This window comes from Deltaproteobacteria bacterium, from assembly GCA_009929795.1.
Classification (GTDB): Bacteria; Desulfobacterota; Desulfovibrionia; order Desulfovibrionales; family Desulfomicrobiaceae; genus RZZR01.
This window is the reverse complement of record RZZR01000006.1, coordinates 1-45,319: the sequence shown is the minus strand read 5'-3', so window position 1 is coordinate 45,319 and position 45,319 is coordinate 1. Positions and strand designations below refer to the sequence as shown.

At 58.7% G+C, this 45,319-nt stretch carries 42 protein-coding genes; 30 read left to right on the top strand and 12 right to left on the bottom strand.

What is annotated here, in order from left to right; genetic code table 11:
- Nucleotides 1-627 precede the first annotated feature (627 nt).
- From fliS to EOM25_01675, 8 genes are all read left to right on the top strand, one after another.
- Nucleotides 628-1,041, top strand: coding sequence for a flagellar export chaperone FliS (fliS, locus tag EOM25_01710; GenBank protein NCC23906.1), 414 nt, complete (start codon nucleotides 628-630; stop codon nucleotides 1,039-1,041).
- A gap of 164 nt (nucleotides 1,042-1,205) precedes the next feature.
- Entirely contained in the window at nucleotides 1,206-2,120 is a 915-nt protein-coding gene (locus tag EOM25_01705; GenBank protein ID NCC23905.1) for a hypothetical protein, read from the top strand.
- 27 nt (nucleotides 2,121-2,147) lie between these two features.
- Nucleotides 2,148-2,480 (top strand): hypothetical protein, encoded by a 333-nt coding sequence (locus EOM25_01700; protein ID NCC23904.1) that lies wholly within the window; start codon nucleotides 2,148-2,150, stop codon nucleotides 2,478-2,480.
- A gap of 33 nt (nucleotides 2,481-2,513) precedes the next feature.
- Entirely contained in the window at nucleotides 2,514-3,692 is a 1,179-nt protein-coding gene (ahbC, locus tag EOM25_01695) for a 12,18-didecarboxysiroheme deacetylase (GenBank protein NCC23903.1), read from the top strand.
- Nucleotides 3,693-3,732: 40 nt separating this feature from the next.
- The gene (gene hemB / locus EOM25_01690) at nucleotides 3,733-4,710 is read left to right on the top strand and encodes a porphobilinogen synthase (GenBank protein NCC23902.1); all 978 of its coding nucleotides are present in this window, start codon (nucleotides 3,733-3,735) and stop codon (nucleotides 4,708-4,710) included.
- Nucleotides 4,695-5,783, top strand: coding sequence for a heme b synthase (gene ahbD / locus EOM25_01685; GenBank protein NCC23901.1), 1,089 nt, complete (start codon nucleotides 4,695-4,697; stop codon nucleotides 5,781-5,783). The genes hemB and ahbD overlap by 16 nt, the downstream gene beginning before the upstream one ends.
- 8 nt (nucleotides 5,784-5,791) lie before the next feature.
- Nucleotides 5,792-6,250: an Lrp/AsnC family transcriptional regulator gene (locus EOM25_01680; protein NCC23900.1), complete on the top strand. Its 459-nt coding sequence runs from the start codon at nucleotides 5,792-5,794 to the stop codon at nucleotides 6,248-6,250.
- The gene (locus EOM25_01675; GenBank protein NCC23899.1) at nucleotides 6,247-6,924 is read left to right on the top strand and encodes a ribulose-phosphate 3-epimerase; all 678 of its coding nucleotides are present in this window, start codon (nucleotides 6,247-6,249) and stop codon (nucleotides 6,922-6,924) included. Before EOM25_01680 ends, EOM25_01675 begins: the two co-directional genes overlap by 4 nt.
- Before the next feature lie 128 nt (nucleotides 6,925-7,052).
- Here the strand turns inward: EOM25_01675 and EOM25_01670 are convergent, their stop codons facing one another.
- From EOM25_01670 to EOM25_01655, 4 genes are read right to left on the bottom strand one after another with little or no spacing between them, the layout of a single operon-like run.
- Nucleotides 7,053-8,321 (bottom strand): TRAP transporter large permease, encoded by a 1,269-nt coding sequence (locus EOM25_01670; protein ID NCC23898.1) that lies wholly within the window; start codon nucleotides 8,319-8,321, stop codon nucleotides 7,053-7,055.
- Complete coding sequence (locus tag EOM25_01665; GenBank protein ID NCC23897.1) at nucleotides 8,318-8,767, bottom strand: TRAP transporter small permease subunit; 450 nt, start codon at nucleotides 8,765-8,767, stop codon at nucleotides 8,318-8,320. Before EOM25_01665 ends, EOM25_01670 begins: the two co-directional genes overlap by 4 nt.
- Before the next feature lie 7 nt (nucleotides 8,768-8,774).
- The gene (gene gcvT / locus EOM25_01660) at nucleotides 8,775-9,860 is read right to left on the bottom strand and encodes a glycine cleavage system aminomethyltransferase GcvT (protein NCC23896.1); all 1,086 of its coding nucleotides are present in this window, start codon (nucleotides 9,858-9,860) and stop codon (nucleotides 8,775-8,777) included.
- A gap of 58 nt (nucleotides 9,861-9,918) precedes the next feature.
- Entirely contained in the window at nucleotides 9,919-11,640 is a 1,722-nt protein-coding gene (locus EOM25_01655) for a hypothetical protein (GenBank protein ID NCC23895.1), read from the bottom strand.
- A 190-nt stretch (nucleotides 11,641-11,830) separates the two neighbouring features.
- Here EOM25_01655 and EOM25_01650 point away from each other — a divergent pair, with 190 nt between their 5' ends.
- Nucleotides 11,831-12,808 carry a GAF domain-containing protein gene (locus EOM25_01650; protein ID NCC23894.1) on the top strand — a complete coding sequence of 326 codons (978 nt, stop codon included), beginning with the start codon at nucleotides 11,831-11,833 and terminating at the stop codon, nucleotides 12,806-12,808.
- 7 nt (nucleotides 12,809-12,815) lie between these two features.
- Nucleotides 12,816-13,841: a rod shape-determining protein gene (locus EOM25_01645; GenBank protein NCC23893.1), complete on the top strand. Its 1,026-nt coding sequence runs from the start codon at nucleotides 12,816-12,818 to the stop codon at nucleotides 13,839-13,841.
- A 15-nt stretch (nucleotides 13,842-13,856) separates the two neighbouring features.
- Here EOM25_01645 and EOM25_01640 read toward each other — a convergent pair whose 3' ends face one another.
- Nucleotides 13,857-14,450, bottom strand: a complete 594-nt coding sequence (locus EOM25_01640) for a hypothetical protein (GenBank protein NCC23892.1) — start codon at nucleotides 14,448-14,450, stop codon at nucleotides 13,857-13,859.
- A gap of 66 nt (nucleotides 14,451-14,516) precedes the next feature.
- Between EOM25_01640 and rimI the strand changes: the two genes are divergently transcribed.
- From rimI to EOM25_01600, 8 genes are all read left to right on the top strand, one after another.
- Entirely contained in the window at nucleotides 14,517-14,990 is a 474-nt protein-coding gene (gene rimI / locus EOM25_01635) for a ribosomal-protein-alanine N-acetyltransferase (protein NCC23891.1), read from the top strand.
- Nucleotides 14,987-16,945 carry an ABC-F family ATP-binding cassette domain-containing protein gene (locus EOM25_01630; GenBank protein NCC23890.1) on the top strand — a complete coding sequence of 653 codons (1,959 nt, stop codon included), beginning with the start codon at nucleotides 14,987-14,989 and terminating at the stop codon, nucleotides 16,943-16,945. The genes rimI and EOM25_01630 overlap by 4 nt, the downstream gene beginning before the upstream one ends.
- Nucleotides 16,946-17,458: 513 nt before the next feature.
- Entirely contained in the window at nucleotides 17,459-19,165 is a 1,707-nt protein-coding gene (gene pilB, locus EOM25_01625) for a type IV-A pilus assembly ATPase PilB (protein NCC23889.1), read from the top strand.
- Between the two features lie 16 nt (nucleotides 19,166-19,181).
- Nucleotides 19,182-20,390, top strand: a complete 1,209-nt coding sequence (locus EOM25_01620; GenBank protein ID NCC23888.1) for a type II secretion system F family protein — start codon at nucleotides 19,182-19,184, stop codon at nucleotides 20,388-20,390.
- A gap of 22 nt (nucleotides 20,391-20,412) precedes the next feature.
- Nucleotides 20,413-21,294, top strand: a complete 882-nt coding sequence (gene metF, locus EOM25_01615) for a methylenetetrahydrofolate reductase [NAD(P)H] (protein NCC23887.1) — start codon at nucleotides 20,413-20,415, stop codon at nucleotides 21,292-21,294.
- 29 nt (nucleotides 21,295-21,323) lie between these two features.
- Nucleotides 21,324-22,355: an aspartate-semialdehyde dehydrogenase gene (locus EOM25_01610; protein ID NCC23886.1), complete on the top strand. Its 1,032-nt coding sequence runs from the start codon at nucleotides 21,324-21,326 to the stop codon at nucleotides 22,353-22,355.
- Nucleotides 22,356-22,362: 7 nt separating this feature from the next.
- Nucleotides 22,363-23,310, top strand: coding sequence for an aminodeoxychorismate lyase (locus EOM25_01605; protein ID NCC23885.1), 948 nt, complete (start codon nucleotides 22,363-22,365; stop codon nucleotides 23,308-23,310).
- 13 nt (nucleotides 23,311-23,323) lie between these two features.
- On the top strand, nucleotides 23,324-24,403 hold the full coding sequence (locus EOM25_01600; GenBank protein NCC23884.1) for a glycosyltransferase family 1 protein: 1,080 nt from the start codon (nucleotides 23,324-23,326) through the stop codon (nucleotides 24,401-24,403).
- A gap of 96 nt (nucleotides 24,404-24,499) precedes the next feature.
- Here the strand turns inward: EOM25_01600 and EOM25_01595 are convergent, their stop codons facing one another.
- The 6 genes from EOM25_01595 to EOM25_01570 all read right to left on the bottom strand — a co-directional run bounded on the left by EOM25_01595 (nucleotide 24,500) and on the right by EOM25_01570 (nucleotide 29,927).
- Nucleotides 24,500-25,360: an HDOD domain-containing protein gene (locus tag EOM25_01595; protein ID NCC23883.1), complete on the bottom strand. Its 861-nt coding sequence runs from the start codon at nucleotides 25,358-25,360 to the stop codon at nucleotides 24,500-24,502.
- On the bottom strand, nucleotides 25,357-25,830 hold the full coding sequence (locus tag EOM25_01590; GenBank protein ID NCC23882.1) for a chemotaxis protein CheD: 474 nt from the start codon (nucleotides 25,828-25,830) through the stop codon (nucleotides 25,357-25,359). The genes EOM25_01595 and EOM25_01590 overlap by 4 nt, the downstream gene beginning before the upstream one ends.
- Before the next feature lie 180 nt (nucleotides 25,831-26,010).
- Entirely contained in the window at nucleotides 26,011-27,138 is a 1,128-nt protein-coding gene (locus tag EOM25_01585; protein ID NCC23881.1) for a hypothetical protein, read from the bottom strand.
- Between the two features lie 59 nt (nucleotides 27,139-27,197).
- A complete protein-coding gene (locus EOM25_01580) occupies nucleotides 27,198-28,073 on the bottom strand; it encodes a hypothetical protein (protein NCC23880.1) in 876 nt (291 codons plus the stop codon).
- 121 nt (nucleotides 28,074-28,194) lie between these two features.
- A complete protein-coding gene (locus tag EOM25_01575) occupies nucleotides 28,195-28,986 on the bottom strand; it encodes a 1-acyl-sn-glycerol-3-phosphate acyltransferase (protein ID NCC23879.1) in 792 nt (263 codons plus the stop codon).
- Nucleotides 28,965-29,927 carry a hypothetical protein gene (locus tag EOM25_01570; protein ID NCC23878.1) on the bottom strand — a complete coding sequence of 321 codons (963 nt, stop codon included), beginning with the start codon at nucleotides 29,925-29,927 and terminating at the stop codon, nucleotides 28,965-28,967. Before EOM25_01570 ends, EOM25_01575 begins: the two co-directional genes overlap by 22 nt.
- Nucleotides 29,928-30,130: 203 nt before the next feature.
- On the opposite strand from EOM25_01570, the gene fusA reads away from it, so the two are divergent.
- From fusA to EOM25_01510, 12 genes are all read left to right on the top strand, one after another.
- Complete coding sequence (gene fusA, locus EOM25_01565; protein ID NCC23877.1) at nucleotides 30,131-32,191, top strand: elongation factor G; 2,061 nt, start codon at nucleotides 30,131-30,133, stop codon at nucleotides 32,189-32,191.
- A gap of 176 nt (nucleotides 32,192-32,367) precedes the next feature.
- Nucleotides 32,368-34,020: a ribonuclease J gene (locus EOM25_01560; GenBank protein NCC23876.1), complete on the top strand. Its 1,653-nt coding sequence runs from the start codon at nucleotides 32,368-32,370 to the stop codon at nucleotides 34,018-34,020.
- A 2-nt stretch (nucleotides 34,021-34,022) separates the two neighbouring features.
- Nucleotides 34,023-35,138: a DUF362 domain-containing protein gene (locus tag EOM25_01555; protein NCC23875.1), complete on the top strand. Its 1,116-nt coding sequence runs from the start codon at nucleotides 34,023-34,025 to the stop codon at nucleotides 35,136-35,138.
- A gap of 232 nt (nucleotides 35,139-35,370) precedes the next feature.
- Nucleotides 35,371-35,673 (top strand): zinc ribbon domain-containing protein, encoded by a 303-nt coding sequence (locus EOM25_01550; GenBank protein ID NCC23874.1) that lies wholly within the window; start codon nucleotides 35,371-35,373, stop codon nucleotides 35,671-35,673.
- Between the two features lie 277 nt (nucleotides 35,674-35,950).
- Nucleotides 35,951-37,264: an adenylosuccinate lyase gene (locus EOM25_01545; protein NCC23873.1), complete on the top strand. Its 1,314-nt coding sequence runs from the start codon at nucleotides 35,951-35,953 to the stop codon at nucleotides 37,262-37,264.
- Nucleotides 37,257-37,826, top strand: coding sequence for an orotate phosphoribosyltransferase (gene pyrE, locus EOM25_01540; GenBank protein ID NCC23872.1), 570 nt, complete (start codon nucleotides 37,257-37,259; stop codon nucleotides 37,824-37,826). The genes EOM25_01545 and pyrE overlap by 8 nt, the downstream gene beginning before the upstream one ends.
- Nucleotides 37,827-37,854: 28 nt before the next feature.
- Nucleotides 37,855-38,424: a hypothetical protein gene (locus EOM25_01535; GenBank protein ID NCC23871.1), complete on the top strand. Its 570-nt coding sequence runs from the start codon at nucleotides 37,855-37,857 to the stop codon at nucleotides 38,422-38,424.
- Nucleotides 38,411-39,706: a hypothetical protein gene (locus EOM25_01530; GenBank protein ID NCC23870.1), complete on the top strand. Its 1,296-nt coding sequence runs from the start codon at nucleotides 38,411-38,413 to the stop codon at nucleotides 39,704-39,706. The genes EOM25_01535 and EOM25_01530 overlap by 14 nt, the downstream gene beginning before the upstream one ends.
- Nucleotides 39,699-40,412, top strand: a complete 714-nt coding sequence (locus EOM25_01525) for a hypothetical protein (protein NCC23869.1) — start codon at nucleotides 39,699-39,701, stop codon at nucleotides 40,410-40,412. Before EOM25_01530 ends, EOM25_01525 begins: the two co-directional genes overlap by 8 nt.
- Entirely contained in the window at nucleotides 40,378-41,457 is a 1,080-nt protein-coding gene (locus EOM25_01520) for a hypothetical protein (protein NCC23868.1), read from the top strand. Before EOM25_01525 ends, EOM25_01520 begins: the two co-directional genes overlap by 35 nt.
- A 472-nt stretch (nucleotides 41,458-41,929) precedes the next feature.
- Nucleotides 41,930-42,964 (top strand): sugar phosphate isomerase/epimerase, encoded by a 1,035-nt coding sequence (locus EOM25_01515; protein NCC23867.1) that lies wholly within the window; start codon nucleotides 41,930-41,932, stop codon nucleotides 42,962-42,964.
- Nucleotides 42,961-44,310: a tetratricopeptide repeat protein gene (locus EOM25_01510; GenBank protein NCC23866.1), complete on the top strand. Its 1,350-nt coding sequence runs from the start codon at nucleotides 42,961-42,963 to the stop codon at nucleotides 44,308-44,310. The genes EOM25_01515 and EOM25_01510 overlap by 4 nt, the downstream gene beginning before the upstream one ends.
- Nucleotides 44,311-44,368: 58 nt before the next feature.
- Here EOM25_01510 and EOM25_01505 read toward each other — a convergent pair whose 3' ends face one another.
- Nucleotides 44,369-45,214: an NAD(+)/NADH kinase gene (locus EOM25_01505; GenBank protein NCC23865.1), complete on the bottom strand. Its 846-nt coding sequence runs from the start codon at nucleotides 45,212-45,214 to the stop codon at nucleotides 44,369-44,371.
- Nucleotides 45,215-45,319 lie beyond the last annotated feature (105 nt).

Sequence of the window (45,319 nt, the reverse complement as noted above, 5' to 3'; positions counted from 1 at the left end):
GTGTCCGAGGTCTTCGGTGCCAATCTTTTGCCGGCCTGGAATTCGACGGACTTCAGGTACTACTCGGCCATCACGGGCATCACCAAGGCCGGGGTGTACGAAGTGACCTACGATGTAGGCACGGGGAGCCCACCGGTGACCAACGCCTCTATCGGCGGCTACGCGGCCTCGGTGTCGATGGAATCCGGAGAGTATGTGATCACGGCCATGGAAGGACCGGCCAAGGGCTTGGCCCTGAAGGTCAACAATCTCACTCCCGGCAGTTACAGCGGGGAAATTCGGCTGAAAAGCGGCAAGGCCAAGGAGATGGTGGATGAGCTGAAAATTCTGACAGACGCCGAAGAAGGCACCCTGAACATTCTGGAAGAGAACTATCTGGACATCATCGCCAGCATCGACAAAAAGCTTGAGTACGAGGCAGCCAGACTCTCCAGATACGAACGAGATCTGCGCAATCGGTTCGCCAATCTCGAGTCAATGCTCGGATACTACGACGATCTCAAGAGTCAGCTCGAAAGCCAGATCAAACAGCTGAACGTCAAGACGTAGCAGCACAAAAGACCGGAATGTGAACGGTATGGAAGCGGGTAGAAATACAATGACAGAGGATGATCGGGGAGGAAGACGATGAATCAAGCGGCGCGAGCCTACTTCCAGACTTCGGTGACCACGACCACGCCAGGGAGCCTGGTGGTCATGCTCTATGACGGGGCCATCAAGTTTCTGCAGCAGGCCAAAAAGAAAATGGCCGAAAAGGACTACGCCCAAAAGGGAATCCTGATCTCCAAGGCTTTAGACATCATCGCCGAGCTGGATGGCTCCCTCAATCTTGAAAGGGGGGGAGATGTGGCCGAGAACCTTCACAAAATGTACTTTTTTTGCAGCACACAGCTCTTGAAGGCCAACCTTCAGATGGACCAGGAACTTATTGACAAGGTTATCGACGTGCTCAAGGGAGTCCGTTCAGCCTTTGCTGAGATCGTCGTCCAGAGCCCGGAAGTGGCCAAAACCACGAGTCTTGGGGCCTCAGCCTACAGATAGCCAAAATTCCGGCGAAAATTTTCCGGCCCAAGGGGTACCAATGGGAACCGCGTGAGTCGGCTCCCATTTTTTTTGCCTTGATTCTCGATCCTCGTCGATATAGGAAAATTCTTTGCGCAGAACAATGAGACGCTCATCAACGACATCCAGCGGCGAGGGAGCTCATGATCATCAAGTGTCCTGAATGCGGATTCAGTCGGAGTGTAGCCGACGACAAGCTGCCCGCCCGGGCGGAGATGGCCACCTGTCCCAAGTGCAAGAACAAGTTCAAATTTCGGACTTTGGGAGCCGGAAACGGCCAGCCCGGTGTTGAGGGCTCTTCCCCACAGACCGAGCGATCGGCTCAGAGCCAGCCGACAGGAATGTCCGCCCAGGGCCGACCCGGACCCGAGGGCAAGGCCGGGGACATCTGGCATGATCTGGACCGGATAGGCGGGTCCAAGGGGGACAAAAGCGAGTTCCAGGCAGGCCGGGCCGAGGCCGAAGGCTGGAGCCCTCCATGGGAGCGTCTCGACATCCATGGCTTTTTTCCGGGTTTTTTCAAGACCATCAAGGAAGTCATGTTCAGCCCCCGGATCTTCTTTTCGAAGATGCAGACCGGCGGGGGACTGCTTCGCCCTCTGGTCTTCTATCTCCTTCTGGCCGAACTTCAGGCCGTGGCCCAGTTTCTTTTGCAGATGATCGGCCTGACCCCGATGTTTCCCGGCGATGGTATGGGGGCCATAGGTTTCGGGGCTATGGGGGCCGGAGCGGCCCTCATGCTCATCCTCTACCCGTTGTTTTTGACCATTTTCCTGTTCATCGGAGCCGGACTCAGCCATCTGTGCCTGATGCTCGTCCGGGCCACGACCCAGGGTTTCGAGGGGACCTTCAGGGCCATCACCTACGGAAGCGCGCCCATGGTCCTTGGCGTCATCCCGATTCTGGGAGCCATAATCGGGGCTATCTGGGCTCTGGTCACGACCTTTATCGGGTACATGGGCGTACACAGGGCATCGGCCGCAAGGGTCCTTCTGGCCATGCTGCTGCCCCTGCTGGCTGGCGTCGTGCTGGTCGGTCTGGGGTTGGTCCTGCAGTGACGGGCCTTGGGCGGCGTACCTCAGTTCATGCGGCTTTGGGAACGATTCGGGGTGTGGTGGCATGAGGCGGTCCGCATCCATTGGAGAATCACGCCCCGGGCCCTTCAGTCCTTGACGGGGGAGATTCTGGATCTTGTTCGGGTGGCTCGCGGTCTGTGCTCCGCCGATCCGGACATGATGGCCAAACTCCGGCGAATTCACGACGAGATGGACGAGCTTCGGCGGCTTTTGGACGCCAAGGGGGCCTTGAGGCTTCCCGTCAAACAGCGGCGAGAGCTCCTGGCCGGGCTCGAGCATTCCCGGGACAACCTGATCCAGCTTATCCAGGTTACCCCGCCTCCCACCGACATCTTGCAATAATCGACAACACACATTCCAAAAACGGGTGAATTCATGATCGGCATTTCCAAGCTCTATTGCGACACGGTCGAACCTTCGGACGCTTTGCGCTACGGCCGCCAGTCCAAAATACTTCCCTCGCATTTGCTCCAGTTTTCCGAGGACAAAAAGCCTGTGGTGGTCTGGAATATGACCAAACGCTGCAACCTGAAATGCGTACACTGCTACGCTCAGGCAGTTGGGGAGCAGGGACGAGACGAGATCGACACGGTCCAGGCCAAGGCCATCATCGACGATCTGGCCGACTTCGGGGCTCCGGTGATCCTTTTTTCCGGGGGAGAGCCCCTGGTTCGGGCCGATTTGACCGAATTGGCCCACTATGCCGTGGACCGCGGCATGCGGGCGGTTATTTCCACCAACGGAACCCTGATCACTAAGGCCAAGGCGGCCGAACTGAAAGAGGTCGGCTTGTCCTATGTGGGCATTTCTTTGGACGGAGGCGAGGCGGTTCATGACCGGTTCCGCGGTGTGACCGGTGCTTTTCGCCGGGCCCTGGACGGGGTCAGAAACTGCCAAGAGGCCGGGCTTAAAGTCGGGCTCAGGTTCACCATCAACAAGCGGAACGCTGACGAAATTCCGGAGGTGTTCAGGCTTCTCGAGGAATTGGAAGTCCCGAGGTGCTGCTTCTACCATCTGGTCTATTCGGGCCGTGGAAGTGAGTTGATCAACGAGGATCTGGGACATGAAGAGACCCGGAAAGTGGTCAACGACATCATGGATGCCAGCCGCAAATTTTTTGAGGCCGGCATGCCCAAGGAAATCCTGACCGTGGACAACCACGCCGACGGTCCCCTGGTCTATCTCCGGCTGCTCAAGGAGAATCCGGATCGGGCCGCAGAGGTTTTGGAACTTCTGCAGTTCAACGAGGGCAACAGTTCGGGCCGGGGAATCGGGTGCATCTCTTGGGACGGACAGGTCCACGCCGATCAGTTTTGGCGAAACCATACCTTCGGCAACGTCCTGGAGCGGCCTTTTTCAGAAATCTGGACCGACCCGAAGATCGAACTTTTACACAAGCTCAAGGACAAGAAGGCCCACGTCACCGGCCGGTGCGCGACCTGCCGATTTTTAAACATTTGTGGGGGAAATTTTCGGGCCAGGGCTGAAGCCTATTACGGGGACATCTGGGCCCCGGATCCGGCCTGTTATCTGACCGACGAGGAAATCGCCTAGTTCGAATCGTGAAACCGTAGCATTCAAGAGGCCGTAGCTCATGCCGAATTTTTTTCGTGGACGCCGCCTGAGGCGTTCGCAGGTCATTAGAAATCTGGTCCGGGAAACCGTCGTCCGGCCTGAGACCCTCATCCAGCCATATTTTGTGGTGGACAGCGAGGACGAGGACTTCGTCCAAGAGATAAAAGCCATGCCTGGCCAGAGCCAATACGGGCTCAAGGCCCTCGAACGTCGAGTGTCCAGGGCCGCGGATCTGGGACTGCGGGGGCTCATTCTGTTCGGGATCCCGGCCCAAAAGGACGAACGGGCCGTCGGAGCCTATGCGGCCGATGGCATCGTGCAGCGGGCCGTGGCCATGATCAAGGAGAAATGGCCGGATCTCCTCGTTGTGACCGATGTCTGCCTGTGCGAATACACCTCCCACGGCCATTGCGGAGTGGTCAAAAACGGTGCGGTGATCAACGACGCATCCCTGACCCTCCTGGCCCGGACGGCCGTGTCCCACGCGAGGGCCGGAGCGGACGTAGTGGCCCCTTCGGACATGATGGACGGCCGGGTGGAGGCCATTCGGGCCGCCTTGGACGAGGAGGGATTCTTGGATCTGCCCATCATGTCCTATGCGGTCAAGTATTCGTCATCCTTCTACGGTCCGTTCCGGGAGGCGGCCGAAAGCACCCCCCAGTTCGGGGATCGCAAAACCTATCAGATGGACCCGGCCAACCTGCGGGAAGCCCTGCAGGAGGCCGCTGCGGATGTGGCCGAGGGGGCGGACCTCCTTCTGGTCAAGCCGGGGCTGCCCTATCTGGACGTGGTCCGCCAAGTGAGCGAGCGGTTCGACATTCCGGTCGGGGCCTACCAGGTCAGCGGCGAATACAGCATGATCAGGGCCGCTGCTGCCAATGGCTGGCTGGATGAGCGGGCAGTGGTCATGGAGACCTTGACCAGCCTGGCCAGGGCCGGAGCCCGGTTCGTGATCACCTATTTCGCCGAGCAGGTCCTGGAATGGAACAGGGAATGAGCGGCCACGGCCACCCTTCCGGCCAGGGCATTCCGCCCCTCAGACTCGTGGCCTGGGAAATTACCAGATCGTGCAATCTGGCCTGTAAGCATTGTCGGGCCGAAGCCCACGAAGAGCCCTATCCGGATGAGCTGGACACGAACGAGGCCAAGGCCCTCATCGACACCTTTCCGGAGACCGGGAGCCCGATCATCATCTTCACCGGTGGCGAGCCACTGCTTCGCCCGGATATCTTCGAGCTGGTCGGATACGCCACCTCCAAGGGCCTACGCTGCGTCATGGCCCCCAACGGCACTCTGGTCAATCCGGAAAATGCCCGCAAGATGATTTCGGCCGGGGTACAGCGGTGTAGCATTTCTTTAGACGGGCCCACTGCTGAACTCCACGACGACTTCAGGGGCGTGCCCGGAGCCTTTGAGCGATCCCTGGCCGGGATCCGCCATCTGAAGGGCGCGGGTCTGCCTTTTCAGGTCAACACCACGGTCACTAGGCAGAATCTCGGACACTTCAGGGAGATCTTCGATCTGGCCAAGGGGTTGGGCGCTGCGGCCTGGCACATTTTTCTCCTGGTGCCCACGGGCCGGGGCGACCAGATCCGGAGCGAGATCATCAACGCCCAGGAATACGAGGATGTTCTGAGTTGGTTCTACGACTTCCGCAAGACCACGGACATGCACCTCAAGGCCACCTGCGCTCCGCACTACTACCGGATTATGCGCCAGCGCGCCAAGGCCGAGGGCGTGGCCGTCACCCCTGAGAATTTCGGTCTCGATGCCATGACCCGGGGGTGTCTGGGCGGCATCGGGTTCTGCTTCATCTCCCACGTTGGCACGGTCCAGCCGTGCGGGTTTCTGGAATTGGACTGCGGAAACGTCCGCAAACGGCCTTTTCCGGAGATATGGGCCCGATCGGAGCGCTTCGTGGAGCTCAGAACTCCGTCCTGCTACAAGGGAAAATGCGGTCCGTGCGAATATCACCGGGTCTGTGGGGGCTGCCGGGCCAGGGCTCTGACCATGTCCGGAGACCATCTGGCCGAGGAACCTCTGTGCACCTATCGACCGGCCAGAACATGAGGACATCCATGGATAACGTCGACCGCAAGATCCTGGACATCATCCAGGTCGATTTTCCCATTGTCTCCAGACCCTATGAGGAGATTGGTGCCCGGGTGGGCATTGCCGAAGACGAGGCCTTTGAGAGGGTCATGGCCCTCAAGCGGTCCGGGGTCATTCGCCGGATCGGGGCCAATTTCCAGTCCAGGGAGTTGGGGTGGAGGTCGACACTGTGTTCAGCCTCGGTGCCCGAGGACAAGCTCGAGGCCTTTGTGGCCGAGGTCAACCGACATCCCGGAGTGACCCACAACTATCTGCGCGACCACGAGCGAAATGTCTGGTTCACTTTCATCGGTCCATCCTGGGAGGATGTGGAGAAAACTTTGGCCGAGATCACGACCAAGACCGGCATCGAGATCATGAATCTTCCGGCAGAGAAGACCTTCAAGATCAGGGTGGATTTTCCCATGAGCGACAGGGAGGAATGAGCGTGGAGAGCCAAGAGATCATCATATCCCCATCCCTGCTGTCGGCTGATTTTGGCCGACTGGCCGAGGAACTTTCGGCCCTGGAGGCCGCCGGGCTGCCCTGGGTGCATTGGGATGTCATGGACGGGGCATTCGTCCCCAACATCACCTTGGGGGCTCCGGTGATCAAAGCCCTGCGTCCGGCCACTTCCCTGTTTTTTGACGTGCACCTGATGGTCGACCGTCCCGAGCGGTACATCGCCGATTTCGTGGACGCCGGGGCCGACCTGGTCTGTGTCCATGCCGAGGCCACGCTTCACCTGGAGCGGACCCTGCAGCAGATTCGCCAGGCCGGGGTCCGCTGCGGCCTGGCCCTAAATCCGGCCTCATCTCTGTCGGTTTTGGAATACGTTCTGCCCCTGCTGGATCTGGTCCTGATCATGAGCGTGAATCCTGGTTTCGGAGGCCAGTCCTTCATTCCCTTCAGTTTGGACAAGATCCGGAGCCTGGCGGCCATGATTCGCAATCGGGACCTCGCCACGGTCATCCAAGTGGACGGAGGGGTCCAGCCCGGAAATATTCGGGACCTTGTCGAGGCCGGGGCTTCGGTGTTCGTTTCCGGTTCGGCATTTTTCGGGCATCCGCCCTACGACCTTCGGCATCAAGCCTTTCTGGCCGCGGCCCGGGGCCTCTAGCTGATTTCTTCCGGCCCCGTTCTCTGGGGCATTTCTCTTTTTTCCTTTGTTTCGGCTGTTGGCCGGTCTGATTTCGCTGTGTCGTCAGGAGCGGTTATTTTCGCTCTATGAGTTAGTATGACCGGGCATCATCCGCCTCGGATCATGAGCCTGGGCAGGAAAAGGCAGAGATCTGGAAAGACGAGGATGAGGGCCAGGACGGCCAGCCCTACGAAAAAGAAGGGCCAGACCCGTTCGAAAACCTGGCGGGGTTCGAGTCCGGCGATGGTGGATGTGACGAAAAGGGAGATGCCGAAGGGCGGGGTGACCATGCCCAAGACCAGGTTGAAGACGGTTAAGATTCCCAGGTGGACGGGGTCCACGCCGAGGGCCAGGGCCAGCGGGACGATGACCGGGACGACGAGGTACAGGGCTGCGGTGGTTTCCAGAAAGGTCCCGATGCCGAGTAGGACGAGGTTCAGGAGGATCAGGAAGCCCAGAGGTCCAAGTTCCCAGACGGTCAGCAGATTCTGGACGTTTCTGGCGAAGCCCAGCATGGTCAGGGCGTAGGACAGAGCCGAGGCCCCGGCGATGATGATCAAAACCTGGGCCGAGGCCAGGGCGGTCTTGACGAGGATGGGACTGAGCGGCGGCCGGTCAGGATTTCTGGCCCAGAACCAACCGCCGAGGACAACGAACCCCGCAGCGGCTTCAGTGATGGTCAACAGGCCGCCCAGCATGGATCCGAGGACCAGTGTCGGCGGCAGGGCGGTCTGAATTCCCTGGAGCCAGATCTGTTTCCATGGCGCAGGGTCTCGGGGTCTGGCCGATTCGGTGGTTTTGGCCTCGAGCCTGCGGGCCAGGACGAGTAGACCCAGGGTGGTCAAAATGCCGGGTACGAGTCCGGCCCAGAAGAGCTCGATGATGGATACATGGGCCAGGATTCCGAAAAGGATGAGGGGAATGCTCGGGGGAACGATGGGCCCGAGGGTCGAGGCCACGGAAATGAGAGCCGCCGACCTAGCCTTGGGAACTCCTGATCGGTCCAGGGCCGGGAGGAGGACTCCGCCCAGGGCCGAGGCCTCTGCAACGGCCGCTCCTGTCAGGCCGGAGAGGAAAAATGCCACGAGGACCGTGACGCTGGGTAGGCCGAAGCCTAGCCTGGAGCCCACAGACTGGGCCAAATCCATGAGCTTTCGGGTGTAGCCTCCGGCGGTCAGGAGATCCCCGCCCAGGAGGAAAAGCGGGATGGCCGCCAGAGGATAGGAATGGACTGATTCCAGCATCCGGTGGAGGATGAAGGTCGGGGGCAGAGCCAGGACGGCCCAGGCCACCACCAGACTGGCGGCGGCAAGGGCCAGGAAGATGGGCAGACCCAGGACGAGGCCGACCAGGAGGGTGATCAGGAGGAGGGTCATGTCGTCCGGGGGGCGGATTTATCCGGCCCGCAGGCGAGGCGGGCCAGAACGAGCCCGAGTCCCCCCCAGGCAAAGGGGATGAAATGGAGTCCCATAGGCAGGTCCAGGACCGGGGTGGTCTGTTCCCAGGTCCTGGCGGTCATGAGGGCCGAGGCACATACCAAAAAAAGACCGAGGACCATGGAGATGAAGCCGGTCACTTTTTCGGTCAGGGCAGCAGGAAGTAGGGAGAGCCTCAGAAGCCGGCCTTCCAGGGCGATGAGGCCGAGCCCGGCCCCGGTCATCCAGACCAGGGACGCCTGGACGAGTTCTGTGGTCCAGGCAAATCCGGGACGGCCTAAGATTCTGGTCAGATTTTGGGCGACAATTGCCAGAAAGAGAACGGCCATGGTCCATGTAAGAATGGTGACCGAAACGGTCCGGTAGACTCGGCGGATCGTGAGCATGTCCGGTTTAGCCTAGGCGCATGCGGGCCGTGCCTTGATCGTAGAAGGGCAGGGTTCCCTTGCGGGCCGGAATTTCAAAACGCTGCGAACGGATGGTAAAGGTGTCGTCCTCGGAACGGTTCGCAGCCACATAGGCCAAGGCCACGCAATGGCCAAGGGACGGGGCAAAGGAGCCGCTGGTCACCGTGCCGACCCGGGATCCGTCAGGATCGAGAACCTCGTCTCCATGTCTTGGGCTGCGGCGGCCGTCGACGACCAGGGGAAGGAGCCGTTCCCGGACCGTCGACAATCCGGCCTTGCCGATGAAGTCGGCCTGGGATTTGATCATGAATCCGTATCCAGCCTCCACCGGGGTATGATTCCGGTCGAGGTCCTGGCCGTAGAGGGGCAGACCGACCTCCAGTCTGAGGGTGTCTCTGGCTCCGAGGCCGGCCGGGGCCACGTCCGGATCGGCCGTAAGGCGTTCCCAAAGGCCGAAGGCCCTGTTCCAGGGCAGGTAGATTTCGCAGCCTAGTTCTCCGGTGTAGCCGGTCCGGCTGACCAGAAGCTCGTAGCCGTCCCAGGTGACCGTTCGAAAGGAGAAGTATCCCAGACCTGACCAATCTCCTGGAATGGTCCGGGCAAGGACTTCAAAACTGCGAGGTCCCTGGAGATCGATCTTGGCCGTTTCCATGGATCTGTCCGCGATGTCAATTTCTCGAGGCAGATGGTCACGCATCCAGTCCAGGTCCGAGGAAATGCAGGCTCCGTTGACCACGGTCATGAATCGTTCGTCCTCCAGGCGGTAGACGATGAGATCGTCCAGGACCCCTCCACGTTCGTTGAGCATGAATCCGTAGCGGCATTTCCCGGGTTTGAGGGTGGTCAGGTCATGGGTGACGATCCTGGCTAGGGCGGATTCGGCTCCGGGCCCGGAGACGATGAATTCGCCCATGTGGCAGATGTCGAACAGGCCGGCGGCGGTTCGGGTCTGGCGGTGCTCGTCGAGAATCCCGGAATACTGGACAGGCATTTCCCAGCCGGCAAAGGGGACCATCCGGACCCCGTGTTCCCTGTGCCAGGCGTTCAGTGGGGTGATGAGCAGTTCGGACATGAATTTCGGTACCTCCGTATTGTGGTTTGGTGGGATTCGTTTGTCCCGGTCAGGCTGGCTATGATGAGGCCTTGGCCCGGGCCCGGTCGATGGATTTGATCTCGTCCAGCAGGGCGATCAGGCGTCGGTAGAGTCGGCGGACATCGCGGCCGTAGTCCGTCAAATCGTCCTCGGACGGAAGGATATACGCGTTTCGCAGATACGAGTCGTTCAGGACGCATTCGAGTTCATCAAGAAGGTGGGCGATCAGGGAATCGAAGTAGTGGACGATCTCAAATCGGAGGTCGCCGACGAGCTCGATGATCCAATCAAGCATTTCCCGGTAGTTGAGCCTCCGGCCTCGGATATTTCTGGTGGCCACATCCTTGATTTTCTGGATGTTCCTAGCTTGGCGGATGAAACTGTAGGCGGCCCAGACCTCCTGGTGGAACGTCCGGATTTCCCCGAATTCGTCGGCCAGATCCGGGTTCAGGAGGTAGCCGTCAAGGACTTTGGCCACTCCGGTGTAGAATTCGTCGGAGTAGCCGATGATCCTGCGCTGGTGCTTGGTCAGCCACGTGTGGAGAAACTTGAGCCGTTTCTCGTGGGTTTCGGTCCCTTCGACGATCTCGTTGCGTCGATATTTGACCCGGCCGACAAATTCCCCCCGGACGATGTCGTTCAGCTGGAGCGTCAGGGAATAGGTGTCCCGAAGGATGTTGGTCTCCATGACCCTGGCGGTCAGGGGGTGAATGACTTCCTGGCGGATCAGGGATAGGGCCCGGTCCTGCCTGAGGTTCCTGGGATCGAACCGGTGCTGGCGGTAGATGACCCGCAGGATGACCACCTTGCGTTTCCTGCAGAGGAGGAATCCGTGGTCGTCGAGAAGATTCAGGGTGTCCTTGTCCACTGAGTCGGCCCGGACCAGGGCGATCTTCTCGATCTGTGGATAGGCCTTGGCCTCGGGACTGCTGTACAGGGAGGTGATGGTCCGGTCGGTCTGGCCGAGGACCCGGATGAGGAAGGACTCGCCTATTTTATGGAGGCGACGGGAGAACAGGGCGGCCGAGGTCCTTCGCTCCGAGGCTATGGGGTAGCCGTACAATTCCATGAGAAACTGATAGACGAAATTGCGGTTCCGTTCGTACAGAGCGTTGTCGCCCGGAGCGAATTTTTTGATCCGCAGCCCGAATCTCTTGAGTTCCATGTCCAGTTCGGAGGGCAGGGAGGCGAAGATCCCGGCCAGATAGTACGTGCCGCCCTGTGTCCTGGCCATTACATGGCCGCGGTCCATCTGAAGGAGAACATCCATCAGGGCCGGGTATTGGGCCAGGTCGGTCAAGGGACGTCTCTGGAACCGCTGGCGGAAATTGGCTTGGTACGGCTTCGGGAGCCGAGACAACATGGTCTGGAAGTTCCCTTCCTGAATGTGGTCGCATAGGTAGCAGATCCCATCGTCGGAAAGGTCTGGATTGTCCCCCGGAGCGTGGAGGATGTCGAATTGGAAATGCTCGTCAAAGAAGCGGAGCGGGCGATCCATAACCATCAGGGAAAATCCCGGAAGATCGGGGTACTCGTATAGATCCGACTCAAAGGAGGGCAGAAGTTCTCTGGCCTCCACGGCCGGGTAGTCCTTGCTGCTCAGAAAGGGTTTGATCAGACACCGTCTGGCCTGAACGAGGTCGAGAAAAATTTTCAGGTCGACCAGATTCGTCAGCTCCGGAGGGGTGGTCAGGCTGTCGTCCTCGTCCCATGCGAGGCCGGGGGCCTGTGAAAAGATGGTATGCCAATCCTTGTGCATTTGTGTTTGGTTTGGGGAGTACTCTCTGAGACCGTCTGGCGACGGTTTCTATACCTTTTTTCCGGGGGAGGCAAAAACCCGGTAGGGCCCGGACCTCACTGGAAGACCGCCTTTGGCCGTCCTTGCGGAGTGCGTGAATTGGACCTATAGATATCAAGTCGTGTGAATCGAATTTTTCATCAGGCGGATCATGAGTACGTGTTTTTCTCAATTGCTTGAGATAATAGGAAATATATTTGATGCCCATTCCGTGGTCCTCTTTGTGCCCAATGGAGAGGAGCAGGTGGTCCTTGATGGGTTTAGTCTGAGCCGCCATCTGAACATGCAGGCCCGGGTCAAGCCGGGGCAGGGTCTGGTCGGATGGGTGGCCAGGGAGAATAAGCCGCTTCTGGTCAAGAGTTTCGACCAGAAGAACCAGTTCCTCGGATACTATTCCCCCGGTCAGGAGTCGAGCATCAAGGCCTTCATGGCCTGCCCCCTACCCGGAGAACGGGGCGTGCTCTGTCTGGACACCAAGAAATCATATGCGCTGAGCACCAAGGACCAGAAGATATTCTCCCAATTCGCCAGGCTTCTTTCGGACATGAGAGGGGATCTCGCCAATCGGGAGTGCGACAGTCGGGAATCGGCCCTGGCCCAGGCCCAGGGGAAACTCCACGGGCTGAGGGAAACCCATCCCCGATGGTCCGATTTTCTCAAACACTATCTGCGAATCGTGGCCGAGGCCGCGGAATTCGAATTTTGTCTTTTGGCCGCACGGGACGAGTGTGGGCAAAATTATTTTCTTGAGGGCTGGAATCGGGATTTTTTTCCCGTTCAAGACATGAACCGGCGCAGATTTCCCATGGGGAGCGGTCTGGTCGGCTGGCTGTTCAAGAATTATCAGCGGATCATGATCGAGAGGCGGGCCGAGGACGGTGTGCCCATTCCCCTGTTCGCCAAGGACAGTGCGGGTCCGGAGATACGGACCGCCATCTGCCTGCCCCTGGTGATTCACAAGAAGACCAGGGGTGTTCTGGCCCTTGTCGACCGCCGCAGCTTCGACCCCGGTCAGGATCTCGGCCATTTCCTGCTCATGGCCGCAGACCACATGGCCCTTCTGCTGGAAAACCTCTATCTTCGCAATCGCTTGGCCGGAAAAAGGCCGCAACCTCACTCAACGGATTAATGACACCATGTTTTGGCATCGACTTTTCGGCTTTCTCGGCAAGGACCTGGCAATGGACTTGGGCACGGCCAACTCGCTTCTCTACATTCCGGGCGAGGGCATCGTTCTCAACGAGCCGTCGGTGGTTGCCCTGGACTCCAGGACGGACAGGGTGTTGGCTGTGGGTCGGGAGGCCAAGGAATACCTGGGTCGGACCCCCGACCGCATTCGAGCCATCAGGCCCTTAAAAGACGGGGTCATCGCTGATTTCGAGGTAACCAAGGTCATGATTTCATCGTTCATCGCCAAGGTCATCCACGGCTGGAAGATCGTCAAACCCAAGATGGTCATCTGCGTGCCGGCTGGAATCACTCAGGTGGAGATGAAGGCCGTGGTCGAGTCGGCCATGCTGGCCGGGGCCAGGGACGTAAAGCTGATCGAGGAGCCCATGGCTGCGGCCATCGGAGCCGGGTTGCCCATCCATGAGCCCCTGGGCAACATGGTCGTGGACATCGGCGGGGGAACCACGGAAGTGGCGGTCATCTCTCTTTCGGCTGTGGCCTATTCCGAATCGGTACGGGTGGCCGGAGACGAGATGAACGACGCCATCCAGCGATATATGCAGGATGAGTTTCAGCTCTTGATCGGGGAGAACATGGCCGAGCATGCCAAGATCCTGATCGGATCGGCCTATCCCTTGGACGAGCCCCTGACCTGTCGGGTCTCGGGTAAGAATCTGGTGGACGGCACCCCCAAGTCCATGACCGTGTCCGATGGGCACATCAGGGAGGCCATTCAGGAACCGGTCAACGCTATTGTCCTGGCGGTCAAGAAGGCTCTGGAGAAGACTCCCCCGGAACTGGTCGCTGATATCGCCACCAACGGCCTTCTGCTGGCCGGGGGTGGGGCACTGCTCAAAGGGCTGGATAGGAGGATTACCGAATCGGCCCAGTTGACGGCCATTATTGACGAGGACCCTCTGACCACAGTGGCCAGGGGGACAGGGCTGGCTTTGGCCCAGGAGCGGATCTATTCCCGGGTCTATGTCAATTAGGGAAAAAGGTTGGTTTCAGATCTCTTCAGACATCCACAGGGAAGGGAGGATCCCGCTGCGCCAGAGATGGACCAGGAGCGGAGTCAATTGGTCGGGATAGTCAGTGGCCAGTCGTTCGGCCTCGATCCTGTCCAAAGCGGCCAATTCGAGTGATTTTTTCAGTTTGGCCTGGGCCTGGAAAATGGTCAGGAATTCCTGGCCGGATTGCGATGCGGCGGGCAAAGTCCGGACGGGTTGCAAGACAAGAACATGGAGGCCTCGCAGCCGGTCCAGCATGTTTTCAATGACTTCCTCGTGGCTGTCTCCGGCGGGAACATGCCGACTGACTGGGAAATCCCATCGGCCCGGAAAACTGTCCTCGTCCATGGCCCGACGGCGCAGGCAAAGTCTCCCGTTCCCGGAAAAGGCTACCATCACGCATCTCCTGTGACACAGCCCCTGGCGATGGACATCGTCCCTGGTCAGAACGGCCAGAGGGCGGTTGCGATCGTCCACGGCCTCGAGCAGACAGGGATGGGTCGGTGGGGATGAGTTCGTGGGAGACGTGGGTGATGTTGACCTAGTGGCCATGCTGATATCCAAAAGGGTTGAAGATACAATTCGGACCATGCGAACCGAGCCATCCTCCGGGCTCGGGTCCTTTCTGTCAATGGGCATTTTTCCGATGATTAGGGTATGGTGATGGACACGGTCTTCCATGTCCTGGGGCCAGAGCAGGTCGACGAGCTGGCCGGAGTCGAGCGAGCCTGTTTTTCCCTGCCCTGGTCGAGGGATCAGCTCATGTCGATTCTGTCCCAGACAGCCTACCGGGTCTGGGGGGCATGCCTCGGATGTCGCCTGTGCGGGTACATTTCGGTGTTCATGGCCGGGGGGGAGATGGAAGTGGTTAACCTGGCGGTTCGGATCGAACACCGTCGACAAGGGCTTGGGGGTGCGCTTTTGGACAGGGCCCTGGCACAGGCCAGAGCCTGCGGCATTGAACGGGTTTTTCTCGAGGTCAGGGCCTCGAACGAAGCGGCCCTGGCCCTGTACGCTAAGGCCGGGTTCCTGGCTGTCGGTAGGCGGACCAGGTACTATCCGGATAACAACGAGGACGCATTGGTGCTGAGAAAAGCATTGGACCGGAACGGATTGGAGGCCGAGCCATGACCTTGCTGACCGTGGAGGGCGTGAGCAAGTCTTACGGCGGCAGGGACCTGTTTGACGGGGTTTCCCTCCAGGCGCGGCCGGGAACCAAAATGGCCCTGATTGGCCCCAACGGGTGCGGCAAGACGACTTTTCTCCGAATCCTGGCTGGGGAGGTTTCCCCTGACTCCGGGGCGGTCAGGACGACCAAGGGAAGCCGATTGGGTTACGTGCGGCAGGAACTCGGTGAAGAGGACCTGAAGCGGTCGCTGATGTCATTTGTCATGGCCGTATTGCCGTCCTGGAGCGTTTTTTGGTGCGAGTGGGAAGAGGCCATCGCACGGAAAGACAGCGAAACATTGGAGCGTCTGGCGGTGGTCCAGTCAGATCTGGAGCACGAGTTCGGCTACAATCCGGAGCACAGGGCCCAGACCATCCTGCACGGGCTGGGTTTTGCCGAGTCATCATGGTCGAGGCCGTTGGCCGAGTTGAGCGGCGGCTGGCGCGAGCGGGCCAAGCTGGCAAGGGTTCTGCTGGCCGGATCCGATCTCCTACTTTTGGACGAGCCCACGAACCACCTGGACATGGAGGCGGTGCAGTGGTTGGAGCAGTACCTGCTGGCCTTCGAGGGAGTCCTGGTCTTCGTGGCCCATGACCGGATTTTCCTGGATCGGGTGTCCAGAGAGGTTCTCTTTTTCGACGGGGTGCGCCCGACGTTTCGCAGCGGAAATTTCAGTGAATTTTTGGACTGGAGCCGGGAGCGGGATTCCTTGGCCCGGAAACAGGCCGCCCGTCTGGAGTCCGAGATCCAGCGAAGACAGCGTTTCGTGGACCGTTTCCGATACAAGGCCACCAAGGCCGCTCAGGCCCAGAGCCGGGTGAAGGGCATAGAGCGCCTGGAGCGGGAACTTTCGGCCATCAAGCCCCCAGGCGGGTCCGGCCGGAGCCTGTCGTTTTCTTGGCCGGAGCCGCCCCAGGCCAACCGTTTGGTGGTCTCGGCCGTGGACGTCGGGTTCGACTACGACGGAAGCGAGCGGCCCATCTTGAACGGTCTGAACTTCAACCTGTACCGGGGACAGAAAGTGGCTCTTGTCGGGGTCAACGGGGCGGGCAAGTCGACCCTGCTCAAGCTCGTGACCGGCCACCTGAGACCGGCCCGAGGCCAGATCAAGCTCGGAAGCATGGTCCGTCCAGGCTATTTCAGCCAGCATCAGGCCGAGATACTGCGGATGGAGTCCGCGGTCATCAGCGAGATCCGGCGTCAGACTGATCCCAAGACCACCGAGCAAGAACTCCGGTCGGTTCTTGGCCTTTTCATGCTCGGGGAGGACTATTGGGAGAAAAAGGTCAGGGATCTGAGTGGAGGGGAGAAGAACAGGCTGGTCCTTTCGGTTCTTTTTTTGTCCCGGGCCAATTTTCTGATCCTGGACGAACCTACGAACCATCTGGATATCGAAAGCCGGGAGGCTTTGATCTCGGCCTTGGAGGACTATTCGGGGACGCTGCTCATCGTGGCTCACGATCGTCATCTGCTGTCCCGCGTGGCCGACCAAGTCTGGGTGGTCAGCGAGGGGGCCATTGACGAGATTCAGGGCGGGTTCAATGCCTATCTGGTTCGACAAGAGGCCGCTTCCGCAGAGAATGCCGAGCAGATCGCCTCCAAAGATGGTCCCCGTGTGCCGTCGCGTAGAGACACGCGGCGCAAGGAGGCCGAGGAACGCAACCGGATGTACCGGCTTCTGCGTCCCAAGCAGGAAGAGTTCCGTCGTCTGGAGGCCGAACTTGAGGCGGTTTTGGAGGAACACGGTCGGCTGGAGCGAGTGCTGGCAGACCCGGCAACCTACGGGGATTCGGGGCAGTTGGAGGAGATGACCAGGGCCTACAGGGACATGGAGGCCAGAAGCGAGGAGTTGATGACTCGTCTGGCCTATATCGAGTTGGACATCCAGGAGATCGAGAGCTTCAAGGACGCCGACTAGACGGTGGTGCCGATATGTTTTTCCATGCGGGCGGCCGGGGTGGTGGTCCACCGGGATCTGGTCCTGGTAGTTCGCCGAGGATCGTTCGGTCTCTGGGATTTTCCTTGGGCCGAAGTGCGATCCGAATACAATTTGGAACAGGCCCTTCGGAACCATCTCCAGAGCTTGGGTCTCGTTCCCTTGTCCTTTCGGCCCTGGTGCGAACGACGATTGACAGTCGACGCGGTCCCAGTTTGGTGGCTGTACACTATGGTCACACTCGATTCAGATCCATCCGAGCCGGGACCCGGCGAACTTTGGCTCCGGCCTGGCCGGGAGCCGGTTCCAGGATTGCCTGCGCCCCATGGGCAGGTTTGGTCCCGCCTGGGCCTCCTCTTGAAGGATGGAGCCAAGGGGGATATTGGGGGAACAGCCTCGGCGGATGTGCCAGGCTGACAACGAGGCCTTTTTCGATTTCCAGAGTTTTTGAAAAAGCGAAAAGGGCGGGAGGCGTACCACCCGGAACGGGATTTCATGGCCGGACAGACCGTATCGCAACATCTCATTGAGTGGGCGGAACTCAGCGCTCCTGACGTGGCCAAAATCGAGGCCGTGCAGGGCAAGAAGCGCGTCGGCTTTCTGCATGGGGCACTGGAGACCGGAGTCATCGATGAGTCCCAGTATGTGGAGTTTTTGGCCGAACGACTAAACATGCCCGCTGCCGACCCTTCCAAGATGGTCATTTCCGACAAGATTCTGGAGATCGTGGCCAGGGACCTTCTGGTCAAGTACAGGGCCGTGCCCTTCTTCGTCCAGGGCACTCAGCTTTTCCTGGCTTCCTCGGAGCCCGAGGACATCCTGGCTGTGGACGACATTCGATTCATGACCGGCATGGAGCCGATCATGCACGTGGCCGCGCCCGGGGCGGTGCACAAGGCCCTGGAGCGGGTCAAGGACGAGCGGGATTCGGGTTTCGGCACCCTTCAGGAGGCCATGTCCGACATGGCCGAGAGCGACTTGGATGTCTCCGGAGAAGACGAATCGGGCGGGGATACGGCATCGACTCTGGAGGCGGCCTCGGCGGCCCCGGTGGTCAAGATGGTCAACCTGATCATTATGGACGCCATTAGGAGGAAGGCCTCGGACATCCACATCGAACCTTACGAAAAGGATTTCCGGGTCCGATTTCGGAGCGACGGCATGCTCCAGGAGGTCATGCAGCCTCCGGCCAGGCTAAAAAACGCCCTCATTTCCCGTTTGAAGATCATGGCCCATTTAAACATCGCCGAGAAGCGTCTTCCACAGGACGGGCGCATCAAGGTCCGCACACCCTCTGGCAAGGAAATCGAGTTCCGGGTCTCCATCCTGCCGACCCTGTTCGGGGAAAAGGTGGTCATGCGTCTTCTGGACAAGTCGGCCCTAAAGGTGGACATGACCCAGCTGGGCCTTGAAGAGAAGTCTCTGACGGCCATCAAGACGGCCATCAACAGGCCCTATGGGATGTTTCTGGTCACCGGGCCGACGGGATCGGGCAAGACCACGACCCTATACTCGGCCCTGATGGAATTGAATAAGGAGGACGTGAACATCTCCACGGCCGAGGACCCGGTCGAATTCAGCGTCCACGGCATCAACCAGGTCCAGGTCAAGGAAGACGTTGGTCTGACCTTTGCCGCGGCCCTGCGATCCTTTCTCCGTCAGGACCCGGATATCATCCTGGTGGGCGAAATCCGGGATTTGGAAACGGCCGAGATCGCCATCAAGGCGGCCCTGACCGGGCACTTGGTTCTGTCCACCCTGCACACGAACGACGCCCCGAGCACCCTGACCCGCCTCTTGAACATGGGCGTGGACGGATTTCTGGTGGCCTCGTCGGTCAACGCCATCGTGGCCCAGCGCCTCATCCGAAAGCTCTGCGCGTTTTGCAAGCGCAAGGTCGACATGGACCCCGAGTTTCTCGTCGGACTGGGGTTCACACCCGAAGAGGCCCGAACCGTAGAGATCTTTGAGCCGGTCGGGTGTCCGGAATGCAACAATGTCGGATACAAGGGCCGCAGTGGACTCTACGAGGTATTGACCGTGACCGAGGAGATTCAGGAACTCATCCTTAGACAGGCCACGGTGCTGGAGATCAGGGACACGGCCCTCTCCCAGGGCATGCTGACCATGCGCCAGAGCGGATTGACCAAGCTGGCCAACGGGATGACGTCCGTGCAGGAAATCCTGCGGGTAACGGTATAACGACACGGGAGGATTCATGCCGATTTTTGTCTACAAGGCCAAGACCCGGGGAGGAAGAAGGGTCAAGGGAGATTTGGACACCCCGTCCCTGGAGATGGCCGAATCCGTTCTGCGCCGGAGAGGCCTTCAGGAAATTAAGGTCAAGCTCAGGCCCAAGGATCTGTTCGAGGGTACTCCCCTGGAAGGTGGGGTCAAATCCCGGGACATGGTTGTCTTCAGCCGCCAGTTCGCGACCATGATCAATTCCGGCGTGCCGATTCTCCAGAGTCTCCAGGTCATGTGCGACCAGACTGAGAACGCCTATCTTCGGCGTCGGCTCTATCAGATCCGCAACGATATCGAGTCCGGCAGTTCCCTCTACGATGCCCTGAAGAAGCACCCCAAGATCTTTGACGACCTCTATACGAATATGGTCAATGCGGGCGAGGTGGGCGGCATTCTGGACGTGGTCCTGAACCGTCTGTCATCATACATCGAAAAGGCGGCCAACCTAAAGGCCAAGGTCAAGGGGGCCATGATCTACCCGGCCGTGGTCACGGTGGTGGCCGTTCTGGTGGTGGCCGTTATCCTCGTTTTCGTCATCCCCACCTTTGAGGAGCTGTTCAGCGACTTCGGCGGGGCCCTTCCTGTGCCCACGGCCGTGGTCATCGCTATGAGCCGGTTCGTCACCTCGAACATCCTCTATCTCATCGGCGGTGTTATCGGGATATTCGTGGCCTTCAAGATGTTCTACAAATGGGACAAGGGACGGAAGTTCGTGGACCGCTACGTTCTTTTCCTGCCCGTGTTCGGGCCATTGCTGCGCAAGGTTGCCGTGGCCAGGTTCAGCCGGACCTTGGGAACCCTCATCTCCAGCGGTGTCCCCATCCTCGCCGCCCTGGACATCGTGGCCAAGACCTCTGGGAACAAGACCGTGGAGGGCGGAGTGCAAAAGGCCAGGGTCAGCATCGCCGAAGGCCAGACCCTGGCCGAGCCTCTGGACGACACTGGCGTCTTTCCGCCCATGGTCATTCACATGATCTCCATCGGCGAGTCCACCGGTGCCCTTGACAGCATGCTTGGGAAGGTTGCTGACTTTTATGACGACGAGGTGGACGTTGCCGTCAGCGCCCTGACCTCGCTCATTGAGCCTATCATGATTGTTTTCCTGGGTGTGGTGGTCGGCGGGCTGGTCATCAGCATGTATTTGCCCATCTTCAAGCTGGCCGGAGCCGTGGGCGGCTAGGGCCCGGGTGAAGAGGAACGTCATGAGAGTCAAGAAATTGTTGGAGGGGGGCAAGAGATTTCTGTCCCTGGAGTTTTTCCCGCCCAAGGAACGCCGTGCCTGGCCGGGCTTTTTCGACGTTGTCAGAAACCTGCAGGCCATCGACCCCCTGTTCGTTTCGGTGACCTATGGGGCCGGAGGCACGACCCAGACCAATACCCTGGAAATTGTGACCAGGCTCAAGCAGGAATACAGACTGGAGCCCGTGGCCCATCTGACCTGTGTCGGGGCTTCGGCCGAGAGGCTCGAAGACTTCCTGGAGGGGTTGAGCCGGGGAGGGGTGGAGAACGTCTTGGCCCTGCGGGGGGACCCGCCTCGGGGAGAGACTGTGTTCAGGCCTGATCCCGGGAACAGTTTTGCCTACGCCTCGGATTTGGTCGGGTATATCCGGGAGCGGTATCCTGACATGGGCATCGGTGTGGCCGGTTATCCCGAGGGGCATCCCGAGTCATCTGATCGCGAGGCCGATCTGAATTTTTTGAAACACAAGGTGGACAGGGGGGCGGATTTCGTCACTACGCAATTGTTTTTCGACAATGACCTGTATTTTGATTTCGTTGCCAGGGCCCGGACCATTGGCATCGACCTGCCCATCATTCCCGGGGTCCTACCGGTGCTCAGCCTGGATGGACTGCGGCGGATGCTTGGGCTGTGCGGGGCCAGCCTCCCGGGTGAATACGGTCATGACCTGGAGCATATCCACAAGACATACGGTCCGGCGGCGGTCCGTGGCCTCGGACTGGGCTTTGCCATCGCCCAGGTCCGGGATCTCCTCCAAAGAGGGGCACCCGGTGTGCACTTGTACACCCTGAACAGAGCGGACACGTGCATGGAGATTTTTCAGAACGTGCGGGATCTCTTGTAGATTTCACCATTTTTTTTGGAGGGATTGGTATGAGCAAGAAGTTCGTGGTGGCTGTGGCCGGAGCGACCGGAGCCGTGGGGAGGGAGATGCTCAAGACGGTGGCCGAACGGGGTTTTCCTGTGTCCGAGATCAGGGCCCTGGCCTCGGTTCGGTCCGTGGGCATGAAGGTCCCTTTCGGCGATGCCGAGGTGACCGTGGCCGAATTGAAGGATGACTCCTTCACCGGTGTGGATCTGGCCCTGTTCTCGGCCGGGGGTTCGGTGTCCGAGAGGTTCGCCCCGGTGGCGGCCGCGTCCGGCTGCGTGGTGGTGGACAATTCGAGCGCGTGGAGAATGGATCCCGAGTGTCCTTTGGTAGTTCCGGAAGTCAACCCCCATGACCTCGCGTGGCACAAGGGCATCATCGCCAACCCTAACTGTTCGACTATCCAGATGGTTGTGGCTTTGAAACCCCTCCACGACGCCGCCCGCATCAAGCGGGTGGTGGTGTCCACCTACCAGGCCGTGTCCGGCACCGGCCAGAAGGCAATCGCCGAACTCGAGCAGCAGGTTCGGGACCTGTTTGGCATGCGCGAGCCCGAAGCCAAGGTCTACCCATACCAGATCGCCTTCAATTGCCTTCCCCACATCGACGTTTTCCTGGAGAACGAATACACCAAGGAAGAGATGAAGATGGTCCACGAAACGGTCAAGATCATGGGCGATCCCGACATCCGGGTCACGGCCACCTGTGTACGAGTGCCTGTGTTCTACAGCCACTCGGAGTCGGTGAACATTGAGACTGAAAAGAAGCTTTCGGCCAAGGAGGCCCGGGTCATTCTGAGCCAGGCCCCGGGGGTGCGGGTCGTGGACAATCCGGACGAGAAACTCTACCCCATGCCGATTCTGGCCGCAGGAGGCGACGAAACCATGGTCGGGCGGATCCGGGAAGACGAGACCATCCCCAACGGTTTGAACCTCTGGGTCGTATCCGACAATCTGCGTAAAGGTGCGGCCTTGAACGCCGTCCAGATTGCCGAGAAACTCGTGGAGATGGATTTGCTGCGGATAACCGGTCGGTGATGCGGACATGCTGAATACAATCGACGAATACGGATTTCTGGAGCGTATTCTGGCCCTGGACCGGCCGGGCGAAGAGAATATCTTCGCCTTCTATGACCACCGGCTGAGGGCGGTTATGACCAACCCCCGTCTCATGCTCGTTCCGCTGGACGACCATCTCGTCCATCGGGGAGACGGGGCCTTTGAGACTCTCAAGTATGTTGACGGCAAGATCTACCAGCTCGACGCACATCTGGACAGAATGGGTCGTTCACTGCATGGAATCAAGCTCACGCCCCCCTGCCCATGGCCGGAGATTCGAGATATCGTTATCGGCGTGGCCCAAACGGGTGGCCGGAAACGCGGAATTTTGACCATCTTTATCGGACGAGGCCCTGGCGGGTTCACGCCCGATCCCCGGGAGTGCGCCTTCCCGAGTCTGTATGTGGTCGCACGAAGATTTCCTCAACGACCGGAATCATTCTGGGAAAATGGGGTCACGGCCTGCCGGTCGGGCATTCCGGTCAAGCCAGGGCATCAGGTCGGGCTGAAGACCGTCAATTACCTGAACAACGTGTTGATGAAGATGGAGGCGGCCGAAAAGGGGTGTGACTACACACTGGGCTTCACTCCAGACAACCATTTGGCCGAGGGCGCGGCCGAAAACGTGGTCATTGTTGGTCAAGACGGGCAGGTCGTGATTCCGGACACGACCCACGTCCTGGTTGGCACGACCTTGGCCCGGACCTTGGAACTGCTGGCCCTGTCAGGTATTTCGACAATCACCCGGTCGATACGGGAGTCGGAGATCTACGATGCCCGTGAGGTGATCCTTCTGGGAACCTCCATCGATGCCGTGAGTGTGGTTCGTTACAACGGCAGGGCGATCCACGACGTCCGACCCGGACCCATGAGCCGGAAACTTCGGGCCATGCTCCAGGACGATCTGCAAAAAACCGGCACCCCTTTTCTTTGAGGGGCCGGACTGTATGCTCCGGGATATGGCCCGGCAACGAGTGCTCCATCTGGACCTGGGCCCTGACTTTCGCGGCGGGCAGCGCCAAGTCCTGTACCTGGCCGGATCCCAGGCCGGCCGCGGTCCTTGGGAACCTTTGCTGGCCTGTCCGACTGGAAGCCCGCTTCTAATTGAGGCCCGGTCTCGGAATCTCCAAACAGAGGCCCTCCCGTCCCGTTGGGACTATGACCCAAGGAACTGGCTCTCCCTCCTGGGTTTGATTCGTCGGGTTTCGGCAGCCATCATCCACACCCACGAGCCCCGAGCAGCTGGCCTCGGGGCGTTCCTTTCTTTTCTGCTTCCAGGAAAGATTCGTCTTGTGCATACCCGCCGGGTGTCCTATCCTCCCTCCCAAACCGGGTTCTGGAAATACAGACGTGGCGGGGCCGTAGTCTGCGTCAGTCGTGAAATTCTGGAGATCATGGCTCAATGCGGCGTCGAACGAAATCGACTCCATGTCCGACACAGCGCCATTGATCCGGGAAGGTATAGGCCTTGTCGAGACCGGATTAGTCCGCTTCCCGTCATCTGTCTGATGGGGGCGCTGACGGCCCAGAAGGGGCATGCGGTCCTTCTTCGGGCCCTTGCCGGGATGCAGGATTTGCCATGGGAGGCTGTTCTGGTCGGGAAAGGTCCACTTCGGGGGGAACTGGAGGTTTTAGCTAGAGATCTAGGGATTTCGGAGCGGGTCCGGTTTCCTGGCCACGTGGACAGCCGACTGGTTTTGCCGGAAGCGGACGTTCTCGTGGTGCCCTCCCAGGATGGCGAAGGGAGCAGTGCAGCAATAAAGGAGGGCTGGGTCTGCGGGGTCCCGGTGGTGGCTTCCGACCTGCCCTCCAACCTTGAGCTGGTCCAAGACGGCCTGACCGGCCTAGTTTTTCCACGGGCCGAGGCCTCGGCACTGGGTTTAGTCCTGCGCCGCATTCTGACCGACGATGCCTTGAGGTCGAGCGTAGTCGAACGGGCTATACAGGAGTCGGCCCTGTACACCGTGGAGGCCATGGCCTCGGACTATGCCCGGGTCTATGCCAAATTGACCGGATTCGGGGCATGATTCAAAGGGTGTTCCTGGGATGGAAGACCTCGACCTTGGCGGGGTCGTTTTTTTTGACGGCGACGTGACCTTGCTCTGCGGATCGTTGGGTTCCGGTCAGATATCCCCCTCGCACTTGGGCAGAAGCCGCTGCAACTCCTCGACCCGGTCGACGAGCAGGCTCATAATTTGTTCGACATGCCTGGAATTCATGCCCAGACGCTCGATCACCTGCCCGGAAATCGGGTAGTGCATACCGTCGAATCCCTGGCCGATACCGGTCATCCTGGTGATGGCGTCTCCGACATGGACGAGATCCAAGGCAAGATTCCGGGACGGGAGAAGATCGGGCTGGAGCCGGTATCTAACCACTTGGACAATTTCTTCGGGGATGGACCAGTTCCTGAGCAGTTCGGCGCCGACCTCAAGGTGGTCGATGCCGAGGATCTCCCGCTCGGCCTGGTCGAATGGGATTTCCCGTTCCTCAGCCAAGGAGACGATTTCCTGACCGCTGACCTCCAGGAATTGGCCAAGGACGATTTTGCCGATGTTGGCCAGGAGACCGGCTGTGAAGGTATGGGGAGGAGCCTGGATGTCGAGGGTAGCGGCCGAGAGTTCCGAGGCCACCGCGACGGCCAGGGACTGCTCGAGCAGGGCGCAGGCCGGCATATCGTACCCGGAGACGGCCGGGGACATACGGGGGGCCACGGCCACGGTAAGCATGAGCTGGAAGAGCTGCTTGGATCCGAGGCGGACAACGGCGTCCCGGAGGGAGGCGATCTTGTGGGTCGCCCCGAAGTAGGCCGAGTTGGCCAACCGCAAGATGTTGGCCGTGATGGCCGGATCCCGCTCGAGTACGCTGGTCAACTGGCCCATGTCGACATCGGGGTCGTTCATGGTCTTGAGGGCCTTGCCGACGCTGGAAGGCAGGTCCTCGATCCGTTTGATCCTGGCCAGAATTATTTTCCGTTTTATCATAGATCGCTCTCCTCTTTTCTGGAGCGGATCACGACTCGTCCGTTTTCAAGGTGCAGAACAACGGTCCTCGGTCTGCTGCCGCCGACATCCCGGGCGGCCAAAGGCATGTCGTTCACTTCAAGGAGCTTCAGGAGGGTGGAGAAATTCTTTTCCCCGGTGTCGAACTGGTTGGTGATGTTCAGCATCCGGCCGCATCCGGCGGCTTTGAGGATGATTCTTTGCTTTTCAGCGCCGTAGTCGTACATTTTGCGGATCATGGCCGGCACGCCACTGCTGACGAACATGTATGGGTTCTCGCGGGCTTTTGGGTTCCCGGAGTGATTGGGAAGAAGGCAATGAATGAGAGCCCCCACGCGGACCTCCGGGTCGTAGGCAGCAAGACCCAGGCAAGAACCCAGGGAATGGGTGACGAGAACATCCCTCGGGTTCTTGGAGATTTTCATGTCTGAAATGTGGACCACATGCTTCATGCCTGTTCCTCTTGACTGAGGGAGAGAGTGGAGCGGAAAGGGGTCAGGTCGTCATTGCCTGCCCGGAGCTGGTCTGTGGATTGAAGCGGACGAACCATGAGCGAGAAGGACAAGAAAACAGACGGCCCCGGGAACCGTTCGGACCCAGGGCCGTATCTTTTATCAAATATTGAAAGCGAATCAGAAGCCTTCAGGGTGCTCCCATTTGAATCTCAGAGCACGACCTTCCTGCTTGAACTTGTACTTGTGACCACGTTCTTCGATGAGTTTTTGGACCCTTTCCAGGAGTGCGCTTTCTCGAAGGTTTGACCAGTAGGACAGCTCAAGAGTGGTAGGAGTCGATTTTTCGACCGAATAGCGGACGAAGCCACTGAGGACGGTCAACTGGTCTTCCAGCGCTTTGGCATCGGGGAAATCGTAGAAGGTGATCAGGTATCGGAAGCCCTTGCCCCGCTCGACCTCACCCTGCAGGTCCTCCACCACTGCCCTGGCGGTCTGAACAGCCAGGGAAAAGATATGTTCCCCGGCTAGGGCGATGGCTCTGCGATCCTTCTCCGGGGCGGTCAGCCCCCCGGATGACACCGAGCCTATCCTCTGGGTGACTGACTTGATCATGAAGTCATCGGATATGCGGATGGCGGACATGGTCATGTCCACAGGGGCCGGATTGGCCTGGGCCGAGGCATACTCCAGGGAAAAGGTGATCAGGTTGTCCGCTCGAATGACGTCGTTGTGCTTGAGGGCCCGCTCTTTGGTCAGCTTGCCGGGGAGGTTTTTATGGGCCTGGCGGACCGTGTCCCAATCGATGACCTCGAATCGGAACTTCTCCCGAAAGACCCGCTTCACATCCTCGACCAGGGTCTGGAAGACCTGAGTGCCGGTCGGAATGGAGGTCAGTTCGGTGTCGGTGCCTAGCACGAGAATCCTCGGGTGCCCGGCCATTTTCATCAGAACGTCGAGGCTGGTCATGTCGTCGGAAATGCGTCCACTGTTGACCAGGGCGCTGATGGTCACCGAATGGCCGCCATCGGGTTCGGGTTTTTCGGTCAGGATTTTGTAGCTCTCAACGTAGCCGACGGAGTGGGTCACGATTTCGTCTTTGACCACCGTGAAGTTCTCGACCAGGGTTCCACTGTCGACCAGAACGCCGATGGCCGATTCCACGGCGAGCTGCAAGGCGTTGTTCAGAGCATGGTCGCGATCGACGCCGACGCCAGTGGCCTCCACTGATTGGGCGGAGACGGTCGTCGAGCAGAACAGCACGAGCAAGACCGTCAGCAGTCCGGATACAATGCCGGTTCCTTTCATGGCTTCTCCTTGTGCGGTCATGGAGATTGGGCTCCGACTACGGCCGGAGCCCAATCAGGCTACCACTCGCTTTGACTTTGCTGCTTGCGTTGCTTGACCCCAGTCGTCTTAACGACCTGGACTTCGTTCCCGGCCATGGAGATTCGACCCTTCATGTTCAACTTGTCGAGCATCTTGTTCATGTTGCTTCTCAGTTTGGCCGAGTCGATGGACGAGGAATAGATGTACTCGTGGTGGGTTGAGGTGTTGACGGCGTTGGGCTTGGGACGATGGCTGTCGTAGCCGGAGAAGATGACCAGGATGTCTTCGATTTCCCGCATGTCGGAATCGGTGAATCCATCGAAGACCAGAACCCATTCCAGAAGCTGGCCGCCGGGCTGGTCGGCGTATCCGGCCAGGCGTTCGGCGAGAACCGCTCCAACTTCCTGGCCGATGGTTTTGGCCAACTTGCCAACAGCCTCAAGGATGTCATTGCGGGAATACGGGCTTGGAACGAGCTGGTAGGCCTGGGGCTCAGCTTCAAAGCTGCCCATCCTATCTCCGGTGTAGGTTCCGAGGATGCGGCCGGTGACTCGGGCCGTGACCCGGACGCTGTTCTGATTGACCTTGGCGTTGGGATAGATCGAGAAGATGACCAAGGTGTCCACACCGACATCCCTGCCGATCTGGATGACTTCGGCATCCGCTCTTCTAACCCGTCCCTGGACGTGGGTGCCGACGGTCATGGCCGTCTCGTCCTTGACGGTGAACCCTTCGTCAATCAGTTGATTGGAGATGGATTCCAGGACACGTTTGAAGACTCTCGAATCACGGGGGATGGTGTCGGGATCGTCATCCTCGCCAACGATCATCACCCGCGGCAAATCGGCGGCCTGGACGGGAAGGACGGTGCACAGGGTGAAAAGGGCCATCACGGCGAACATGGTCAAACGAATCATGATATCCTCCTTGTTTTGGGAATCTCGTCATCGGGATTTACTTCATACATAAAAGAGAAAGAAAAAATCATCAAGTACTAAAGAAAGATCCAATCGTCAGCGGATTTACGGGCTTCGGTCAGGATTGAGCGTTCAACCAGACGGCCAGGCGGGTGGCGATGAATTCGACGATACGGGCCTGTTCCTCCTTGCCGGGGCCCTTGATGGGCATGGGATCGGCAAATTCAAACATGGTCGGAATCTCGGGCCTGATGGGGCCGAAGTCCTTGATCAGTCTTCCTGTTCCCCAGGCATCGGTCTTGAGGGCCAGAGGCACGACCGGGACCGATCCTTTTCGGGCCAGTTTGACTCCGATGGAGTTGAATCTGGCCGGGTCGAACACTGCCGAACGGGTGGTTTGGGGAAAGACGATGACCGAAATGCCTTGGGACAAACGGTCGCAGCCATCTTCCAGCACGGCCTGTAGGTCATGGCGGGGATTTTGTCGTCCGACGACAATGGGATCGCGGCTTCTCATGACCGGCCCGAACAGGGGATAGTCCAGCAGGGCCTCTTTGACCACAAAGGTCACCGGTCCAAAGGGACAGAGAAAAAAGGCCAGAAGGAAGGTTTCCAGAGTGCTCATGTGGTTGGCGACGACGACGCAGGGGCCTCCGGCATTCCGGAAGGCGAAGAGGTTGTCGACGGACACGGTTCCGCCCACGGACTCCAGGGCGTCGACTATCGAGCCGCTGGAGGCCGCCCATTCCGGGTCTTTGTAGCGGCCGGCTCGGGCCAGGGCCGAGGCCCGCCGGACAACTCCGTACACACGCGCGTAGAAAAAGGGTGTCGGCCAGATTTGGACTGGAAAAGGGACGGTCTGTTTTTCAGTTCGGTAGAAACCGGTGGTCACAAATTTTTTGGACGGCATACCTTGGCATCCTGTGATGGGTGTGGACGGTCTCGGTCGAGAATGACCGCGGCCTTGAAGAGTGTCTGAGCGGCCTCTTGAACTTCCTGGCCGGAGCAGACGGTGACCGAGAAGGTTGTCTTGTTTGTTTCGAACTGGTCCGGGCGAGATACGGACCAGCTCGTCTCCCGACAAAATTCGGAAAAGAGAGTCTCCTGTTCGGTTCGCAAGGCGTGGAGCACCGGGTGCCTGAGCCGGCGCAACATCTCGAGAATATAATTAATTTTGTCCTTGGGAGAGAGGTCGGAATTTAAAACGCGATGCGTATCGAGATCGACCAGCACTTCGGCCAGTCCCGAAGCATTTCGTCTCGAGCACTCATAAAGCTTTTCAATCAGGGCCAGGGAACCGTTGCGGCCCCAACACAAATTTTGGAAGAGGGGAACCAAACGAAGCCGATCGGCCTCGTCGAAGCGGGTCAAGTACGTGCCACATTCAAGGCCTAGTGCGTTGAAGAGCAGACGTTCGTCCCAGGCTTCAGGCAGTGCGGTCCAGGCCAGGGCCTGAATCCAAGGGCGGGCTTTTTCATGAAGATCAAGAAGGGGCAGAGCCTCGGCGGCCAGCCCTGAGTACTCCGGCCGGATGGCCATCCTGGCCAGGCGGACGAGACGCCAGGCGTCCCAGGCTTGACCGGTATTGGTGGCGACATAATAGATGGCCCGCTGAACCGGGTTGGTTGGGGGCAGAAAGCGGACTGGAATTCGGGCATGCGGGCCGATGGCATGCAGGCGACGGTAGCCTGCCAGGAGCACAATCCCGTCTTCGGTTTCTTCGACGTCCACCGGGGAGAGGACGCCGAACCGGGTCACGCTGCGGAGAAGGGGAGCCTCTGGCTGCCCGGGCCAGAGAATCCATGGCCGGTCGGCCAGGATCTCGGAAGCCAGGAGAAACGGGTCATTCATGACGGACGTCCTTTGGTCCATCCTGTCCCCGGCGGGTCCGGGAATGGTCTAAATTAGGGGTCCGCCTTGACATCTTCTCGTCCATCTCCCTATAGGTCTGAATCTTTTCTGGATAGCCAGATCATTCATTTTCCCGCAAAAAATTGATGTTTGCAACTCTCCAGTCGAAAGGCCGAAAAATTGACCGATGAGGGGGATTCTTCATGGATGAAAGACTGCTGAAACAACGTACCTATGTCCTGGTTGGAAGCGGGGGCACCGGAAAGACTTCCGTGGCCGAGATGATCCTGCACACTGCCGGGGTTTTGCCAAGAATGGGCAAGATCGAGGAAGGCACGACGTCCTTGGATTATGAGCCCGAGGAGATCAAGCGACGGGGGAGCATTCAGCCAGCCTTCGCGGCCTACACGTGGAACAAGGCCAACCATTTTTTGATCGACTCACCGGGGGACAACAATTTTATCGGTGATCTGGCCTATCTTCTGACTGCCGCCGACAGTGCCGTACTGGTGGTGGACGCAATAGACGGGGTCAAGCCCCTGACCAAGAAAATCTGGTCCGAGGTGGGCAAGGCCGAGCTTCCGGCCATGGTCTTCGTCAACAAGATGGACCGGGAGCGGGCCGATTTCGCCATGGCCATGGACGGGTTGAGTTCTATGCTAGGCATACGGACTGTTCCCCTTTTTGTGCCCATCGGGGCCGAAAGCGAGTTCAAGGGACTGGTGGATGTCCTCGGCAACAAGGCCCTCATGTTCGGCCAGGAAGGGAAAGTCACCGCGGCCGAAGTCCCCTTGGAAATGAGGGATGAGATCGACGGCCTGAGGGAGGTGGCCATCGAAAACATCGCGGAAAGTGATGAAGAATTGATGGAAAAATATCTCGAGCAGGGCGAACTCTCTCCGGACGAGATCGTTACCGGACTGAAGAAAGGAACCTTGGCCAGGAGCATCGTGCCGGTTTGCGTCGGGTCGGCCATGGAAAACAAGGGATGCACCATGCTTCTGGACACCGTCCAGGATATTCTGCCCTCGGCATTGGAACGGGATTCCTGGAAGGATGCCGAAGGTCGGGAGCGGCCGTCGGACCCGGACCAGCCTTTTGCCGGGTTCGTGTTCAAGACTCTGGCCGATCCCTTCGCCGGACAGCTGAACGTGGTCCGCGTCTTGTCCGGCAGAGCCTCCTCGGATATGTCCGTTCTGAACGTGACTAGGGACACCAAGGAGAAGTTTGGGCAGCTATTGTTTTTGGAGGGAAAGAAGCAGAATCCCTGCAAGGAGGAGGTCGGTCCGGGAGCCATCATCGCCCTGGCCAAGCTCAAGAACACCAAAACCGGGGACTGCCTCTGCGATGAGAAGAACCCGTTTCTTCTGCCCTCGCCCGCCATCACCTCGACCATCATTTCCTACGCACTGGCCGCGGCCGAAAAAGGCGACGAGGATAAGGTCTATGCAGCAGTGCACAAACTTCTGGACGAGGACATCACCCTCCAGCTGTCCAGGAACGAAGAGACCGGAGACATGCTCGTCTCGGGCATGGGTCAGCTGCACATTGAGCTTTCCGTGGAAAAGGCCAAGCGCCGGAACAAGATCGACATTTTGCTCAAGACTCCCAAGATCCCCTACCGGGAGACCATCAAGGGCAAGGCCGAGGTCCAGGGCCGTCACAAAAAGCAGACCGGTGGTCGCGGTCAGTTCGGGGATTGCTGGATCCGCATGGAGCCCAACGAGCGGGGCAAGGGATACGAGTTCCTGGACGAGATCGTGGGCGGGTCCATTCCCAGACAATTCATTCCGGCCGTGGACAAGGGAATCCAGGAGGCCTGTCAGAGGGGTATTCTGGCCGGATATCCCCTGATCGACTTCAAAGTTCATCTTTTCGATGGCAGCTTCCACAGCGTCGATTCTTCGGAAATGGCCTTCAAGGTGGCCGGATCGCTGGCTTTCAAGAAGGCGGCCGAAGCCTGCAATCCGATTCTTCTTGAGCCCATAGTCACCGTCTCAGTATTCGTGCCCGACGAGTTCATGGGGGATGTCATTGGGGATCTTTCCAGTCGTCGAGGCCGAGTTTTGGGGTCGGACTCTCAGGGAGGTGTCACCGAGGTTCGGGCTCACGTGCCCATGGCCGAGGTGCTCCAGTATGCGCCGGATTTGCGGTCCATGACCGGCGGCCAGGGCACCTTTACCATGGAGTTCGACCATTACGAGGAGTGTCCCCCGCCTGTGACCGAAAAGATCATCTCCGACAGCAAGAAGGAAGAGAATTGATTTGCCCCGCCCAGGCGGGGATCCGAGACGACTCATGCGAAGGCCGCCCAGAGCGGCCTTTTTTTGGCTTCGCTTGTGCATTGAGAAGTCATCGCATACAAGCTGAAAATCGGGCTGGTTGAAACTATGATGCAATCATCCAAGGCGATTCAGACACTGACAAGGAGAGTTCTCACATGCCGGACACACTGACCATCACCCCTCTGGGCGGTCTGGGCGAAATCGGAATGAACTGCATGGCCTTCGAGACCCGGGACAGCATGGTGTTGGTCGACTGTGGGCTGATGTTTCCGGACGACTACCTTCTGGGGATCGACGTGGTCATCCCCAGAATGGACTATGTCGTGGAGCGGAAGGACAAACTCAAGGCTATTGTCCTCACTCACGGTCACGAGGATCATATAGGAGCCATGCCCTGGCTGTTGCCCCATGTCGAAGCTCCGGTCATGGGGTCCGAGTTCACCCTGGGTCTGGTCCGGAAGAAACTTGAGGAACACGGACTTCTGGAACGATTCCATCCTCAGGTCGTCAGGGGAGGAGAGCGGGCCGATCTCGGGAGTTTGAGCGTGACCTTCATTCCTGTGTGCCATTCGATCATTCAGGGCTTCGGACTGGGCATCGAGACTCCGGTGGGCCGAATCGTGCATAGCGGAGATTTCAAGATCGACCGACAGCCCATGGGCGGGCACGCCACGGACATGGAGGCCTTTGCCGCTTTTTCCGAACCCGGGGCGCTCCTGTTGCTGTCGGATTCGACTAACATCGACCGCGAGGGGCACGCCTTGACCGAGCGTGAGATCATGGAATCGCTCAAGGATATTTTCGCGGCGGCTCAGGGTCGGATTCTGATCACCCTCTTTTCGAGCCACATCCAGCGGATGCAGGAGGTCTTTGAGTTGGCCGAGATGTTCGGTCGCAAGGTGGCCGTGGATGGCCGGAGCATTGCCTCGAACCTGGAGATCGCAAAAAAATTGGGTTTGGTGAACTATTCCGACGACACATGGTGTCCCCTGGAAAACCTGCACGAGCACAAGGACGAGAAGGTCGTCTTGCTTTTGACGGGATCGCAGGGAGAGCCTCTTTCGGCATTAAGCCGACTGGCCAGAGGCGAACACCGGCATCTGTCCATCAAGAAAAACGATCTCGTGCTCATGTCCTCCAGGTTCATCCCAGGAAACACCAAGGCCATCACCCGAGTCATCAACGACCTCTACCGCCGAGGGGCCGAGGTCCTCTACAAGAAGGTCCAGGCCATTCACGCTTCGGGCCATGCCCATCGCGAGGAATTGAGGACGATGCTTGAATGTGTTCGTCCAAAGTTCTTCATCCCAGTCCACGGAGAGTACCGACACCTCTTCAAACATGCCGCACTGGCCAGGGAGTGCGGGGTGGCCCCGGAACGGGCATTGATCATCGAGAACGGTCAGCCTCTGACGTTCGACTCCTCGGGAGGGGTCCGATTTGATTCGGAGGTCAACGCCGAGAAGGTCAATGTCGATGGCAAGGGGGTCGGGGACGTCGGACTGACGGTTCTTAAGGAGCGGCAGATTTTGGGTGGAGAGGGCTTGGTCATCGTCCTTCTGCTGACCGAACAGAGCACGAATCAGATCCTGCTCGGGCCGAACATTCTGTCCAAGGGCTTCATCTTCGAACAGCAGCTTTCTCATGTGCTGGATGACGCCAAGGAGATCGTCCTCGACATCCTGGAGAACGTGCCGGCCTCTTCGACCAAGAAGATTAAGGAGCGGATCCGAGGTTCCTTGCGACGGTATTTCAGGAAGGTCCTCGACCGGGATCCGGTCATCGTTCCTCTGATAATGTCCGTCTGAACATGCAGGCCAAGTCCCGAGTCTTTCTTTGGCCTCTGCGGGCTTCGAGAAAGGCCCCCTTCGCAACGCGCGTTCGCGCCCTGGTCAAGTCCACGGGATTTCTCGCCCATCTGGCTCCCGACCTCTCCTTGGCTCTAAAAATCCATTTCGGAGAAAGAGGAGGCACCAGCTTCATCAATCCAATGCTGGTCGCTCCTGTTGTCTCCCTGTTGGCCAAGGCCGGATGTCGTCCGTTTCTGACCGATACGAATACTCTGTACCCGGGAGAACGGGCCGAAGCTGTTTCCCATCTGCTTCTGGCCGCCGCTCACGGGTTCGAGGCCCTACGACTGGGAGCCCCGGTAATCATCGCCGACGGACTGCGCGGAGAATTCGAGTGTCGGGTTTCAGGACCCGGAGGGCATTTTGAGGCCTTTCATCTGGCCGGGGCTATTGTCGAGGCCGAAGCCCTGGTTTGCCTATCACATTTCAAAGGCCACGAGATCGCCGGGTTCGGGGGTGCGCTCAAGAACCTTGGCATGGGATGTGCTTCTAAAAAGGGAAAGATCGACCAGCATTGCCGGATGGGCCCGACTCTGGACCAGGCCCGGTGCAACGGGTGCGGGCTGTGCATTGTTCGATGTCGGCATGGTGCTCTGAGGCTTGAGGGAGGCTTGGTCTGGATGGATCAAAGTCTTTGCGTCGGGTGCGGAGCCTGCGTCACGGCCTGCCGACACCATGCCTTGGGACTCGACTGGAGTGGTCAAGGGCCCGATTTCATCGAGCGGATGGTCGAATATGCCGGAGCGGTGACGGCCTCATTTGCAAGACCTTGTTTGTATCTCAATTTTGTCATGAATGTGACCCCCGACTGTGATTGTGCCGGATATTCCGATGCCCCTTTGTGTCCGGATATAGGGATTTTGGCCGGGTTGGATCCGGTGGCCGTGGATCAGGCCTCCCTCGATTTGGTCAACGAGGCCTTGCCGTTGCCGGGAGGGCGCTTGCCGCAGGGAATTCATCAAGGAGAAGACAAGTTCAAGGCCCTGCGGCCAGACATCCATGGAGATCATGCCCTGGCCCATGCCCAGTCCCTGGGGTTGGGCATGCGGAATTATCACTTGACACGACTCGGCTAAGGGACATAGGGCACATTTTTTTTGAAGGCTTAAAGCCCAGATTCATTTTTTTTCAAATTATTCATGGAGTGACAATGGCCAAGCATAAGAAGATCGAACGGAAAAAGGAATTGGATCGCAAGAGGCATCGGCGTATGAAACGCATCAAACAGCGCATCAAGGAAGCCAAGGAAACGGCCGGAAAAACCAAGTAGAGCCGGTTTTTTAGCATCAATCAGCGAGGATGTGACCAATGCCCATCTACGAATACCGTTGCCAGGACTGCCAGCAGATTTTCGAAGAATGGCAAAAGGGATATGAAGATCAGAGTGTACCCTGCCCAGTGTGCGGCGGTACCTCCAAACGGCTTATCTCCAACACCTGTTTCGTGCTCAAAGGCAGTGGTTGGTATGTGACCGACTATTGCCGTAAGGGAGAACATTCCTCCCAGACAGCCGCAGGCGGCAACGGAGACGGTCAGAAAAAGCAGGAAACAGCATCTTCTTCCGAAAAGTCTTCGGCCACGACGGACTCGTCAGCCTCGCCACAGGCCTGAATTTTCCCTTGACCGGATGTCCGTAGTCCGGATCCATATATTAGTCGCTTCGAGCCGGGTATATTCTCGGCTTTTGATCCTTCCGTCCGGACGGGAAGCCGGTTTTCGGTGTCCCGCCCGGCGGTTGCGTTTCTGGGCCGACTCGTCTTGCCCTTGAGTTGGAAAGCGGGTATGCGGACTTGTCGGCGGTCACGAAGGGCCCGGCTCCTTTTGATAGCCCACGGCCGATCGGCCAGGCAACATGCCGGGTTCACTCAACGTACAAGCGAGACAGCGAATGATCGAACGATATTCCCGTCCCGAGATGCGGGATCTCTGGACCCTGGAGGCCAGGTTCAGGGCCTGGCTCGAGGTCGAGCTCGCCGTATGTCGAGCCTGGAGCGGTCTGGGCCGAATTCCTGCACAGGATCTACAGGTTATTCTGGAACGGGCGGACTTCAGCTTGGACCGCATCCTGGAGATCGAGGAGCAGACCCGCCACGATGTCATCGCCTTCCTCACCGCAGTGGAGGAGCGGGTCGGACCCTCGTCGCGCTACATTCATCTGGGCTGCACTTCCTCGGACATCGTGGACACGGCCAACGCCCTGGTCCTGACCCGGGCCGGGCGAATAATCCTTGACGATTTGGTAATGGTTTTGGGCATTCTCAAGGACATGGCCCACAAGCACAGGGGGCGTCTAGTCATGGGCCGGACGCATGGAATACATGCCGAACCTACAAGCTTCGGCCTGAAGCTGGCCGGCTTCTACGCGGAGTTCGAACGGGCAAAGGCACGCTTCGCCCAGGCCGTCGAATCCATCCGGGTGGGAAAGATTTCCGGGGCAGTGGGGACCTACGCCCACCTTCTGCCGGAAGTCGAGGCCGATGCCTGCCGGATCCTGGGGCTTGAGGTCGATCCCGTTTCCACCCAGATCATTCAGCGTGATCGTCATGCCCACTATTTCACGTCCCTGGCCCTTCTGGCCGGGGCTGTAGAGCGATTGGCCGTGGAGCTCAGGCATTTGCAGAGGACCGAGGTCCTCGAAGTCGAGGAAGGATTTCGGGCCGGCCAAAAAGGATCCTCGGCCATGCCCCACAAGAAAAATCCAATCTCGGCCGAGAATCTCTGCGGCCTGGCAAGGGTGGTCCGTTCCAATGCCCTGGCGACTATGGAGAACATGGCTCTCTGGCACGAGAGGGACATCAGCCATTCCTCGGCCGAGCGGATTGTCATGCCCGACTCGACCATTCTGGCCGACTATATGCTCCACAGGCTGGGCGGGCTTTTGTCCAATCTGCGGATCATCCCCGAAAACATGGACCGGAATCTCGAGGCCTCCTACGGGCTGCATTTTTCGCAGCGGGTTCTCAATGCCCTCATCGATCACGGTCTGGAGCGCCAGAAGGCTTACGTCATGGTCCAGAAGACGGCCATGGAGAGCTGGAGCAGGAGGGTTTCGTTCCCGGAGCTTGTCCGCCAGGATCAAGACCTCGCCACCATCATTCGCGACGAAGAGTTCGACGATCTTTTCGATCCGTCCTACTATTTGCGATTCGAGAACCATATTTTCGAGCGGGTCTTTCCGCCCGCGAGGAGGGATGATGCCTGACCTCGAGGACATGAAGACCAGACTGGCCGGAATTCTTCTTGAGAAGTCCTACATCGAGGGTGAATTCATCCTGACCTCGGGACAGAAAAGCGATTACTACTTCGACTGCAAGCAGACGGCCCTCCATCCTGAAGGCAGTTTTTTGATTGGCAGCATTCTGCTCGATCTTGCCCTCGGATTCCCTGGCCTGGAAGGGGTCGGCGGCATGACCCTGGGGGCCGATCCTCTGGTTTCGGCCGTTACGCTTCTGTCCCACATCCGCAACACCCCTCTGCCGGGGTTCATCGTTCGCAAACAATCGAAGGGTCACGGCACGAATCAGTTTCTGGAGGGCATGGCCAACTTCGGCCAGGGCATGAAGGTCTGTCTGCTGGAGGATGTTGTCACTACCGGAGGCACCCTGCTGACGGCCTGCCAAAGGGTGGAGGACGCCGGGCTATCCATCGTCGGGATCCTCTGCGTGCTTGATCGGGAACAGGGCGGCGACGCGAGACTCAAGGAGCATGGCTATGAACTCAGGTCCATCTTCACGCGGCGGGAATTGCTTGCCAGAGGCCGCTGAGAGGAACTTCTCGAGAACACTTTCGGCTATGGTACTGCTGGTCCTGTTCTCGTCGGCCTGCACTTGGCACGAAGTGGAGAGGACTCTGTGGCCCGAGGTTCATGACGATTACTTTCAGGTCACCGAAGAGTGGACCAGGACGGACGCCATCTACTCGGGGCTGGACACGGAATTGAAAGTCCGGGCCACCCTGACTTCGTGGCCCTGGAGAGAGGCCTATGTGCAGAGAAGGGCGGCAATGTATCGGCTCACGTCCCGGGAGCAGGCCGATCTGTTGGACGAACAGCGCCGAGCCGCCGAGTCCGGGATCGACATCCTGATCGCCACGTCGTCGTCATTTCCCGAAAACAGGAAGATCGAATATGCCGGAGATCTCTGGAAGGTTTTTCTGCTCGATGGTCAGGGCCGGAAAATTTTCCCGTTGGAAATTCGGGACGCATCTTGGAATACCCAGCAGTTGCGGCGGTTCATCCCTCACTACACCCAATGGCAGAAGTTTTTATGGGTTCGATTTCCGGTCCAGACCGAAGATACCCTGCATATGGTCATAACCGGCCCTCTTGGGCAACTGGTCTTTGAATGGAATGAAAGCGTTTAGGGTTCTCTATTTTTTGTGCTTCTCTCTTTGTCTCTCGGTCGGCATCTGCCAAGCCGAGGGCTGGAAGGTTGGTCTGCCTTCAAATTCTTGTACACCTCCCAAGATGCTCGTGGCCGTGGACAAGAGTCGTCAGAAGTTTCATCTCCTGGAGTTTAATCCATCGACCAAGGTTCCGGTGGCCATGAGTCTGGACTGCGCCACAGGCCAGAATCCCGGAGACAAATTTTTCGAGGGTGACCTGAAGACCCCTGAAGGTGTCTATTTCCTGACCGGAACTCTTAAACGGGGCCTGGACTACAATCTGTACGGATCCATGGCCTTCACCCTCAATTTCCCCAATCCCATCGACAGGCTGAGGGGCAAGACCGGACACGGAATCTGGATCCATGGCCGGGGACAGCCCATCGAGCCCATGGAGACCAGGGGCTGCGTGGCCTTGAACGACCAGGACCTTCGCATCCTCGACCCTGTGGTGTCCCTCGGGTTGACCCCGGCCATCATTGCCTATTCCGTGGATCTTAACGGCGCTTCGAGCGCCCAGGAATGCCAGGTCCTGGTGGAGAGAACCCAGGCGTGGGCCGAAGCCTGGGCCTCGAAAGCGGACCGCTATTTTCAATTCTACGATCAGGCCAAGTTTGCTCAAACCCAGGGCGCCACATGGGCCCATTACGAGAGGCGAAAACGGTCTCTGTTCGCCCGCTACCCATGGATTCGGGTCACGATTCAAGACGTGTCCTGCCTGCCCGGGCCGGACTACATGGTCACCTTTTTTCTTCAGAGATACGAGGCCGCGTCATTTGTTTCAGAGGGCGTGAAGCGATTGTACTGGGAAAAAGGGCTTTCAGGAGACTGGCTCATCGTCGGTTCCGAGTTCATCCAGGCCGATGTGAACATCAGGCTGGAGGAGCCTCGGATTCTGGAGGCCAAGGATGTCCATCCTTGGATCGAGGAATGGCGAATGGCCTGGGAGGATGGACGTCTTGATGCCTACCTGAGCCGGTATCACGACCGCATCGTCCGGGGAAAGGTCAGGGGCAAGAAGGCCCTGGAGGATCATTGGCGGAAGCTTTGGGCTGCCGGCGATCGTCCGATGGAAGTGGCCATCAGTGAGCTTAGGGTGTTCGAGTCCGGTCAGGATCGGGTCGTTCGGTTCAAGCAGACCTATCGATCTCGTTCAGGATACCGGGACCAGGGGCTGAAGACCCTCGTTTTGAGGCCCGCCGCCGAAGGAACGGATTGGACAATTGTCCAGGAAGATTGGGAGCAGATCGACGATGGCTGATATTAAGTACAACATCCTGTTCATGCGGGACGACAGCCCGGTCCGGAGATATCGACTGAACCCGGCTTGGCTCAGGTTTTTCCTCTATTTTCTGATCGTCCTTGTCGGGACCGGCTCCGCCGGATTGTACGCGAGCTACACCCTGTGGGAGGAAAACGTACGCCTCAAGGCCGAGGACGTCGAGAACAAGCGTCTTCTGGCCCATACGGAAACTGAATTGCAACGTTTCAGGAATATGAAGCTGATCATTGAGTCTGAGGCCGAGAGCGATTCGTTGGCCACGATCCACGCCGTGTCCAAGGCCGAGCAATCGACCGAGCCCTCAACGCCACCGCGACTTGATTTGCGGGACGTCTTTTCTATGACAGACACTGGCCAGCTTGGCCTGGCCAACATCCAGACCAGGCTTCAGGGTGGACGCCTCCAGTTAAGCTTCGACATCAACAACCTGACGGCCACGGATACCCTCAGGGGATTGGTTTCCCTGAGTCTGATCGACATCCATGGCCAGGAGACGGACGTGTCGGAGACCTTGAAGGACAAGTTGTTCGAGATTCAGAAGTTCAAGAACACCAAGTTCAACATCGAGCTCCCTGGCGAAATTCCGGAACAGAACCTCTTTGCCATCCGGCTGACCCTGAGCGACAGGGACAGCGGAACCGTATTCTTCCGTGAGACCATTCCCGTCGAACGCATTCTGCGCTAGTCTGGCGATTCTGGTCCTGGTAACCTGGTCTCCGGTTTGGGGTCAGGACTTCACCTTTTTCGCCAACACCCAATACCCCCTGAATGTCCATTTTCTGGAGGGAATTGCCCCTGGTCCAACGGTCATGGTCCAAGGCGGGATCCAGGGGGACGAGGTGGCCGGGTTCATCAGCGCCCAAATACTGACCCGGGCCCGGCTCGAGAACGGCAAGCTCATCGTCGTCCCCAGGGCCAACATCCCATCCATCATGGCTCGGTCCAGGCAGATCAACGTCGATCTCAACCGAAGGTTCGATCAGGACTACAACCAGTTCTACGAGGATCGTCTGGCCCGATGCATCCGTCTTTTGATCTCCAGGGCCGACGCATTCATCCATCTCCACGAGGGGAGCGGATTCTACAGCCAAGTATATCAGAATGCGCTGCGAGGCCCGAAACGATTCGGCCAATCGGTGATCATCGACCAAGCCGTGTGCTGCGACGGATTCGATCTTGCCGGTCTGGTGGAGTCGGTTTTGACGGATTTTAATCAAAGTCTGCCCCGGAACTATCGGTTCACTTTGATGAATACCCGAACGAGCGATCCAGGTTCGGTCCACCCGGAGCAGCGCAAGTCCTTGAGTTTTTATGCCGTGAATCAGCGAGGAATACCGGCTATGGCCGTGGAGGTCAGCAAGGACATCGTCGATCTGGAGTGGAAGGTCCGAGCCCAGGTTCGTCTGACCTTGGCCTTTTTGCGGTCCATGGGCCTTGAGGTGTATCTGGAGCAAACCGAATTGGACAGGATTCGGGATTGGTTCGGGAATCCCGTTCCGGTGGATTTGAACTGTGGCGACGGCCAGGACTCAGGGGTTACGCTTCGACTCGGCGAGATGCTCAATCCTCAACCGGCTCCCGAAGCGGAAGACCAGAAGGCCGTGGGGGTCTTCGCCTCGGATCGTCCTGGACAGAACATGGTCTCCCAGCCTAGACGGGTCCTACGCCCGTTCCAATATCTGGACGTTATTCAGGACGGAGTCCGGGTGGCCCGGATTCCAGTAAGCTAGCTTCCGCGGGCCGAAAACTCTGTGCCGGAGCTGCCGCTGTGGGCATACACGCTCAACGGCAATTTTCGGATCGCCGAAAGCGGAACGATCATCAAGGCCTGCGAGGGCGACACCTTGATCATCGAGGGGCTGTGGGGGAGCGAGATCGACGAGATCCTCAACGCCAAGGGAATCGTCACCTCTCCGGGTCCCAACGACGGGCAGGATCTAGGGGCCGTCATCGTCCTGAACCGTGGAGACTTCATTCAGCGGTATCTCGACGTTTTTGGATCGTCCTGGTCCTTTCCCGTCCAGCGGGAAACCCCTAATCAAGAGTCGGCCAAAATCATCGTCCAAGTCAGCCCCAGAACCGTGGAGGCCGTGCGCATTACCAGCGGAGAAAATTCATTTTTTCTCCGCCCCCAAGCTGACCAGCAGGTCGTACCGGCTGGCCGATACACTTTAGACGACGTCTGGACCCAGGGAGGGCGGGATCAGGTCGTGGTCATGGTCAACGATTTGCCGCTTCGGTTTTCGCAAGATTTCGACCTCCCTCCCGGAGCCCACATCCTCAACGTCTACGGGCACACGGACCTCCTGCAATTGGCCACCATCGACCTTAGGGCCGAGGGGGGAGACGGTCGTGCCGTTCGTTAACCTCCCCCTCAGCCATGTCGTCCGCCATCCTCATTATTTGGAACTGTTTCTGGAATGTCGGATCAACCCGGAACTGGGACTGGACGCCTGGGCCTGCGACCATCTGGGCCTCGATTGGCATCGGAATCTGGCCCGAACCCTTTCCGAATCCGGACTGTCTTGTTCCATTCATTTGCCCTTTTTCGATCTGCAACCCGGGGGGCTGGATAGCCTGATCGTCAAGGCCACCCGGGAACGACTTTCCAGAGCCCTGGATCTGGCTGACGTGTACGCACCCAAGCGACTCGTAGCCCACGGGGCTTTTCGTCCCCCCCTATATGAATTTTATCTCGAGGACTGGGTTCGGGAGTCGGTTCGGACCTGGGAACACTGTCTGGACTCCATGCCCGATTCCGGCCTGCTTGTGCTGGAGAACGTATGGGAGACCAGCCCTGAGCCCTTGCTCCGGGTTTTGGCCGAATTGCCCGAAAAGCGCGTCGGCCTGTGTCTGGACCTTGGGCATTGGTACGCTTTCGGACAGGGCTGGGAGCGCAAGGACCTGAATGCCTGGATCGAAAAGATCGCCCCGAGGTTGGCCCATGTCCATTTGCACGACAATCACGGCCACCGAGACGAGCATCTCGGTATGGGGTGCGGAACTATCCCCTGGGCCGAATTCTTCGAGTGCATTCGCCGATTCGGCGCCAGACCTACGGCCACCTTGGAACCACACGAGTCTGCGGCCCTGATTCACAGTCTCCACTTTCTGGTCGATCGAGGACAGGACCTCGAGTGTCTGTCCCTGACCGGGCCGCCGTTGCAAAAGGTTTTGTCGGGAGTTTCCGATTTTCTGGGCCGTTTCGAGGGTGCCCAGGGTGGGGGCGGCCGATGAAGATCATGAAGTATGGCCAACGATCGGCCTACGATGGCATCATCATCGATTATCTGACCAATCAGGGAGGGGGATTCGTTCTGACCACCCAGGACCCCATTTTCGGCAAGACCCTCCGCGGGGCCATGCGGTTTCTGGGCCTCAACTACGACATGATCCAGAGCACCTTGGGCATCGGGGACTTGGCAAAAAAGCTCAAGACCGGGTTCATCAAGCACTCTCGGCTCATCCTGTTCATCGAGGCCAGATCAGAAGGTCGAAGCAACATCCACGATCTCAAGGCCCTGAAGGAGCATTTCGGAGACAGGCTGCGGATCATCGTCTTGACCGCCGAGACGTCCAAGGCCGGCATTGTGTTCATGGGCGAACTCGGGGTGGACTCGGTCATCGTCAAGCCGGTTTCCATCAATTCCCTGATCCAGAAAATCGCCTTGACAATCAGGCCCAATACCGAATTCGAGCGGAGGGTGGACAGTATCCAAGCACTCATCGAAGAGGGGGCCTACGAGACGGCCAAAGGTGAAATCGGCGTTCTTCTGGAGAAGAAGCCGGACAGTTCCATCGCCATGATCCTCAAGGGAGATATCGCCCGGCTCGAAGGAGACGTGTCGCAGGCCGAGGTCTGCTACCTCCAAGCTGCCAATTTTTCCAAGCTTTATATCAAGCCCTTGCAGAAACTCGTCTCCCTCTACGAGTCCGTCGAAGATCGTGACAAGCTCGTCAAGGCCCTGCTTCGGCTGGACCAGCTCTCGCCCATGAATCATCAAAGAAAAATCGACATTGGCCGTCTGTACAGCTTTGAAGGTGATAGGGAGAAGGCCCGGGACTATTTCGGCAGGGCTCTCCAGATTGTCAAGGAGGAGGCCAAGGACATGCTGGCCGCGACCCTCATGGAGATCGGCCGCAAGATCAGCGAGGCTGATCCGGATATGTCTCTTGACTACATGCGCGAGGCCCTGGATCTCAAGGACGAGAGGTCTTCCATGGACGACCTGTGGATGTTCAACGAACTTGGATTGGCCTACAGGCAGCGGGGAGATTGGCAGAAGGCGGTACAGATCTACGAGAAGGCTCTGAAAATCGTCCGGAATGACGGCGGAATCCATTACAACCTGGCCATGGCCTTCGCCCAGGGCCGGGAGTTCCGCAAGGCCTCCAAGCACGCCCAGCTGGCCGAGGAGCACTCCCCTGACCTGATCGATAACCCGACCGCGGCTTTCAACATGGCATCAATCTACGTCAAGACGGCCCAGGCGGATAGGGCCAGGATTTTCCTTCAATCCTGCCTGCGGGTCTCGCCGGGGCACAAGGGCGCCCAGGAGCTCCTGGCAAGCTTGACCCGATAGCGAATTCGAGACCCGTATTCACCTTTCATGCGGCCTCTTTCAGCGTCAGGACATCGGTTCAGTCGGATCGGACAAACCCCTTGTCCCTGAGCCTCGAAAAATAAGCATCTGAAGACAATTCCAGAAACCGCGCCGGGACGGGGTCGCGGCTGATCCGAACCTCGTCGCCAAAGTCCAGTCCCAGGCATTCCTGACCGTCGAGGGTCAGGTAGACTCCGCTTTGGCGTTCGGCCAGGCGAATGACGACAGTCTTGTCCATGGGTAGGATCATGGGTGGAAAACCACCCATGAACGGACAGATGGGAATGAGCACGTAAGCGGCCATGGACGGGTGGACCAGTGGGCCGCCGCAGGAAATGCCGTATCCGGATGAGCCGGTGGGCGTGGCAGTGATCAGCCCGTCAGCCCGCAATCCGGTCACAGGTTCGCCACCGTAGGATATGTCGAGTCTGATGAGTCGGGCCAGGGAGCCTCGACCAACGACGATATCGTTGACCGCCGGGCCGGTTTGTACACTGCGTCCGTTTTTGATGACTTCGTATTTGAGCACGGGTCTATCCCAAACGGTAAAACGTCCGTCCAGAAGAAGGCCCAGTTTCGACTCCCACCCTTCGGAGCAGGACTCGGCCAGAAAGCCGACATGGCCGGCGTTGACGCCCAGAACTGGGATGCCAAGACCATGGATGCGCCTGATGACCCCGAGCATGGTTCCATCCCCGCCGACGACCATGATCAAGTCCGGATTTTCGCTGTCGGTCATCATGATCGACGTGGCCAATCGATTTTCCACCTGTCTGACCTGAAGACCCCGTTGTACGAGCCAATCCATGATCTGACCACCGAGTTCCGCGGCCTGGAGGTTGTCGGCCTTGGTCACAAGGAGGATGCGATGAATGTCTTTCATAATTGGAGCCTCCTAGCCCAATGCCACATTTCAAGCAACTGTTGAGCCAGGCGGTTTACCCGATTTTCTCGGCTACACTCCTGCGACGCTTGCCCATTGGAGCAA

What these genes read in the sequence shown, in the direction of transcription:
- EOM25_01670 (NCC23898.1), bottom strand. Translation starts at nt 8,321, where the DNA reads ATGACCCTCCTCCTGATCACCCTCCTGGTCGGCCTCGTCCTGGGTCTG.
- EOM25_01550 (NCC23874.1), top strand. Translation starts at nt 35,371, where the DNA reads ATGCCCATCTACGAATACCGTTGCCAGGACTGCCAGCAGATTTTCGAA.
- EOM25_01590 (NCC23882.1), bottom strand. Translation starts at nt 25,830, where the DNA reads ATGAAGCATGTGGTCCACATTTCAGACATGAAAATCTCCAAGAACCCG.
- hemB (NCC23902.1), top strand. Translation starts at nt 3,733, where the DNA reads ATGCCGAATTTTTTTCGTGGACGCCGCCTGAGGCGTTCGCAGGTCATT.
- EOM25_01545 (NCC23873.1), top strand. Translation starts at nt 35,951, where the DNA reads ATGATCGAACGATATTCCCGTCCCGAGATGCGGGATCTCTGGACCCTG.
- gcvT (NCC23896.1), bottom strand. Translation starts at nt 9,860, where the DNA reads ATGTCCGAACTGCTCATCACCCCACTGAACGCCTGGCACAGGGAACAC.
- EOM25_01570 (NCC23878.1), bottom strand. Translation starts at nt 29,927, where the DNA reads ATGAATGACCCGTTTCTCCTGGCTTCCGAGATCCTGGCCGACCGGCCA.
- EOM25_01605 (NCC23885.1), top strand. Translation starts at nt 22,363, where the DNA reads ATGCTGAATACAATCGACGAATACGGATTTCTGGAGCGTATTCTGGCC.
- fliS (NCC23906.1), top strand. Translation starts at nt 628, where the DNA reads ATGAATCAAGCGGCGCGAGCCTACTTCCAGACTTCGGTGACCACGACC.
- EOM25_01525 (NCC23869.1), top strand. Translation starts at nt 39,699, where the DNA reads ATGGCTGATATTAAGTACAACATCCTGTTCATGCGGGACGACAGCCCG.
- EOM25_01645 (NCC23893.1), top strand. Translation starts at nt 12,816, where the DNA reads ATGTTTTGGCATCGACTTTTCGGCTTTCTCGGCAAGGACCTGGCAATG.
- EOM25_01535 (NCC23871.1), top strand. Translation starts at nt 37,855, where the DNA reads ATGGTACTGCTGGTCCTGTTCTCGTCGGCCTGCACTTGGCACGAAGTG.
- EOM25_01620 (NCC23888.1), top strand. Translation starts at nt 19,182, where the DNA reads ATGCCGATTTTTGTCTACAAGGCCAAGACCCGGGGAGGAAGAAGGGTC.
- EOM25_01595 (NCC23883.1), bottom strand. Translation starts at nt 25,360, where the DNA reads ATGATAAAACGGAAAATAATTCTGGCCAGGATCAAACGGATCGAGGAC.
- rimI (NCC23891.1), top strand. Translation starts at nt 14,517, where the DNA reads ATGGTGATGGACACGGTCTTCCATGTCCTGGGGCCAGAGCAGGTCGAC.
- ahbD (NCC23901.1), top strand. Translation starts at nt 4,695, where the DNA reads ATGGAACAGGGAATGAGCGGCCACGGCCACCCTTCCGGCCAGGGCATT.
- EOM25_01585 (NCC23881.1), bottom strand. Translation starts at nt 27,138, where the DNA reads ATGAAAGGAACCGGCATTGTATCCGGACTGCTGACGGTCTTGCTCGTG.
- pyrE (NCC23872.1), top strand. Translation starts at nt 37,257, where the DNA reads ATGCCTGACCTCGAGGACATGAAGACCAGACTGGCCGGAATTCTTCTT.
- EOM25_01630 (NCC23890.1), top strand. Translation starts at nt 14,987, where the DNA reads ATGACCTTGCTGACCGTGGAGGGCGTGAGCAAGTCTTACGGCGGCAGG.
- EOM25_01610 (NCC23886.1), top strand. Translation starts at nt 21,324, where the DNA reads ATGAGCAAGAAGTTCGTGGTGGCTGTGGCCGGAGCGACCGGAGCCGTG.
- EOM25_01575 (NCC23879.1), bottom strand. Translation starts at nt 28,986, where the DNA reads ATGCCGTCCAAAAAATTTGTGACCACCGGTTTCTACCGAACTGAAAAA.
- EOM25_01655 (NCC23895.1), bottom strand. Translation starts at nt 11,640, where the DNA reads ATGCACAAGGATTGGCATACCATCTTTTCACAGGCCCCCGGCCTCGCA.
- EOM25_01530 (NCC23870.1), top strand. Translation starts at nt 38,411, where the DNA reads ATGAAAGCGTTTAGGGTTCTCTATTTTTTGTGCTTCTCTCTTTGTCTC.
- EOM25_01600 (NCC23884.1), top strand. Translation starts at nt 23,324, where the DNA reads ATGCTCCGGGATATGGCCCGGCAACGAGTGCTCCATCTGGACCTGGGC.
- EOM25_01505 (NCC23865.1), bottom strand. Translation starts at nt 45,214, where the DNA reads ATGAAAGACATTCATCGCATCCTCCTTGTGACCAAGGCCGACAACCTC.
- EOM25_01640 (NCC23892.1), bottom strand. Translation starts at nt 14,450, where the DNA reads ATGGTCCGAATTGTATCTTCAACCCTTTTGGATATCAGCATGGCCACT.
- pilB (NCC23889.1), top strand. Translation starts at nt 17,459, where the DNA reads ATGGCCGGACAGACCGTATCGCAACATCTCATTGAGTGGGCGGAACTC.
- EOM25_01510 (NCC23866.1), top strand. Translation starts at nt 42,961, where the DNA reads ATGAAGATCATGAAGTATGGCCAACGATCGGCCTACGATGGCATCATC.
- EOM25_01650 (NCC23894.1), top strand. Translation starts at nt 11,831, where the DNA reads ATGAGTACGTGTTTTTCTCAATTGCTTGAGATAATAGGAAATATATTT.
- EOM25_01665 (NCC23897.1), bottom strand. Translation starts at nt 8,767, where the DNA reads ATGCTCACGATCCGCCGAGTCTACCGGACCGTTTCGGTCACCATTCTT.
- EOM25_01555 (NCC23875.1), top strand. Translation starts at nt 34,023, where the DNA reads ATGCAGGCCAAGTCCCGAGTCTTTCTTTGGCCTCTGCGGGCTTCGAGA.
- EOM25_01705 (NCC23905.1), top strand. Translation starts at nt 1,206, where the DNA reads ATGATCATCAAGTGTCCTGAATGCGGATTCAGTCGGAGTGTAGCCGAC.
- fusA (NCC23877.1), top strand. Translation starts at nt 30,131, where the DNA reads ATGGATGAAAGACTGCTGAAACAACGTACCTATGTCCTGGTTGGAAGC.
- EOM25_01680 (NCC23900.1), top strand. Translation starts at nt 5,792, where the DNA reads ATGGATAACGTCGACCGCAAGATCCTGGACATCATCCAGGTCGATTTT.
- ahbC (NCC23903.1), top strand. Translation starts at nt 2,514, where the DNA reads ATGATCGGCATTTCCAAGCTCTATTGCGACACGGTCGAACCTTCGGAC.
- EOM25_01675 (NCC23899.1), top strand. Translation starts at nt 6,247, where the DNA reads ATGAGCGTGGAGAGCCAAGAGATCATCATATCCCCATCCCTGCTGTCG.
- metF (NCC23887.1), top strand. Translation starts at nt 20,413, where the DNA reads ATGAGAGTCAAGAAATTGTTGGAGGGGGGCAAGAGATTTCTGTCCCTG.
- EOM25_01700 (NCC23904.1), top strand. Translation starts at nt 2,148, where the DNA reads ATGCGGCTTTGGGAACGATTCGGGGTGTGGTGGCATGAGGCGGTCCGC.
- EOM25_01560 (NCC23876.1), top strand. Translation starts at nt 32,368, where the DNA reads ATGCCGGACACACTGACCATCACCCCTCTGGGCGGTCTGGGCGAAATC.